The organism is Actinocorallia sp. A-T 12471, assembly GCF_033875155.1.
In the GTDB taxonomy this organism is placed as follows: Bacteria; Actinomycetota; Actinomycetes; order Streptosporangiales; family Streptosporangiaceae; genus Actinocorallia.
The window spans coordinates 114,227-171,278 of sequence record NZ_JAWZTE010000010.1 but is presented as its reverse complement, the minus strand read 5'-3'; the positions used below and the strand labels follow the sequence as shown (position 1 = coordinate 171,278).

53 protein-coding genes, 1 pseudogene and 1 riboswitch (2 of these 55 cut by a window edge) are annotated in these 57,052 nt (G+C 72.2%); of the genes and pseudogenes, 43 read left to right on the top strand and 11 right to left on the bottom strand.

Annotated elements, in window-relative coordinates:
- The 7 genes from gmk to R9X44_RS25370 all read left to right on the top strand — a co-directional run.
- Positions 1–328, top strand: the 3' portion of a protein-coding gene (gene gmk / locus R9X44_RS25400; RefSeq protein ID WP_319816783.1) for a guanylate kinase. 260 nt of this gene lie to the left of the window's left edge; only the last 328 of its 588 coding nucleotides appear in the window; its start codon lies beyond the left edge, outside the window; its stop codon occupies positions 326–328.
- Between the two features lie 20 nt (positions 329–348).
- The gene (gene rpoZ, locus R9X44_RS25395) at positions 349–603 is read left to right on the top strand and encodes a DNA-directed RNA polymerase subunit omega (protein ID WP_230616361.1); all 255 of its coding nucleotides are present in this window, start codon (positions 349–351) and stop codon (positions 601–603) included.
- Complete coding sequence (gene coaBC / locus R9X44_RS25390) at positions 600–1,793, top strand: bifunctional phosphopantothenoylcysteine decarboxylase/phosphopantothenate--cysteine ligase CoaBC (protein ID WP_319816782.1); 1,194 nt, start codon at positions 600–602, stop codon at positions 1,791–1,793. The genes rpoZ and coaBC overlap by 4 nt, the downstream gene beginning before the upstream one ends.
- A 151-nt stretch (positions 1,794–1,944) precedes the next feature.
- A complete protein-coding gene (metK, locus tag R9X44_RS25385) occupies positions 1,945–3,138 on the top strand; it encodes a methionine adenosyltransferase (protein WP_319816781.1) in 1,194 nt (397 codons plus the stop codon).
- 123 nt (positions 3,139–3,261) lie between these two features.
- Positions 3,262–3,774, top strand: a complete 513-nt coding sequence (locus R9X44_RS25380) for a nuclear transport factor 2 family protein (RefSeq protein WP_319816780.1) — start codon at positions 3,262–3,264, stop codon at positions 3,772–3,774.
- Positions 3,775–3,826: 52 nt separating this feature from the next.
- Positions 3,827–4,465 carry a TetR/AcrR family transcriptional regulator gene (locus R9X44_RS25375; protein ID WP_319816779.1) on the top strand — a complete coding sequence of 213 codons (639 nt, stop codon included), beginning with the start codon at positions 3,827–3,829 and terminating at the stop codon, positions 4,463–4,465.
- A gap of 317 nt (positions 4,466–4,782) precedes the next feature.
- Positions 4,783–4,998: a hypothetical protein gene (locus R9X44_RS25370; protein ID WP_319816778.1), complete on the top strand. Its 216-nt coding sequence runs from the start codon at positions 4,783–4,785 to the stop codon at positions 4,996–4,998.
- 112 nt (positions 4,999–5,110) lie between these two features.
- Here the strand turns inward: R9X44_RS25370 and R9X44_RS25365 are convergent, their stop codons facing one another.
- The 4 genes from R9X44_RS25365 to R9X44_RS25350 are packed head-to-tail and all read right to left on the bottom strand — an operon-like array spanning position 5,111 to position 10,091.
- Positions 5,111–6,709, bottom strand: coding sequence for an ABC transporter ATP-binding protein (locus R9X44_RS25365; RefSeq protein WP_319816777.1), 1,599 nt, complete (start codon positions 6,707–6,709; stop codon positions 5,111–5,113).
- Entirely contained in the window at positions 6,706–7,518 is an 813-nt protein-coding gene (locus R9X44_RS25360) for an ABC transporter permease (protein ID WP_319816776.1), read from the bottom strand. Before R9X44_RS25360 ends, R9X44_RS25365 begins: the two co-directional genes overlap by 4 nt.
- Positions 7,515–8,459: an ABC transporter permease gene (locus tag R9X44_RS25355; RefSeq protein ID WP_319816775.1), complete on the bottom strand. Its 945-nt coding sequence runs from the start codon at positions 8,457–8,459 to the stop codon at positions 7,515–7,517. Before R9X44_RS25355 ends, R9X44_RS25360 begins: the two co-directional genes overlap by 4 nt.
- Positions 8,460–10,091: an ABC transporter substrate-binding protein gene (locus R9X44_RS25350; RefSeq protein WP_319816774.1), complete on the bottom strand. Its 1,632-nt coding sequence runs from the start codon at positions 10,089–10,091 to the stop codon at positions 8,460–8,462.
- A gap of 192 nt (positions 10,092–10,283) precedes the next feature.
- Here R9X44_RS25350 and R9X44_RS25345 point away from each other — a divergent pair, with 192 nt between their 5' ends.
- The 13 genes from R9X44_RS25345 (at position 10,284) to R9X44_RS25285 (ending at position 26,917) form a co-directional block, all read left to right on the top strand.
- The gene (locus tag R9X44_RS25345) at positions 10,284–13,172 is read left to right on the top strand and encodes a primosomal protein N' (RefSeq protein ID WP_319816773.1); all 2,889 of its coding nucleotides are present in this window, start codon (positions 10,284–10,286) and stop codon (positions 13,170–13,172) included.
- Between the two features lie 583 nt (positions 13,173–13,755).
- Positions 13,756–15,504 (top strand): hypothetical protein, encoded by a 1,749-nt coding sequence (locus tag R9X44_RS25340; RefSeq protein WP_319816772.1) that lies wholly within the window; start codon positions 13,756–13,758, stop codon positions 15,502–15,504.
- Between the two features lie 472 nt (positions 15,505–15,976).
- The gene (def, locus tag R9X44_RS25335; protein ID WP_319816771.1) at positions 15,977–16,522 is read left to right on the top strand and encodes a peptide deformylase; all 546 of its coding nucleotides are present in this window, start codon (positions 15,977–15,979) and stop codon (positions 16,520–16,522) included.
- A gap of 1 nt (position 16,523) precedes the next feature.
- Positions 16,524–17,450: a methionyl-tRNA formyltransferase gene (gene fmt / locus R9X44_RS25330; RefSeq protein WP_319816770.1), complete on the top strand. Its 927-nt coding sequence runs from the start codon at positions 16,524–16,526 to the stop codon at positions 17,448–17,450.
- Positions 17,451–17,519: 69 nt separating this feature from the next.
- The gene (locus R9X44_RS25325) at positions 17,520–18,935 is read left to right on the top strand and encodes an RsmB/NOP family class I SAM-dependent RNA methyltransferase (protein WP_319816769.1); all 1,416 of its coding nucleotides are present in this window, start codon (positions 17,520–17,522) and stop codon (positions 18,933–18,935) included.
- Between the two features lie 688 nt (positions 18,936–19,623).
- Positions 19,624–20,319 carry a ribulose-phosphate 3-epimerase gene (gene rpe, locus R9X44_RS25320; protein ID WP_319816768.1) on the top strand — a complete coding sequence of 232 codons (696 nt, stop codon included), beginning with the start codon at positions 19,624–19,626 and terminating at the stop codon, positions 20,317–20,319.
- A gap of 373 nt (positions 20,320–20,692) precedes the next feature.
- Positions 20,693–20,822: riboswitch (FMN riboswitch) on the top strand.
- 82 nt (positions 20,823–20,904) lie between these two features.
- Entirely contained in the window at positions 20,905–21,513 is a 609-nt protein-coding gene (locus tag R9X44_RS25315) for a riboflavin synthase (RefSeq protein ID WP_319816767.1), read from the top strand.
- A complete protein-coding gene (locus R9X44_RS25310) occupies positions 21,510–22,718 on the top strand; it encodes a bifunctional 3,4-dihydroxy-2-butanone-4-phosphate synthase/GTP cyclohydrolase II (RefSeq protein ID WP_319816766.1) in 1,209 nt (402 codons plus the stop codon). Before R9X44_RS25315 ends, R9X44_RS25310 begins: the two co-directional genes overlap by 4 nt.
- Positions 22,718–23,203, top strand: coding sequence for a 6,7-dimethyl-8-ribityllumazine synthase (ribH, locus tag R9X44_RS25305; RefSeq protein ID WP_319816765.1), 486 nt, complete (start codon positions 22,718–22,720; stop codon positions 23,201–23,203). The genes R9X44_RS25310 and ribH overlap by 1 nt, the downstream gene beginning before the upstream one ends.
- 253 nt (positions 23,204–23,456) lie before the next feature.
- A complete protein-coding gene (hisG, locus tag R9X44_RS25300; protein ID WP_319816764.1) occupies positions 23,457–24,332 on the top strand; it encodes an ATP phosphoribosyltransferase in 876 nt (291 codons plus the stop codon).
- Positions 24,333–24,336: 4 nt separating this feature from the next.
- On the top strand, positions 24,337–24,768 hold the full coding sequence (locus tag R9X44_RS25295) for a PH domain-containing protein (protein WP_319816763.1): 432 nt from the start codon (positions 24,337–24,339) through the stop codon (positions 24,766–24,768).
- Between the two features lie 92 nt (positions 24,769–24,860).
- Entirely contained in the window at positions 24,861–26,573 is a 1,713-nt protein-coding gene (locus R9X44_RS25290; RefSeq protein ID WP_319816762.1) for a sodium:solute symporter family protein, read from the top strand.
- A gap of 8 nt (positions 26,574–26,581) precedes the next feature.
- A complete protein-coding gene (locus R9X44_RS25285) occupies positions 26,582–26,917 on the top strand; it encodes a hypothetical protein (protein WP_319816761.1) in 336 nt (111 codons plus the stop codon).
- Positions 26,918–26,921: 4 nt separating this feature from the next.
- On the opposite strand, the gene R9X44_RS25280 is transcribed toward R9X44_RS25285, so the two are convergent.
- Positions 26,922–27,980 (bottom strand): sulfite oxidase, encoded by a 1,059-nt coding sequence (locus R9X44_RS25280; protein WP_319816760.1) that lies wholly within the window; start codon positions 27,978–27,980, stop codon positions 26,922–26,924.
- 251 nt (positions 27,981–28,231) lie between these two features.
- Between R9X44_RS25280 and R9X44_RS25275 the strand changes: the two genes are divergently transcribed.
- Positions 28,232–29,059 carry a polysaccharide deacetylase family protein gene (locus tag R9X44_RS25275; protein ID WP_319816759.1) on the top strand — a complete coding sequence of 276 codons (828 nt, stop codon included), beginning with the start codon at positions 28,232–28,234 and terminating at the stop codon, positions 29,057–29,059.
- Here R9X44_RS25275 and R9X44_RS25270 read toward each other — a convergent pair.
- Positions 29,056–30,720, bottom strand: coding sequence for a PucR family transcriptional regulator (locus R9X44_RS25270; protein ID WP_319816758.1), 1,665 nt, complete (start codon positions 30,718–30,720; stop codon positions 29,056–29,058). The genes R9X44_RS25275 and R9X44_RS25270 overlap by 4 nt on opposite strands.
- 126 nt (positions 30,721–30,846) lie before the next feature.
- Between R9X44_RS25270 and R9X44_RS25265 the strand changes: the two genes are divergently transcribed.
- From R9X44_RS25265 to R9X44_RS25250, 4 genes are all read left to right on the top strand, one after another.
- Positions 30,847–31,869: a DUF2877 domain-containing protein gene (locus R9X44_RS25265; RefSeq protein ID WP_319816757.1), complete on the top strand. Its 1,023-nt coding sequence runs from the start codon at positions 30,847–30,849 to the stop codon at positions 31,867–31,869.
- On the top strand, positions 31,866–32,372 hold the full coding sequence (locus tag R9X44_RS25260; protein WP_319816756.1) for a hypothetical protein: 507 nt from the start codon (positions 31,866–31,868) through the stop codon (positions 32,370–32,372). The genes R9X44_RS25265 and R9X44_RS25260 overlap by 4 nt, the downstream gene beginning before the upstream one ends.
- 80 nt (positions 32,373–32,452) lie before the next feature.
- The gene (locus R9X44_RS25255; RefSeq protein ID WP_319816755.1) at positions 32,453–33,352 is read left to right on the top strand and encodes an aldose 1-epimerase family protein; all 900 of its coding nucleotides are present in this window, start codon (positions 32,453–32,455) and stop codon (positions 33,350–33,352) included.
- A complete protein-coding gene (locus R9X44_RS25250) occupies positions 33,349–34,512 on the top strand; it encodes a DUF6986 family protein (protein WP_319816754.1) in 1,164 nt (387 codons plus the stop codon). Before R9X44_RS25255 ends, R9X44_RS25250 begins: the two co-directional genes overlap by 4 nt.
- Before the next feature lie 330 nt (positions 34,513–34,842).
- Here R9X44_RS25250 and R9X44_RS25245 read toward each other — a convergent pair whose 3' ends face one another.
- Positions 34,843–35,217: an FKBP-type peptidyl-prolyl cis-trans isomerase gene (locus R9X44_RS25245; protein WP_319816753.1), complete on the bottom strand. Its 375-nt coding sequence runs from the start codon at positions 35,215–35,217 to the stop codon at positions 34,843–34,845.
- Positions 35,218–35,325: 108 nt separating this feature from the next.
- Between R9X44_RS25245 and R9X44_RS25240 the strand changes: the two genes are divergently transcribed.
- Genes R9X44_RS25240 through R9X44_RS25230 form a run of 3 tightly spaced genes read left to right on the top strand, consistent with a single transcriptional unit; the run spans position 35,326 to position 38,873 of the window.
- Positions 35,326–35,955 carry a DsbA family oxidoreductase gene (locus R9X44_RS25240; protein ID WP_319816752.1) on the top strand — a complete coding sequence of 210 codons (630 nt, stop codon included), beginning with the start codon at positions 35,326–35,328 and terminating at the stop codon, positions 35,953–35,955.
- Between the two features lie 47 nt (positions 35,956–36,002).
- Positions 36,003–37,370, top strand: coding sequence for an acyl-CoA synthetase (locus tag R9X44_RS25235; RefSeq protein ID WP_319816751.1), 1,368 nt, complete (start codon positions 36,003–36,005; stop codon positions 37,368–37,370).
- A gap of 33 nt (positions 37,371–37,403) precedes the next feature.
- A complete protein-coding gene (locus R9X44_RS25230) occupies positions 37,404–38,873 on the top strand; it encodes a carboxyl transferase domain-containing protein (RefSeq protein ID WP_319816750.1) in 1,470 nt (489 codons plus the stop codon).
- Between the two features lie 6 nt (positions 38,874–38,879).
- On the opposite strand, the gene R9X44_RS25225 is transcribed toward R9X44_RS25230, so the two are convergent.
- A complete protein-coding gene (locus R9X44_RS25225; protein WP_319816749.1) occupies positions 38,880–39,662 on the bottom strand; it encodes a carbon-nitrogen hydrolase family protein in 783 nt (260 codons plus the stop codon).
- A 47-nt stretch (positions 39,663–39,709) separates the two neighbouring features.
- Between R9X44_RS25225 and R9X44_RS25220 the strand changes: the two genes are divergently transcribed.
- The 7 genes and pseudogenes from R9X44_RS25220 (at position 39,710) to aroQ (ending at position 45,606) form a co-directional block, all read left to right on the top strand.
- Positions 39,710–40,855 carry a pyridoxal phosphate-dependent aminotransferase gene (locus R9X44_RS25220; RefSeq protein WP_413774988.1) on the top strand — a complete coding sequence of 382 codons (1,146 nt, stop codon included), beginning with the start codon at positions 39,710–39,712 and terminating at the stop codon, positions 40,853–40,855.
- Between the two features lie 66 nt (positions 40,856–40,921).
- Entirely contained in the window at positions 40,922–41,611 is a 690-nt protein-coding gene (locus R9X44_RS25215; protein ID WP_319816747.1) for an SseB family protein, read from the top strand.
- 133 nt (positions 41,612–41,744) lie between these two features.
- A pseudogene (locus R9X44_RS25210) lies at positions 41,745–42,191 on the top strand (prepilin peptidase); the annotation flags it as partial.
- Between the two features lie 223 nt (positions 42,192–42,414).
- Positions 42,415–43,596, top strand: coding sequence for a chorismate synthase (gene aroC / locus R9X44_RS25205; RefSeq protein WP_319816746.1), 1,182 nt, complete (start codon positions 42,415–42,417; stop codon positions 43,594–43,596).
- Complete coding sequence (locus tag R9X44_RS25200; protein WP_319816745.1) at positions 43,593–44,102, top strand: shikimate kinase; 510 nt, start codon at positions 43,593–43,595, stop codon at positions 44,100–44,102. Before aroC ends, R9X44_RS25200 begins: the two co-directional genes overlap by 4 nt.
- Positions 44,099–45,178: a 3-dehydroquinate synthase gene (gene aroB, locus R9X44_RS25195; protein WP_319816744.1), complete on the top strand. Its 1,080-nt coding sequence runs from the start codon at positions 44,099–44,101 to the stop codon at positions 45,176–45,178. The genes R9X44_RS25200 and aroB overlap by 4 nt, the downstream gene beginning before the upstream one ends.
- Entirely contained in the window at positions 45,175–45,606 is a 432-nt protein-coding gene (aroQ, locus tag R9X44_RS25190) for a type II 3-dehydroquinate dehydratase (RefSeq protein WP_319816743.1), read from the top strand. The genes aroB and aroQ overlap by 4 nt, the downstream gene beginning before the upstream one ends.
- A gap of 556 nt (positions 45,607–46,162) precedes the next feature.
- On the opposite strand, the gene R9X44_RS25185 is transcribed toward aroQ, so the two are convergent.
- Positions 46,163–46,765, bottom strand: a complete 603-nt coding sequence (locus tag R9X44_RS25185; protein WP_319816742.1) for a TetR/AcrR family transcriptional regulator — start codon at positions 46,763–46,765, stop codon at positions 46,163–46,165.
- Between the two features lie 68 nt (positions 46,766–46,833).
- On the opposite strand from R9X44_RS25185, the gene R9X44_RS25180 reads away from it, so the two are divergent.
- A complete protein-coding gene (locus R9X44_RS25180; protein WP_319816741.1) occupies positions 46,834–47,505 on the top strand; it encodes an enoyl-CoA hydratase/isomerase family protein in 672 nt (223 codons plus the stop codon).
- A 74-nt stretch (positions 47,506–47,579) separates the two neighbouring features.
- Complete coding sequence (locus tag R9X44_RS25175; protein ID WP_319816740.1) at positions 47,580–48,629, top strand: LLM class F420-dependent oxidoreductase; 1,050 nt, start codon at positions 47,580–47,582, stop codon at positions 48,627–48,629.
- A 189-nt stretch (positions 48,630–48,818) separates the two neighbouring features.
- On the opposite strand, the gene R9X44_RS25170 is transcribed toward R9X44_RS25175, so the two are convergent.
- Entirely contained in the window at positions 48,819–50,303 is a 1,485-nt protein-coding gene (locus R9X44_RS25170; protein ID WP_319816739.1) for a flavin monoamine oxidase family protein, read from the bottom strand.
- A gap of 150 nt (positions 50,304–50,453) precedes the next feature.
- Between R9X44_RS25170 and R9X44_RS25165 the strand changes: the two genes are divergently transcribed.
- The 6 genes from R9X44_RS25165 to R9X44_RS25140 all read left to right on the top strand — a co-directional run bounded on the left by R9X44_RS25165 (position 50,454) and on the right by R9X44_RS25140 (position 55,306).
- Positions 50,454–51,503: a Xaa-Pro peptidase family protein gene (locus R9X44_RS25165; RefSeq protein ID WP_319816738.1), complete on the top strand. Its 1,050-nt coding sequence runs from the start codon at positions 50,454–50,456 to the stop codon at positions 51,501–51,503.
- Between the two features lie 37 nt (positions 51,504–51,540).
- The gene (gene efp / locus R9X44_RS25160; protein ID WP_319816737.1) at positions 51,541–52,101 is read left to right on the top strand and encodes an elongation factor P; all 561 of its coding nucleotides are present in this window, start codon (positions 51,541–51,543) and stop codon (positions 52,099–52,101) included.
- Entirely contained in the window at positions 52,101–52,517 is a 417-nt protein-coding gene (gene nusB / locus R9X44_RS25155; protein ID WP_319816736.1) for a transcription antitermination factor NusB, read from the top strand. The genes efp and nusB overlap by 1 nt, the downstream gene beginning before the upstream one ends.
- A 134-nt stretch (positions 52,518–52,651) precedes the next feature.
- Positions 52,652–53,473, top strand: coding sequence for a class I SAM-dependent methyltransferase (locus R9X44_RS25150; protein WP_319816735.1), 822 nt, complete (start codon positions 52,652–52,654; stop codon positions 53,471–53,473).
- A complete protein-coding gene (locus R9X44_RS25145) occupies positions 53,463–54,758 on the top strand; it encodes a DNA polymerase IV (protein WP_319816734.1) in 1,296 nt (431 codons plus the stop codon). The genes R9X44_RS25150 and R9X44_RS25145 overlap by 11 nt, the downstream gene beginning before the upstream one ends.
- Before the next feature lie 137 nt (positions 54,759–54,895).
- Positions 54,896–55,306, top strand: a complete 411-nt coding sequence (locus tag R9X44_RS25140) for a DUF3040 domain-containing protein (protein WP_319816733.1) — start codon at positions 54,896–54,898, stop codon at positions 55,304–55,306.
- A 169-nt stretch (positions 55,307–55,475) separates the two neighbouring features.
- Here the strand turns inward: R9X44_RS25140 and R9X44_RS25135 are convergent, their stop codons facing one another.
- On the bottom strand, positions 55,476–57,052 hold the 3' portion of the coding sequence (locus R9X44_RS25135; RefSeq protein WP_319816732.1) for a transglutaminaseTgpA domain-containing protein. 730 nt of this gene lie beyond the right edge of the window; the window shows 1,577 of its 2,307 coding nt (coding positions 731–2,307); the start codon falls outside the window, past its right edge; its stop codon occupies positions 55,476–55,478.

The following is a 57,052-nucleotide window of genomic DNA, read 5'->3' as shown; positions in this document are numbered from 1 at the left end:
GGGCAACCGCTACGGCACCCCCCGCGCCCCCGTCGAGGACAGGCTCGCCGCAGGGGTCCCCACCCTGCTGGAGATCGACCTCCAGGGCGCGCGCCAGGTGCGCGAGACCATGCCGGACGCACGGCTCGTCTTCCTCGCCCCGCCCAGCTGGGAGGAGCTGGTCCGCCGCCTGGTCGGGCGCGGCACCGAGTCCGACGAGGTGATCGAGCGGCGTCTCGCCGCCGCCCGCGTCGAGCTCGCCGCCGAGAAGGAGTTCGACACCACGCTGGTCAACCACTCGGTGCCTGGCGTCATCGAGGAACTGCTAGCCTTGATGGCTGACCACTGATCACTATTGAGGGGCGCATTGTGGCTGCCAACAGCGAGGGCATCACCAACCCGTCGATCGACGAGCTGCTCGAGGTCGTCGACACCAAGTACGGCCTGGTGTCCATCGCGGCCAAGCGGGCCCGGCAGATCAACGCCTACTACGCGCAGCTCGGCGAGGGCCTGCTGGAGTACGTGGGGCCGCTGGTCGAGACCCAGGTCCAGGAGAAGCCGCTGTCCATCGCCCTGCGCGAGGTGCGTGAGGGCCTGCTGCACACCGAGCCGATCGAGGCTTGAGCCGGCCGAGGGTCGTTCTCGGCGTCGGCGCCGGGATCGCCGCGTACAAGGTGTGCGAGCTGCTGCGGCGGCTCACCGAGTCGGGCCATGAGGTCAAGGTCGTGCCGACCGCCGACGCGCTGCGGTTCGTCGGCGAGCCCACCTGGGCCGCGCTGTCCGGCCAGCCCGTCCAGACCGGCGTGTGGGACGGCGTCGCCGAGGTCCCGCACGTGCGGATCGGGCAGGGCGCCGATCTCGTGTTCGTCGCGCCCGCCACGGCCAACCTGCTCGCCAAGGCCGCGCACGGCATCGCCGACGACCTCCTCACCAACACGCTGCTCACCGCACGGTGTCCCGTGGTGTTCGCGCCCGCGATGCACACCGAGATGTGGGAGCACCCCGCGACCCAGGCGAACGTGGCGCTGCTGCGCGAGCGCGGCGACGTCGTCGTGGAACCCGCCTCGGGGCGGCTGACGGGCAAGGACACCGGCCCCGGGCGGCTGCCCGACCCGGCCGAGCTGTTCGAGGTGGCGCGGCGGGTGCTCGCGGGCGATCCGCGCGACCTCGTCGGAAGGCATGTGGTGGTCTCGGCGGGCGGCACCCGCGAGCCGATCGACCCCGTCCGCTTCATCGGCAACCGCTCCTCGGGCTTGCAGGGCTACGCCCTCGCCCGGGTCGCCGCCGCGCGCGGCGCGAAGGTCACCCTGGTCGCCGCCAACACCGCCCTGGCCGACCCCGCAGGGGTTTCGGTCGTGCGCGTCGGGTCGGCGCTCGAGCTGCGTGAGGCGATGCGGGACGTCGCCGCCTCCGCCGACGCCGTGGTGATGGCGGCGGCCGTCGCCGACTTCCGTCCGTCGGTCTTCCAGGGCTCCAAAATCAAGAAGACCGACAAGTTGGAGACTTTGCCTATCGAATTGGTGAAGAATCCGGATATCCTGGCCGAGCTCGTCACGCGGCGCGCCCCCGGGCAGGTCATCGTCGGCTTCGCGGCAGAGACCGACGACGTCCTGGCCAACGGACGGGCCAAGCTCGCCCGCAAGGGCTGCGACCTGCTCGTGGTCAACCAGGTGGGCGAGAACCTGACGTTCGGCGCTCCCGACAACGCCGGGGTGATCCTCGCGGCGACCGGGACCGAACGGGAGATCCCGCGCGGCAGCAAGGACCAGCTCGCCTCCGCGGTCTGGGACGAGGTCGCCGCCCTGCTCGGCTGACGCCCGCGCCGCCCAAGCGCCGCGACGGCCGGTAAGGCTAGACTTCGTTCGCCTGATCCACGAATCTGAACCGCGGGCCGGACCGCACCCGGCTCGACCCCGTCAACCTGCTACTGGTTCAAGTCAGCAGCCGCTGCAAGGAGTTCACGTAGTGTCCCGTCGCCTCTTCACCTCTGAATCGGTCACCGAGGGCCACCCGGACAAGATCGCCGACCAGATCAGTGACGCGATCCTCGATTCCATGCTCAAGGACGACCCGAAGAGCCGGGTCGCCGTCGAGACGATGATCACCACAGGCCAGGTGCACGTGGCCGGCGAGGTCACCACCGAGACCTACGTGGACATCCCCGGCGTCATCCGGGAGAAGATCCTGGAGATCGGCTACGACTCCTCGGCCAAGGGCTTCGACGGGCACTCCTGTGGCGTGTCGGTCTCCATCGGCGCGCAGTCCCCGGACATCGCCCAGGGCGTCGACGACGCCTACGAGAACCGCGAGGGCCAGGCGGGCGACGACCTCGACCGGCAGGGCGCGGGCGACCAGGGCCTCATGTTCGGCTACGCCACCAACGAGACCTCCACCCTGATGCCGCTGCCGATCACCATCGCGCACCGGCTCGCGCAGCGGCTGTCGGAGGTCCGCAAGAACGGCGACGTCGCCTACCTGCGCCCCGACGGCAAGACCCAGGTCACCATCGAGTACGACGGCGCGAAGGCGGTCCGCCTCGACACCGTCGTCGTCTCCTCCCAGCACGCCCCTGACATCTCGCTCAAGGAGCTGCTGACCCCGGACATCAAGGACCTCGTCGTTGACCCGGTCCTCGCGGAGTTCGAGATCGACACCGACGGCTACCGGCTGCTGGTGAACCCGACCGGCCGCTTTGAGATCGGCGGCCCGATGGGCGACGCGGGTCTGACCGGCCGCAAGATCATCGTGGACACCTACGGCGGCTACGCCAGGCACGGCGGCGGCGCGTTCTCCGGCAAGGACCCGTCCAAGGTCGACCGCTCGGCCGCGTACGCGATGCGCTGGGTCGCCAAGAACATCGTCGCCGCGGGCCTGGCCGACCGGGCCGAGGTCCAGGTCGCTTACGCGATCGGCAAGGCCCAGCCCGTCGGCGTGTTCGTCGAGGGCTTCGGCACCGAGAAGGTGGACATCACCAAGCTGCAGGCCGCGGTCCTCGAGGTGTTCGACCTGCGCCCGGCCGCGATCGTCCGCGACCTCGACCTGCTGCGTCCGATCTACTCCCAGACCGCCGCCTACGGCCACTTCGGCCGTGAGCTGCCGGACTTCTCCTGGGAGCGCACCGACCGCGCCGAGGCGCTGCGTTCGGCGGTCGGCCTGTAGTCAGGCTTCGTCAAGGCCCGTGTCCCCGCTGTGGGGCACGGGCCTTGTTTTGTTTGTGCGGGTTTCCCTTACTTGGACGCACGAGTCCACTATTCTGGACTTGTCGATCTAAGTTTGGAGGGCATGATGGGTTCGCTCAGCACGCTGGAGATCCTCGAGGCCGAGCGGGAGATCCGGCAGACCTACTTCCGGTTCTTCCAGCTCGCCGACCGGGGCGACTACGCGCGGCTCGGCGTCGAGTGCTTCGCCGCCGACGCCGACATCGAGTACACGATCATGCCGGGGCCGCCGCAGCGGTTCGCCGGGCGCGACGCCTTCACGTCGTTCATGCTCGCGGGCACCGGTCCCGCCGTCGAGGGGGGACCCGCGGTCGCGCACGTCGCGGGGATGAGCTCGATCAGCTGGGACGGGGAGCTGCCGCATCTGTCCGGTTATGCCACGGTGTGGCACTGGGCGGCGACCCGCACGCCCGGCGGATTCCATCGTCCGGCCGACTGGACCACGATCGGCCGGGTCGAGGACGACTACGCGCTGATCGACGGCCGATGGCTGATCACCCGTCGGCGGGTCTCGCCGGCGGCCGGGCTCGTCGCGACGGGGACCGCGCCCGGGTTCGGCCGTCCGACGCCGTCGTAGTGCTCAGGTCTTCGGGCATCCGGGTCGTTCCGGGCTGGGTAGGGTGGGCGATGTGGCGGGGGCAGGGCGCGGGCGCGTCGACAAGAGGCGGGCGATAGTCGAGGCGGCGTTCGAGGTGTTCGCGCGGCGCGGGTACGAGCTGGCGAGCATGCAGGACGTCGCGGAGCAGGCGGGGGTCTCCAAGCAGACCGTGTACAACCACTTCCAGGACAAGCCGGAAGTCTTCGCCGAGGCGATGGCCGTCACCGCCGACGCCGTACTGGCCGCCAACCTTGAGGCCGTCGAACTGCTGCGCAACCCGGGCGCTGATCTGCGCGCAGCCCTCAACGAGGCGGCTTTCGCGATGCTACGGATCTGCTGTGACCCGCGCTCTACGGCGCTGCGCTCCCTCACCTACGCCCAGCGCGCGCGCTTTCCCGAGCTCGTGGACGTCATCCAGAACCGGCTCGCCGGACGGCTCGGCCCCGCCGTCGCCGACCGGCTCGCCCGCCTCGCCCTGTCAGGCGACCTGCGCCCGTGCGACCCAGAACAGGCCGCCGAACAACTACTCGCCCTCCTCACCGCCCCCGTCGAGGCCCGCTCCCGCATGGGCACCCGCCCCGTCCCAGACCCCGACATCAAGTCCATCGCCGAAGCCGCCACCGACACCTTCCTCCGCGCCTACGCCCCATCGGCTCCCGCATCGGTCTAACGCGCTGATGCCGTGCGGCTTCGGCCGAGAATCGCGCCGAGCAGCGCGCGGGTGGCGGCTCCCGCATTGGTCTAGCGCGCTGGGCGGTGCGGCTTTGGCCGGGAATCGCGGCGAGGAACGCGCGGGTGCGGAGGTCGCCCGCCGACACCTTCCTGCGCGCTTACGCGACGGCGGCTGCCGCGTTGGTTTAGCGGGCTGGGGTGTGTGCGGCTTCGGCCGGGGGCCGCGTCGAGGAGCGCGCGGGTGGCGGTTCCCACGTCGGTTTAGCGCGCTGGGCGGTGCGGCTTTGGCCGGGAATCGCGGCGAGGAACGCGCGGGTGCGGAGGTCGCCCGCCGACACCTTCCTGCGCGCCTACGCGACGGCGGCTCCCGCGTCGGTCTGGCGCGCTGGCGCGTGTGCGGCTTCGGCCGGGGGCCGCGTCGAGGAGCGCGCGGGCGGCGGCCCCGCGTCGGTTGAGCGCGGCCGGGGCGGCGCGACCCTGGCCGGAATCGCGGCGAGGAGGGCGCAGGTGGCGGTTTCCGCGTCGGTTTAGCGCGCTGGAATCGTGCGGCTTCGGCCGGGGGTGCGGTGAGGAGGGCGCGGGGGTGGAGGTGGTCGTCGGTACCTTCCCTGTGTGCTTAGGCGATGGTGGCTTCCGCGTTGGTTTAGTGGGCTGGGGTGGTGTGGCTTTGGCCGGGGAGGGCGGTGAGGAGGGCTTGGGTGTGGGGGTGGGTGGGGGTGGTGAGGAGGGTGGGGGTCGGGGCGGTTTCGATTATTTGGCCGGTGTGCATGACGGCGACGCGGTGGGCGATGCGGCGGACGGCGGCCAGGTCGTGGGTGATGAAGAGGTAGGAGATGCCGGTTTGGTCTTGGAGGGCGGCTAGTAGGTCGAGGATGTGGGCGCGGATCGAGACGTCGAGGGCGGAGACGGGCTCGTCGCACACGATCAGCACGGGTGACAGGGCCAGTGCGCGGGCGATCGCGACGCGTTGGGCCTGGCCGCCGGACAGTTCGGCGGGGCGTCTGTGCAGCGCGGATGGGGGTAGGGCGACCTGCTCGATCAGCGCGCTTGCGCGTTCCGTCCTTTCCGCCCGGGTTCCGATGCCGAAGGCGCGTAGCGGCTCGGCGACGACGTCGCGGACCGATAGGCGCGGGTCGAAGGAGGACGCGGGGTTCTGGTGGATCAGCTGGATGCGGCGGCGCAGCTGCCTCAGCGGCTCGCCCCGGTGCCGGGTGACGTCCTCGCCGTCGAGCATGATCCGGCCGGAGGCGGGGTCGGTGAGGCGCAGGACGAGCCGGGCCGTCGTCGTCTTGCCGGAGCCCGACTCGCCGACCAGGGCTAGCGTCTCGCCGCGGCCGAGCGTGAAGCTGACGCCGTCGACCGCCCGGAATGTGCCTTTTCCGAGGGGAAAGTCCTTGACAAGGGCGTCGACCGCGAGCAGGGGAGGGCCGGGCGGCGGGGCTGCGGGGCCGTCACGGTCGCCTGAGGCGGATATGAGGGCGCGGGTCACCGAGGCGCGGGGGCGGGTGAGGAGACGGGCTGTCGGGCCCGTCTCGGCGATCTGGCCCGCCGCCATGACCGCGGTGCGCGCGGCGCGGTCGGCGGCGACGCCCAGGTCATGGGTGATGAGCAGGACGGCGGTGCCCGTCTCGGAGGCGAGCGCGGTGAACTCGTCAAGGACAAGGCGTTGAACCGTCGGGTCGAGCGCGCTGGTGGGCTCGTCGGCGACGATCAGTTCCGGCCGCGCGGCGATCGCCATCGCGATGAGCACCCTTTGCCGCATGCCTCCGGACAGCTCGTGCGGGTACTGCCGCGCGCGCACGGCGGCGTCGGGAAGGCCGGCGCGCCCAAGCAGGGCGACGGCCTCGGCCCGCGCGCTACGGCGTCCGGCGAGCCCATGGACGACGAGCGCCTCGGCGACCTGTACGCCGACCCGTTGGACGGGGTTCAACGCGACGCCCGGGTCCTGCGGGACGAACCCGATACGGGAGCCGCGTACGGCCCGGAAGGCACGTTCGGGAAGGCGGGCGAGGTCAAGTCCGGCGAAGGTGATGCTTCCGCCGTCGATCCGCGCGCCCTCGGGAAGCAGCCCGGTGACGGCGTGCGCGATCGTGCTCTTACCGGAGCCGGACTCGCCGACAAGGGCGACGATCTCTCCGGGACGTATATCGAGGTCGGCGGAGCGGACCGTAGGAACGCGTCCCGCAGGCCCCCGGTAGGAGACCGACAGACCGCGCACCGAAAGCAGGGGAGCGTCCTTCACCGGGGAACCCTTTCGCCGTCGAGCGCGCGCGCTATCCGGTTCAGTGAGAGCACTGTCACCACCACCACAAGGCCGGGCAGGGTCGAGAGCCACCACGCGTTCGCGAGGTAGTCGCGTCCGCCCGAGATGAGGGTCCCCCACTCGGGCGCGGGAGGCGGCGCGCCGTAACCGAGGAACCCCAGCGACGCGACAGCCAGCACCGCCGTCCCGAGGTCGACCGTCGCGAGCGCGATCACCGGCCCCCGCGCGTTCGGCAGGACGTGCCGGAACAGGACGCCGCTCCAGCGCACGCCGCACACCCGCGCGGCGTCCACATACGCGGCCTGTCTGACCCGCAGCACCTCGGCCCGCATCACCCGCGAGAACGCCGCGACGCTCGCGGCCCCGACCGCCACCGCCACGTTCAAAGTCCCGCGTCCGAGCGCGGTGACCAGCGCGAGCGACAGGAACAGCGCGGGGATGGACAGCAGCACGTCGACGCCGCGCATGAGCACGCCGTCGAGCCGCCCGCCCGCGAAGCCCGCGACCGAGCCGATCGCGCCGCCCGCCGCGAACGCGACGGCCACCGCGACGAGCGTCGCCTTGAGCGAGAGGGCTGCGCCGTGGACCACACGGGCGTACAGGTCGCGGCCGAGCTCGTCGGTGCCGAACCAGTGCCGCGCGCTGGGCGGCTGGAACCGCTGGGCGGGCACGCCGCGCAGCGGGTCGGCGGGGGCGAGGACGTCGGGGAGGCATGCGGCGAGGACGACGGAGGCCACCACGAGGACCGAGAGGGCGAGGCCGGGACGTCGGAGGAGGGAGGAGATCATCGGGGGCCTCCCAGGGCGATCCTGGGGTCGAGCAGCGGGGACAGCAGGTCGACCAGCAGGTTCACCGCGACGAACACCGCGGCGCTGAGCACGACGACGCCCTGAACGACCGGAATGTCCTGGGTGGTGACCGCCGAGACGACGACCCTGCCCAGGCCGTTGCGCGAGAAGACCGTCTCGACAAGCACGGAGTTGGCGAGCAGTCCGCCGACCAGGAGGCCCGCGACGGTAAGAGCGGGCAGTGACGCGTTGCGCAGCGCGTGCCGTACGTGGACGCGTACGGGACCCGCGCCCTTCGCGCGTGCTGTGCGCACGTACGGCTCGGCCAACGCGGTCATAAGACTCCTCGCGAGTACCTGGGCGATGATCGCCGCCGTAGGCACCGCGAGGGTGAGGGCCGGTAGGACGAGGCCGCGTACGCCGTCGTCTCCGAAGGCCGGGAAGAGGCGGAAGCGGAACGACAGAAGCTGGATCAGCATGAGCCCCACCCAGAAGGCGGGCACAGACGCGACCAAAGGAGGCAGCGACAGAAGCAGCTGCCGTAGCCAGGGCCGTGATCCGTAGGTCGCCGCGAGGGCGATACCAGCGCCTAGGACAAGTGCGAGGGTGAGCGCGCTGAGGGTGAGCGTAAGGGTCGGCGGCAGCGCCTCGGCGAGCAGCGCCGTCACCGGGCGTCCCGTGGCGAACGACGCGCCGAGGTCGCCGGTGACGGCGTCGCCGAGCTGCGCCGCGTACTGGACGAGCGGGGGCTCGTCCACGCCGTACTCGCGGCGCAGCTCGGCGAGGCGCTCCGGGCTCACCGAGGAGGCGGCCCCCGCGGCCCCGGTGAGCGCGGCGACGGCGTCGCCGGGCAGGAGGACGAGGACCAGGAACGAGACGGTGTACGCGGCCCACAGGACCACGGCGGCCTGGCCCAGCCTCAGCAGGACGTACCGGGGCATTCAGCTCTTCCAGGTGTCGTGCAGGTGGACGTCGCCGGAGCCCGCGAAAGCCAGGTCGTGCACCTTGGCCGAGACGCCGAGCACGGTCCGCTGGTCCACGACGGGGACGACGTAGGCGTTCTCCACGATCAGCCGCTGCGCCTCGGCGACGAGGTCGGCGCGGCGGGCCGGGTCGGCTTCGGCGGCCTGGCGGTCGAGGAGCGCGTCGAGGCCGGTCGCGGGGATGCGGTAGGCGTTGTTGAGCCGTGTCGAGTACAGGGTGCGCAGGGCGTCGGGGTCGGCGCGGTTGTAGTTGCCGCCCCAGAAAGCATCGAAATCGCCGGATTTGAGCAGCGCGGGGAACTGGGAGACCTGGAGCTCAGTCAGCGCGAGGTCGACGCCGACGTCCTTGAGCTGCTGCTGGAGGAGTTCAAGCGCGGGCTTGAAGACAGCGACGTTGTTGAACCAGACGGTCTTGAGGGTCAGCTTCTCGCCGTCCTTGACGCGGATGCCGTCCGGGCCAGGGGTCCAACCTGCGGCGTCCAGAAGGGATTTCGCGCGGGCGGGGTCGTAGGAGAGGTCCGCGCTCAGGTCCGTGTAGCCGGGGGTGTTCTCGGCGAGGACGCTCGTCGCGGGCTTCGTGCCGCTGGAGAACACAGTCTCCACGATCTGCTGGCGGTGCACAGCTGACCGGATGGCTTGGCGGACCCGTACGTCGCGCAGAGCCGGCTTGTCGCTGTTGAGGCCAAGGTTGTAGCCGACTCCGGGGATCGTGTGGCCGACCAGCCCCGCGCCCGCGCCCTTGATGGCGGCTTCCTCGGCTTGGGCGACCCTGCCTATCGCGTCTACCTGGCCGGAGGTAAGGCCGCCCGTCCGTACGCCGGACTCAGGGACGACGGTGAAGACGAGCTTGTCGAGGTAGGCCGCGCCCTTCTTCTTCCACAGGGACGAGCCCCAGGCGTAGTCGTCACGTCGGGTGAGGGTCGCCGACTGGTTGGGGGCGTACTCGGCGAGGACGAACGGGCCGGTGCCTACGACGCCGTCGGTGCAGCGTTCCTGTGGGGACTTGTCTGCGCTCTTGGGGGAGACGACCGACAACACGGGTGTGGTCGTCGCCTGGAGGAACTGGGCGTTCGGGCGCTCGAAGGAGACTTCTGCGGTGCGGTCGTCGACGACCTTGGTGCCGGTGTAGCCGTCGAGGTAGGCGGTGGCCTGGACGGCGAGTGCGCCGAGCTTCGGGATCGCGTCGAAGCTCGCCTTGACGGCCGCGGCGTCGAGGGGGGTGCCGTCGCTGAAGGTGACGCCGGGGCGGAGCACGAAGGTGAAGGTCTTCGCGTCGGCGCTGATCCGCCAGCTCTCGGCGAGCCACGGGACGATCTCGCCGGTCGCCGGGTCCTGGTCGGTGAGCGAGTCGACGGTCTGGCGGAGCGAGTACAGGGTGTCGCTGCTGCCGACCTGGTGCGGGTCGGCGCAGCCCGCGTCGGACGCCACGGCGAACGTCAGGGTGCCGCCGGGGCGCGCGGTGCCGTCGCCGTCGTCGGCGGGCTCTCCGGCGGCGCAGGAGGCGAGGGGCGGCAGCGCGACGAGGGCGACCGACAGTGCCGCGATCCGCCGTCCGCGACGAGCGGTACGGCGCACAGGGGTGCGTCTCACGGGGGATTCCTGTCCATGGGGCTGAATGAACTTTTCAGACCGAATAAGTCGACTTATCGGTCCTGGCTGAACGTAGCCCTAATTGGACTCATGCGTCAAGATTAATGGACTTTGCTGTTCCGCGAGGTCGGCGGGCGGGGTTGTCCACAGGCGGGAAATGCGCGGGTGCGGCGGGGGTGATAGGTGTGGGGGGTGGGTGAGGACGGGCTGATTCCGGGGACGGAGGGGCTGGCGGCGGAGGCCGAGCAGACGCGTAACAAGGCTGGCAAAACGGGCAATGGGGGTGGTGCAGGCAAGGCGGGCGGTAAGCAGCAGGCGGGCGTGCCCGAGCGGGCGGCGGAGCTCCCGGTGGCGCGGGTCGCGGTGGACGTGCCGCTCCCGCACCTCGACCGGGTGTTCGACTATCTCGTGCCCGCGCGGCTCGCCGAGCGTGCCGTGCCGGGCTGCCGCGTGCGCGTCAGGTTCCACGGCAAGCTGATGGACGGGTTCCTGCTGGAGCGGGTCGCGAGCAGCGACCATGAGGGCAGACTCGTGTTCCTGGAGCGCGTCGTGTCCGAGGAGCCCGTGCTCACGCCCGAGATCGCGGCGCTGGCCCGCGAGGTCGCCGACCGCTACGCGGGGACCTTCGCCGACGTCGTCCGCCTCGCCGTGCCCCCCAGGCACGCCCGCGCGGAGAAGCGCGCGCCTTCCGCGCCCGCCCCCCTCCCGCCGCCGCCCGACGACCCCGGCCCCTGGGCGTCCTACCCGGCGGGCCCGTCCTACCTCGCCGCGCTCGCCGACGGCCGCTCCCCCCGCGCCGTCTGGACCGCCCTGCCCGGCCCCGACTGGCCCGCCGCCGTTGCCCGCGCCGCCCGCGCCACCGCCTCCACCGGCCGAGGCGTCCTCATCGTCCTCCCCGACGGCCGCCAAGCCCTCCGCCTGGCCAAGGCCCTCACCACCGAACTCACCACCCCCTCACCCCACCCCGACGCCCCCCCAGCCACCACCCCCGCCGCCCCCGCCTCCGAAGTGCGCACGGAAGCCGCGCCCACCGCCCTTACCGCGCCCCCCACCACCCCCGCCGCCTCACCCGACGCTCCCACCGCGCCCGCGCCCGCGCCCGCGCCCGAAGTCCGCAGGGAAGCGCCGCCCAACGCCCCCACCGCGCCCGCGCCCGAAGGCCGCACGGAAGCCCCGCCCAGCGCCCCCACCGAGCCCACGCCCGAAATGCGCACGGAGGCTCCGCCCGGCACCCCCACCGCGCCCGCCCCCGAAATGCGCGCGGAAGCTTCGCCCAGCGCTCCCACCGCGCTCGGGCGCCGTACGAGAGGCCGCGCTGACATCGCCGTCGCGGCCCCGGCTGACCGTGCGGCGGGTTCCGGAGCACGTGCGGAGGCTTGGGACGTCGCCGCCGTCGTGGCCCAGGCCGAAGGGTCTGGCGGGAGCGGAGGGAGCGCCCCGGCCGACGCGGCCGACGCGGGGGCGGCTGAAGGAGGGGCCGCGTGCGGGGAGCGTGCGGGGTCGTCGTCCGACGCCGCGCCCGGGCAGCGTGCCGGGTCGTCGGCTGACGCGGTCGCGGCCGAAGGGCCCGACGCGCCCGAAGGACCCGTGGAAGGTTCTGCGGACGTTGTCGCGGGTTCGGCCGGGGGAGCCGTCGCGGCTGGAGGGGGCACGGGAGGTTCAGCGGTCGGTGTCGGCGTGGGTTCTGTCGCGTCTGGAGGGGCTGGGGACGCTGTCGTCGTGGTTTCGGGCAAGGGGGTTGGCGGGCCGGAAGGTGGGGTGGGGGTTGTGGTTCTGCGGGCTGAGGATGGGCCGGAGCGGAGGTATCGGGAGTGGCTGCGGGTGCTGCGGGGGGAGGCGCGGATCGTGGTGGGGACGCGGGCCGCGATGTTCGCGCCGGTACGTGACCTGGGGCTCGTGGTGCTGTGGGACGACGGGGACGACGTGCACGCTGAGCCGCACGCGCCCTATCCGCACGCCCGTGAAGTGCTTGTGCTGCGGGCGCATCGGGCGGGCGCGGCGGCGCTGTTCGGGGGGGTGACCAGGACCGCCGACGCGACGCGGCTCGTGGAGACGGGGTGGGCGCGTCCGGTGGTGGCGGCGCGCGAGACCGTCCGGGCGGTGATGCCGCGGGTCAGGCCGGCGGGGGAGGACGCGGAGCTGGCCAGGGACGAGGCGGCCCGCGTCGCGCGGCTGACGGCGCTGGCGTTCCGGACGGCGCGGGCCGCGCTCGCCGACGGGCCAGTGCTCGTCCAGGTCCCGAGAAGGGGATACCTCCCCGCCCTGGCGTGCGCGCAGTGCCGTGAGCCCGCGCGCTGTCCGGCGTGCGCGGGGCCGCTCGCGCTCGGCTCGGCGGGCGGCGCGCCCGCGTGCCGGTGGTGCGGCGCGATCGCGGGCGCGTGGCGCTGCCCGGAGTGCGGCGGGACCCGGGTGCGCGCGGTCGTCGTGGGGGCCGGGCGCACCGCAGAGGAGCTGGGCCGTGCCTTCCCGGGCGTGACGGTCCGCACGTCGGGCCGTGACGGGGTGCTCGCCGAGGTGTCCGGACGGCCTGAGCTCGTCGTGTCGACGCCGGGGGCCGAACCCGTCGCGGAGGGAGGGTACGCGGCCGCGCTCCTGCTCGACGGGTGGGCCATGCTCGGCCGCCCCGACCTGCGCGTCAACGAGGAGGCGCTGCGCCGCTGGCTGAACGCCGCCGCGCTGGTCAGGCCGCAGGGCGCGGTCGTGCTCGCGGCCGACGGCGCGCTGCCGGTCGTGCAGGCCGTCGTCCGCTGGGACCCGGTGACGTTCGCCGAACGCGAGCTCGCCGAACGCCGCGAGCTGCGGTTCCCGCCCGCCGCCCGGATGGCGTCGCTCACCGGCCCGCCCGCCGCGATCCGCGACCTCCTCGACCACGCCCGCCTCCCCGACGACGCCGAACTCCTCGGCCCAGTCCCGCACGGCGACCCGACCGCCGACGACCCGCGCGAACGCGCCCTCCTGCGCGTTCCCCGCACCGCCTCCCCGGCCCTCGCCCGCGCCCTCAAGGAGGCCCAGTCCATCCGCAGCGCCCGCCGCCCCCCCGACCCCGTCCGCATCCAACTAGACCCCCTAGAACTCCTCTAACCCCCCGAAACCCCCTCCCGCAGTCCCTTCGGGACTGCGGGAAAGAAGCGACGCCCCGCCTGCGCGTCTCTGTGTTCCCGCAGCCCCTTCGGGGGCGCGAATGCCCCGCCCCCGCGTGCCTGTGTCCCGAAGTCCTTTCGGGGCCGTGAATGCCCCGCCCCCGCGTGCCTGTGTCCCGAAGTCCCTTTGGGGCCGCGAACGCCCCGCCCCCGCGTGCCTGTGTCCCGAAGTCCTTTCGGGGCCGTGAATGCCCCGCCCCCGCGTGCCTGTGTCCCGAAGTCCCTTTGGGGCCGCGAACGCCCCGCCCCCGCGTGTCTGAGTTCCGCAGTCCTTTCGGGGTGTGAACGCCTTGTCCGCGCGTGTCTGTGTTTCCGCGGTGAGCGCCTCGTCTGCGCGTGTCTGGGCCTTCTGCGGTTCCTTCGGGGCTGTGGGGAGGAAGCGACGGCCGGGCCTTGGCAGGTGTGGGCTTCGCCTTTTGGGAGGGGCTTTGGGGGTGGGGTTTGTTGGGCTTTGCGGGGTTGGGGTTCGGGGGCTCGAAGGGGCTTTGGGAGCGGGCGGGCGGGTTCTCCTTTAGGGTTGACGGGTGGCTGAGAAGTGGGTGGACAAGACCGTCGCCGGGTTCGACAAGTGGGCGGGGGACCGGGGCGGGGCGGACGTGCACGGCGCGCGGATCATCGTGTCGCTGCTCGATCTGAACGACACTGCGGAGCTGACCGCCGAACTGCTGGAAGAGACGCTGCTCGAGGACTTCCCCGAGAACGTCGTCGCCGGGCCTGAGGACGCGCCCGCGGTGGTCGGCGCGGCCCGCGCGCTCGTGGAGTACCTGGCGCGCGGCGGCGAGCTCGCCGAGTCCGTCGCGGCCGAGTGCCGGACGCTGCTCGACGGCGTCGAGCCCCGCGTCGCCGAGGCGCTGGCCGACTCCGGCGGTGGCGAGGACGACGGCGAGGCGATGGAGTTCCTCGGCAGGATGATGGCCGCCGAGGGCGTCGACCTCGAGGACGAGGACGCCGTCGAGGCGTGGATCGCCGCGTTCGAGGCGCTCCCCGAAGAAGAGCGGATGCAGCGCACGATGCGCCAGTTCGCCGCCGAGAACGTCGTGCCGCCGGTGCGCCTGGCCCCCGTGGCCGAGCTCGCCGCGACCGCGCGCGACTCCGGCCTGCTGCGCGAGGCCCTCGGCCTCGCCGACTGGATCGGCGAGCGCCCCGCCGAGCGCGGCCGCCTGTCCGCCGCCGACGCCGAGTCCGCGGCCAACGCGCTCGGCCTGCCCGTCCCGCGCGCGGGCGGCGGCGCGTTCCCCGAGGTCGAGCGCATGTACGACGCGCTCACCGAGATCGGCCTCGTCGAGACCGACGGGACCGCGATCACCCAGGGCGGCCGCCCCGACCTGTCCTCCGACGAGGAGGTGCTCGGCGTCTGGATCGCCCTCCTGGACGGCCTCGTCGGCCAGGAGTACGCCGAGGGATCGTCGCTCAGCCCCGTCGAGGTCGTGTGGAGCGAGCTGCCGGGCGTGCTGCTGCGGCTGTACGAGAACGGCGAGCCCGTCGCGATCGGCCAGCTCGTCGTTGACCTCCTGGAGCACATCCAGGCCGGATACGACGTCGCCGACGGCGAGGTCTTCGCCGAGGGCGTCCCGCAGGCGCTGCGCCTCGACCTCGAGGACTTCGCGCGCTGGGGCGCGGTGGAGTTCGCGACCGCCGACGAGGCCGTGCTCACCCCGCTCGGCGTGTTCGCCGTCCGGGAACTGCTGCTCGCCGAGGGCTACACCGCGCCGCTCATCGGCGACCTCGCCGAGTCCACGGCCGAGGACCTGATCAAGGGGCTCGGCTTCCACCGCGAGGACACCGCCGAGGAGGAGATCGCGCTCTGGCTGTCGCAGCGCTCCGCCGAGGAGGCCGCGCAGGGCCTGCTGAACCTCATGCGCCAGGGCCGTCCCGCGCAGCGCAACATCGCCGCGGTCGTGCTCGGCCAGGTCGACCGGCCCGCCGAACAGCTGATCCGGGGGGCGCTCGAGTTCCCCGAGACCCGCCCGTACGCGCTGATGTGGCTGAACGGCCACGGCGACGAGTCCGCGATGCCGTCCGACGCCGACATGCAGTGGATGTTCGTCGACACCGTCGCCGGGATGACCGAGGCGCTCGGCCCGCACGACGCCGTCCACCTCGCCCTGTCCGACACCCCGGAGGAAGCCGACCTCACCGGCCTCATCTCCGACATCTGGCGCATCCCGCACCCCGACGTCGCCGACGTCCTCGAAGCCATCGGCGACCACCACCACGACCGCGACCTGGCGAAGGCCGCCCGCAAGGCAGTCTTCAAGGCGCGGTCTAAATAATGGGCCTCGCTCCGCTCGGCCGGTGATTGGGCTGTGTTTTATTGCCGCGGCTCCGCCGCGGCGGTGATTGGGCGCCGGGAAGTCGCCGTCTTCCCTCCGGACTTGCTCGCCTGGGGGCTCGCAAGTCCTCCGGTCCAGACGGCGACGCGCCCAATCACTCTGGGGTCTTCCACTCAAAGGCCGTGGCCCCGGCTGAGCTGGAACCCTCGCGCAGCGGGAGGTGGTCAGAGGCGTGGCCCCGGCTTAGCTGGAACCCTCGCGCAGCGGGAGGGCCCGAGGCCGTGGCCTCGGGTGGGCTGGGCCCTCGCGAGCGTTGGGTTCTGGGGCCGTGGCCTTGGCCGGGTTGGGGGTTTTGCCCGGGGGTGTGGCCTTGGCGGGGGAGTCGAGGGGGCGGTCGTCGGTCGCCGAGGGGTGGTCGGGGGCGCGCGTAGACTTACTGCGATCCGTAGAACCTTCTGAGCTAGGAGCCGTCTTGTCTGTCAAGCCGATCCGTCTCTTCGGCGATCCGGTGCTGCGCACTCCCGCCGAGCCCGTTGTGGACTTCGACAAGGAGTTGCGGACGCTGGTCAAGGACCTCACCGACACGATGGTGGAGGCGCCGGGGGCGGGGCTCGCCGCGCCGCAGCTGGGGGTGGGGCTGCGGGTGTTCACGTACTACGTGGACGACGTGCTCGGGCATCTGGTGAACCCGTCGCTCGACCTGTCGGAGGAGATCCAGGACGGTGACGAGGGGTGCCTGTCCATGCCGGGTCTGACGTTCCCGACAAAGCGGGCGTACGGCGTCGTCGCCAAGGGCTTCAACATGCACGGCGAGCCGATCACCGTCGAAGGCACCGAGTTGCTAGCGCGCTGTGTGCAGCACGAGACCGACCATCTCGACGGAATCCTCTTCATCGACCGGATGGACCCCGAGCAGCGCAAGCAGGCGATGAAGGCGATCCGCGAGGCCGAGTGGTTCGGCGAGCCCGCGCCGGTGGTCAGGGCGTCGCCGCACAGCACCTTCGGCAGGGCGATCTGAGATGAGACTCGTCTTCGCCGGGACCCCGGAGACCGCGGTACCGCCGCTCAAGGCCCTGCTCGACTCCTCGCACGAGGTCGTCGCGGTCGTCACCAGGCCCGACGCCCCCGCCGGACGCGGCCGCAGGCTCGCCGCGAGCCCCGTCGCGGAGGTCGCCGAGGCCGCCGGGATCGAGGTGCTGAAGCCCGTCAAGGCGAGCGACCCCGAGTTCCTGGCCCGGCTGACGGAGCTCGAGCCGGACTGCTGCCCCGTCGTCGCCTATGGCGCGATCCTGCGCAAGGAGGCGCTGGCGATCCCGCGCCTGGGCTGGGTGAACCTGCACTTCTCGCTGCTGCCGGCCTGGCGCGGCGCGGCCCCGGTGCAGCACGCGATCCTCGCGGGCGACGAGATCACCGGCGCGATGACGTTCCAGATCGAGGAGGGCCTGGACACCGGCCCGGTCTTCGGCCACCTCACCGAGCCGATCCGTCCCGACGACACCACGGGCTCCCTGCTCGAGCGGCTGTCGGTCGCGGGCGCGCGGCTGCTCGCCGACACGATGGACGGGCTGGAGATCGGCGGTCTGCGGGCCGTCCCGCAGTCCGACGAGGGCGTGTCGTACGCGGCGAAGCTGACCCCCGAGGCCGCGCGCGTCGACTGGTCGGCCCCCGCGATGCGGGTCGACAGGCTCTGCCGGGCCTGCACGCCCGCGCCGGGCGCGTGGACGACGTTGCGCGAGGACCGGATCAAGCTCGGCCCGGTCAGGCCCGCGGCGGGCGGCGGCCCGCTGGAGCCCGGGCAGATCAAGGTCAACCGCACCGAGGTCCTGGTCGGCACCGCCACCCATCCGGTGGCGCTGAGCGAGGTCCAGGCCCCCGGCAAGAAGCGGATGCGGGCGGTCGACTGGGCGCGCGGACTGCGCCTGACCGACGCCGACCGTTTCGTCTGATCCGCACCACATTTCGGGGATGTGCCGTGTAAGAGGCACGAGCCGCATGAGACGTCCGGGGGAGAACCCATGCCCGAACCGCGCCGCAGAAGCGCACACCGCGCCCGGCCGCACGACACCCGCAGGCCCGCGCGCCAGGCCAAACGCCGCACGCCCGGCGACGCCGTACGCCGCGCCGCCTATGACGTCCTGCGCGCGGTCGATACCCGCGACGCGTACGCCAACCTGCTCCTGCCGCGCATCCTGCGCGAGCGTGAGCTGTCCGGACGTGACGCGGCCCTCGCGACCGAGCTGACCTACGGGACGCTTCGGGGACGCGGCACCTACGACGCGATCCTCGACCTGTGCAGCGACCGCCCGGTCGCCAAGATCGACCCGCCGCTGCGCGATCTGCTGCGCCTGGGCGTCCACCAGCTGCTGCGCACCCGGATTCCCGCGCACGCTGCGGTGTCCACGACGGTCGACCTCGTCAGGTCGGTGGCGGGACCGGGGCAGGCGAAGTTCGCCAACGCGGTGCTGCGCCGGGTGACGTCGCGCGACCTGCCCGGCTGGCTCGTCGTGATCGCGCCCGAGGACGAGCTCGGCCGCCTCTCGGTCACCTACAGCCATCCGAAATGGGTGGTTTCTGCGCTGAGGGACGCGGTCGGGCCCGCCGAGATCGAGGATCTGCTGGCGGCCGACAACGAGCGTCCCGGCGTGACGTTGGTCGCACGGCCCGGCCGGATCGCGGTCGAGGAGCTGTACGACCTCGGCGCGGGGCCCGCCGCCTACTCGCCTTACGCGGCCTACCTTCCCGAGGGCGACCCGGGTGAGCTCGCCGCCGTCCGGGAGGGACGCGCGGGCGTCCAGGACGAGGGGAGCCAGCTCGTCGCGCTGGCGCTCGCCGCGGCCCCGCTCGACGGGCCCGACGCCGCGTGGCTCGACGTGTGCGCCGGCCCCGGCGGCAAGGCGGCGCTGCTGTCGGCGCTCGGCGCGCAGCGCGGCGCGAAGCTGCTCGCCTGCGACGTGCAGCCGCACCGGGCCGAGCTGATCACCCGCGTCGTCGGCGACAACACGACTGTCCTCGTCGCCGACGGGACCGCGCCCGCGTGGGAGCCCGCGTCGTTCGACCGCGTCCTCGTTGACGTCCCGTGCTCCGGGCTCGGCGCGCTCCGCCGCCGTCCCGAGGCCCGCTGGCGGCGCACCCCGCAGGACGTCGGCGAACTCGGCCCCCTCCAGCGCCGCCTCCTGACGACGGCCCTGGACTCGGTACGCCCGGGCGGCGTCGTGGCCTACGTCACCTGCTCCCCGCACCTGGCGGAGACCCGCGTGGTCGTGGACGACGTCCTGCGCGCCCGCTCGGACATCAAGCGCCTCGACGCCGTCGACGTCCTCACCTCCGTCGCCCCCGGCCTCTCCCACCTCGGCGCGGGCCCCTACGCCCAACTCTGGCCCCACCGCCACGGCACAGACGCCATGTTCCTAGCCCTCCTAACAAAGCTCTAATTCCCTTCCTCGCAGTCCCTTCGGGACTGCGAGGAAGAGCTGGCGCTGCCTCCCATCGAGGGCGGCGGAACAGTTGACCTCCACCTTCCAACTGCGGGGGGAAGGTGCCCGGGCCGCTGGAAACTGGGTCTCCCAAGGCCCGGGGCCTTGGGGGCGACGCGCTGGCCCGTGGCTGAGGTCGGGAATCTTTCAGGTGCGGTAGGGCCGGGGGTCCAGCGGAGCGCCGTCAGGCGCGGCTTGCCGCGTGCTCGGGCGCGCTGAACTCCCCGCGCAGTCCCGAAGGGACTGCGCGGTTAGGGGGTAGGGGGCGCTGTCTGCCGCGCAGTCCCGTGGGGACCGCGCGGGGACGGCGGGGCGCTGTGTTCCGTGTAGTTCGGAAGGGACTGGGCGGGGAGGGGCGCACTGTGTTCTGTGCAGTCTCGCGGGGACTGCGCGGGTAAGGGGGCGCTGTGTTCGTGCGGTCCCGAGGGGACTTCGCGGGTAGGGGCGGGCTGTGTTCCGTGTAGTCCCGAGGGACTGCGCGGGGAGGGGGCTGGGTTTCGTGTGGTCTTGAGGGGACTGCGCGGGGTGGGGGGCTGGGTTTTGTGTAGGTCCGGAGGGATTGTGGGGGTGGGGGTGGGGTCACCTGGGGGGTCACTCGGGTGGGGGAGGGGGTGGGGGGTGGGGGCGCTTAGACTTTGGGGTCATCATGGGTATTCAGATATCTCCCAGCATTCTGTCCGCTGACTTCGCGCGGCTCGCCGAGGAGGTGGCCGTCATCTCGGAGGCCGCCGACTGGGTGCATGTCGACGTGATGGATAACCACTTTGTGCCGAACCTCACGCTCGGGCTGCCGATCGTGGAGGCGCTGCTGAAGCACAGTGCGCTTCCGCTCGACTGCCATCTGATGATCGAGGACCCCGACCGGTGGGCTCCGGCCTATGCGGAGGCGGGGGCCAAGAGCGTCACGATCCATGCGGAGGCCGCCAAGGCGCCGATCCGGACGTTGCGGATGATCCGGGCGGCCGGGGCGCGGGCGTCGCTGGCGCTGAACCCGGCGACGCCGGTCGAGCAGTATGAGGACCTGCTCGGGGAACTCGACATGCTGCTGCTCATGACCGTTGAGCCCGGTTTCGGGGGACAGAAGTTCCTCGACGTGGTCCTGCCGAAGATCCACCGCGCGCGGGAGATGGCCAAGGGGCGCGATCTCGACCTGTGGATTCAGGTCGACGGCGGCGTGTCGGCCGAGACCATCGAGCGCTGCGCCGAGGCCGGAGCCGACGTGTTCGTCGCGGGCAACGCCGTCTACGGCGCGGAAGACCCCGCCGACGCGATCCGCGAACTGCGCGCCCTCGCCGAGGCCAAGACCGCCCACCCCAAGCCCATCGGCTTCGGCAGGGGCTGAGCCCCCACGACCCGCCGCCCCGAGCACATCGGCTCCGGCAAGGGCTGAGCGCATGACCTCCGCGCCCGAGCCCATCGGCTTCGGCAGGGCCTGAGCGCGCACGACCTCCGCGCCCGAGCCGATCGGCTTCGGTGTTCGATCGCGCCGCCTCCGCGGTGGTCGGGCGCGCGAGGTCCCTGAGCGCACCAAGCGAGCGCTTGGTTGGCCCGATGTGGTCAGGGGTGGGGGGTCGGTATGGCGGGTGGAACATCTGTCATGGCAGACTTGTTACCGAGTCATAAGGCTGATGAGGGATAGACCCTCACACGGCCCGCTACTCAGTACGACAGCAGTGCAAAGCAGGACAAGTGAGACGTGGCGCAGCAGCGCCGCGAAGCGTGCTCCGGGGTCGGTGCAATTCCGAACCGGCGGTAAAGTCCGCGACCCGACCGAAGCCATCGGCCGGCTGATCCGGTGAGATTCCGGTACCGACGGTGACAGTCCGGATGGGAGGCAGCGCGCGCGCCGAACCATGCCCTGACCAGGGCTTGTTCGGCTATTCCTACACCCCCGGAGCTCCCCTTCAGCAACAGGGAGGACAGGGGAGTGTTCACCGGAATCGTCGAAGAGCTCGGCGAGATCGTCAGCAAGTCCGACGGCCCAGAGTCGGCCGTCCTGGCCATCAGAGGGCCGATCGTCACCTCCGACGCCGTCCACGGCGCGTCGATCGCGGTCAACGGCGTGTGCCTGACCGTCGTAGACCTCAAGGACGACGTCTTCACCGCCGATGTGATGCACGAGACACTGGCGCGGTCCAGTCTCGGCGCGCTCACGCCCGGATCCCGCGTCAACCTCGAACGGCCGGTCCGCCTGGCGGACCGCCTCGGCGGCCACCTCGTCCAGGGTCATGTGGACGGGGTAGGCACGATCACCGAGCGGACACCCTCTCCAGGAGGCGAAAACGCCAAGTGGGAGATCGTCCGGATCTCCCTGCCGGAGACGCTGTCCCGGTATGTCGTGGAAAAGGGCTCAATCACCGTCGACGGCATCAGCCTCACCGTGGTCGAGGCCGCCGCCGACTCCTTCACCGTCAGCCTCATCCCCACCACGCTTGAGCTGACGACCCTCGGCCGCAAGGCCGTCGGCGACCCCGTCAACCTTGAGGTCGACGTCGTCGCCAAGTACGTCGAGCGCATGATCGGAGACCGGAAGTGACGACGTTCAACACCATCGAGGAGGCCCTGGCCGACATCGCCCTGGGCCGTCCGGTCGTCGTCGTGGACGACGAGGACCGCGAGAACGAGGGCGACCTCATCTTCGCCGCCGAGAAGGCGACGCCCGAGCTGCTCGCCTTCATGATCCGGTACACCTCCGGTTACGTGTGCGTCGCGCTGCCCGAGAGCGACTGCGTCCGGCTCGACCTGCCGCCGATGTACCACTCGAACCAGGACGTGCGCGGCACCGCCTACACCGTCACCGTCGACGCGTCCGAGGGCGTGTCCACCGGCATCTCGGCCGCCGACCGCGCGCGGACCACCCGGCTGCTGGCCGCGGCCGACACCGTCCCGTCGGACCTGCGCAGGCCCGGCCACGTGGTGCCGCTGCGGGCGCGTGAGCACGGTGTGCTCGTGCGGCGCGGCCACACCGAGGCGACCGTCGACCTCGCGCGTCTCGCGGGCCTGCGCCCGGCCGGGGCGCTGTGCGAGATCGTCAACGACGACGGCACCATGGCCAGGCTGCCGCAGCTCGAGGTGTTCGCCAAGGAGCACGACCTCAAGCTGATCTCCATCGAGCAGCTCGTGGAGTACCGCAAGCGCACCGAGAGCCTTGTCGCGCGCGCGGCCGAGACCGTCATCCCGAACCGGTTCGGCGTGTGGCGCGCGGTCGGCTACACCTCGGCGATCGACGGAGGCGAGCACATCGCCCTCGTGCTCGGCGACCTCGGCGACGGCGCCGACGTGCTCACCCGTGTCCACTCCGAGTGCCTCACCGGCGACGTCCTGCACTCCGACCGCTGCGACTGCGGCACCCAGCTCGACGCGGCGATGGACGAGATCGCCAAGGCCGGGCGCGGCGTCGTCGTCTACCTGCGCGGCCAGGAGGGGCGCGGCATCGGCCTCATAGCCAAGCTGCGCGCTTACGCCCTGCAGGACGGCGGCGTGGACACCGTCGACGCCAACCTCGAGCTCGGCCACCCGGTCGACGCCCGCGAGTACACCAACGCCGCGCACATCCTCGCCGACCTCGGCGTGACGTCGGTCAGGCTGCTGACCAACAACCCCGAGAAGATCGCCGCGCTCGGCTCGTTCGGCCTCGAGGTCACCGGCCGCGAGGTCCTTCCGGTGCACGTCACCGAGCACAACCGGCGCTACCTGACGGTCAAGCGCGACCGTCTCGGACACCAGATCGGGGGACTGTGATGAGCGGGGCGGGACGTCCGGAGGACACCACGGTCGAGGCCGCGGGCCTCACCATCGGGATCGTGGCCGCGCGCTGGCACGGCGAGATCACCGACCAGCTGCTGGCCAGGGCCGTCGAGGCGGCCAAGGCGTGCGGCGCGCAGCCCGTCGTGGCCCGCGTCGCCGGGACGCTGGAGCTGCCGGTCATCGCCCAGCAGTTCGCCCGCGACCACGACGCGACGGTCGCGCTCGGCTGCGTCGTGCGAGGTGAGACCGCTCACTTCGACTACGTGTGCGACTCGGTGACGGCCGGGCTGACCAGGATCGCGCTCGACGAGGCCACGCCCGTCGGCAACGGCGTCCTCACCTGCGAGAACCTCGACCAGGCGCGCGCCCGCGCGGGCCTGCCGGGCAGCACCGAGGACAAGGGCTGGGAGTCGGTCGTGGCGGCGCTCGACGCCGCGCTGACCCTGCGCGACCTGCGGGCCGGGGCGGGCGAGGGCTGAACACTGCGGTAAAGTTCACGTGCCCGCAACACGCGGGCACGTGACCCGCTCTCGGGTTCCGATCCCGGCTCGCCGGGGGGAGAGATCCGAGGTTTCCGGTGGAGGAGGCGAAGTGACCGCGCTCGGCATGGCATTCGACCTGCGAGGCACGCGGCACGGTGGGCACGCCGGGCATTCCGGGGAGCATCGCAGCTCCTGACCTTGCCCCGGACGTCTCACACTCTTCGTGCTCCGCCAACCGAAAGGCTTCACCGTGCTCTCCCTCGTTCTGCCCAAGGGCTCCCTGGAGAAGGCGACCTTCGAGCTGTTCGCCGCCGCCGACCTGTCCGTCAGGCGCGCCAGCGACCGCGACTACCGCGCCTCGATCGACGACCCGCGTATCGACAAGGTGCGCGTGCTGCGCCCCCAGGAGATCCCGACCTACCTGGAGCAGGGCCTGTTCGACCTCGGCATCACCGGCCGCGACTGGATCACCGAGACCGACGCCGACGTGGTGTCGCTCGGCGAGCTGAAGTACTCCAAGGTCACCTCGAACCCGGTCAAGGTGATCATGGCGGTGCCGCAGGACGCGCCCTGGCAGTCGGTCGCCGATCTGCCCGACGGCGTCCGGATCTCCACCGAGTTCCCCGCCCTGACCGACCGCTTCCTTGAGAAGCACGGCGTCAAGGCCAAGGTCTTCCCGTCCTACGGCGCGACCGAGGCGAAGGTCCCCGACATCGTCGACGTGATCGTCGACCTCACCGAGACCGGCTCGTCGCTGCGCAAGAACGGCCTGCGCATCCTCGACACGCTGCTCACCAGCTACACCGAGCTGGTCGCCAACCGCGAGGCTTATGAGAACCCCGAGAAGCGCGCCGCGATGGAGGACATCGCACTGCTGCTCCAGGGCGTCATCCGGGCGCGCGGTCAGGTGCTGATCAAGCTGAACGTGCCCGCCGCCCAGCTGCAGGACGTGCTGAACGTCGTGCCGGCGATGGCGTCGCCGACCGTCACGCCGCTGGCCGGCGGCGAGATGTACGCGGTCGAGAGCGTGGTCGCCAAGGCCGGGATCAACGAGCTGATCCCGAACGTCAAGGCCGCGGGCGGCCGCGACATCCTCGAGATCCCGATCTCGAAGATCGTTGACTAAGACCGTGCGGAGCACGACCTGGCGGCCGCGCAAGACGCGGATCACCGCCTACGCGTTGGCGGGCCTGATCATGGCGACCATGATCTGGCTCGCCGTCGTCATCTCCGACACCTTCCAGCTGGCGGACCGGATCGGCATCGTGCTGTTCGGGGTCTTCGTGGCGGTGCTGCTCGCGCTGCTGGCCAGGGTGAAGGTCGTCGCCGACGGCACCGGCCTCACCGTGGTCAACCCGCTGCGCACGCACAGGTACGCCTGGGCGGAGATCGTCGGGGTCGGCCTCGGCGAGGGCGCGCCCTGGCCGTACCTCGACCTCGCCGACGGCACCACCAAGGGCCTCGTCGGCATCCAGGGCTCGGAGGGCGCGTCGGCGCGGGTCGCCGTCGCTGAGCTGCGGGCGCTGATCGCCGAGCGCGGCGAGACCCCCGACCCGTCCTGACGGCCCGGTGACGGCCCGGCGACGGCGTCGGCCGCGTCGGCAGTGTCGGCCAAGATCGCGCTGACGCCGGGTCAAGATCGCGCCAACGCCCGGTGTGCCGCGCGCCGGACGGGAACACCCGCGAGGTGATCTTCCTCGCCCAGCCTCACGACGACCTCCGGTTGGACGTCAACGGCATCGACTGGCTGATGCTCGCGATCTACTTCGCGACGGTCCTCGGCATCGGCTTCGCGGCCAGGCTCACGGTCCGCTCCAGCGTCGACTTCTTCCTGTCGGGCAGGTCGATGCCCGCGTGGATCACCGGCCTGGCGTTCCTGTCGGCGAACCTCGGCGCGACCGAGATCCTCGGCATGGCCGCCAACGGCGCGCAGTACGGGTTGATGACCACGCACTACTACTGGATCGGCGCGGTCCCGGCGATGGTCTTCCTCGGCATCGTGATGATGCCGTTCTACTACAAGTCGGGCGTGCACAGCGTGCCGGACTTCCTGCGCCGCCGCTTCAACCCCGCGACCCAGCTGCTCAACGCCGTGTCCTTCGCGATCGCGCAGGTGCTCATCGCGGGCATCAACCTGTACGCGCTCGCGCTCGTGATGCGGGCGCTCGTCGGCTGGCCGCTGCCCGTCTCGGTGGTGGTCGCCGCCGTGTTCGTCCTGATCTACATCACGCTGGGCGGTCTGTCGTCGGCGATCTACAACGAGGTGCTGCAGTTCTTCGTGATCGTCGCGGGGCTGATCCCCGTCGTCTACCTTGGGCTGCGCAAGGTCGGCGGGATCTCCGGGCTGAAGGAGAAGATCGACGCGAGCCCGCTCGGCAACCCCGGCCTGCACACCTGGCGGGACACCGGGTTCGGCGACACCAACCCGATGAACGCGAGCTGGCTCGGCATCGTCCTCGGCCTTGGCTTTGTGTTGTCGTTCGGTTACTGGACGACGAATTTCGCCGAGGTCCAGCGCGGTCTCTCCGCCAAGAACAACACGGCGGCGAGGCTGACGCCGATCGTCGCGGCGTTCCCGAAGATCTTCATCCCGATCCTCACCGTCGTGCCCGGCATGATCGCGCTCGTGGTGTTCCCGCAGCTCAGCCAGCCCGGCGCGGACTACAACAACTCGATCCCGCTGCTCATGGGCGACGTGCTGCCGAACGGCGTCCTCGGCGTCGCGCTGACCGGTCTGCTCGCCTCGTTCATGGCCGGCATGGCGGCGAACGTCTCGGGCTTCAACACGGTCTTCACCTACGACATCTGGCGGCCGTACCTGGTGAAGGGGAGGTCCGACCACTACTACCTGAACACCGGCCGCTGGATCACCGTGATCGGCGTGGTCTGCGGCATCTTCACCGCGTTCATCGCCTCGCTCTACAGCAACATCATGGCGTACATGCAGCAGCTGTTCTCGTTCTTCAACGCGCCGCTGTTCGCCACCTTCATCGTCGGCCTCCTGTGGCGGAAGATGACGCCCTGGGCCGGTTTCTGGGGACTGCTGCTCGGCACGCTCAGCGCGCTCACGTCCTACCTGCTGTATGAGGTCGGCGTACTGCGCGACTTCTACGGCACCGACCTGAACGCCAGTTTCTACGGCGCGGGCATCGGCTTCGTGGTCGACGTCATCGTGTCGATCGTCGTCAGCAAGATGACGGCGTCGACGGCCAAGGGCACCGAGGAGCTGCGCGGACTCGTCAGGGGCATCCCGTCGAACCGCGCCGACGACTTCCACACCGGCGACGACAGGTGGTACCGGTCGCCGGTCAAGCTCGGGCTCGGCGCGCTCGTGCTGTCCCTCGCCTGCTACATCCCCTTCTGGTAGGAGCCCACGTGCGCAATCCGCTCGCCGTCCTTCTCGACATCAGGACAGTCATCGGCGGCATCTTCACCATCTACGGGATCATCCTGACGATCCTCGGCATCATCGACGACGCGGCGGCCAAGGCCAAGGCCCAGGGCGTCGACATCAACCTGTGGGTGGGCCTGGCGATGCTGGTGTTCGGCCTGTGCTTCCTCGGCTGGACGATCTACCGGCCGCGGCAGGGCCCGTCGGAGAAGCACGGGCCCGACCCGCTCGACGAGCCGGGCGGTCCGGGCCTGCCGGGCGGGCTCACCAGGGACCCGCGGGAGCTTCCGGGCGAGTCGGGCAGCACCGCGCACGAGTGAGGGTTCAGACCACGCAGACGTTGTGCCTGACGACGCCGGACCACAGGTAGCCCTTGTTGTTGTAGGGCGAGCCGAGCGCCTCGGTGACGCCGAGCTCGTCGGTCGCGCGGGCCATCAGGACGGCCTGGCCGCGCCGCGCCGGACACCACGGCAGCTCCCACTGGGCCCAGGTGTGCCGCTCGCGCGGGCCGACCATACGGGCCGGGGTCCAGCTCGCGCCGCCGTCGGTGCTGACCTCCACCGAGCGGATCGCGCCGTTGCCCGACCACGACCTGCCCGTCAGCAGGAAATCCTCGCCGCGCGGCAGCTTCGCGCCGGGCGCGAGCTCGAACGCGCTCTTGACCGGCATCGAGGTGAGCGGGGCGCTGCCTTCTGAGGGGTAGCCGAGGCCGAACAGCCGGTAGAAGTCGGTGTTCCACGGCGACTGCAACGGTGAGGTGGACACCTCGATGTCGCCGAGCCACTTGATCGAGGCGACGCCGACCCAGTCGGGCACGATCAGCCGGATCGGGAAGCCGTGCTCGCGGGTGAGCGGCGCGCCGTTCATGTCCCAGACGACGAGGACGTCCTTCATCGCCTTGGAGACCGGCAGCGGACGGCGGAAACGGCCGTAGTCGACGCCGTCCTCCACATAGGAAGGGTCGAGGCCGCGCGGCATGAGGTCGACGGCGTCGTCGCTGATCCCGGCGTGCTCCAGGACGTGTCTGAGGGGGACGCCCGTCCACTCCGCGACGCCGATCGCGCCGAGCCCCCAGGGCGTGCCGGAGACCCGCTGGTTCTGCTGCGAGGTGTAGAAGGTGCGGCCGTTGCCCGCGCACTCAAGGAAGGCGTTCATCGTCACCGACGGCATCGCCTTGAGGTCGTGGTAGTCGAACGTGACGGGGCCGCCGCGCAGGCCGTCGCCGTGCAGGGTGAGGGTCCAGGTCGAGACCTCGATGGCGGGCGCTTCGGTGTGGTAATGGACGAAGAACCGGTCGGTGGGCGTCTGGTGCCCGGCTCCCCGCATCTCCTCCCAGTTCATCTCCCGGTCGCCGTCGCCCTTGCGAAGTTCTTCCCGCAGCATCGTCTCAGCATGACCCCTCAATCCCTACCAAGTCAATCGACATTTAGGAAATTTGCCGGAACTCCCGTCGTCCGACCGTTGAACCCGGCCCCGATCAGGGCCGCGCGACCGGCGATTTCCCGCATGGAGCGAACATAGCGGCGCTTTCCGGCGTCAGGGTCAGGGGTGGGGAGGAGACGCCCCAGCCGCGGAACCCCTGACCCGGCGGAATGATTCGCCAGTGATCGCGGAGGTGTGCAAGATTGGTCGCCATGCGCGGCGGATTCCCCCTGTTGTCCAGTGCTGTCGCGGTGGCCCTCGCGGTCGCCGCCGGAGCGTGGCCCTCGATCCGGACGGTGGCCTACGGCGGCCCGGACGCCGCCGAGGTGACCGCCGCGGCGAAGATCCCCGACCAGGTGTGGGCGACCCCCGCCAAGGGCTCCTACACGCCTCCCGCGGGCTCCACCGACGGGCTCCCGCCGGTCGTCACCAAGATCGAGACGCAGGAGAAGGTGGTCTTCCTGACGATCGACGACGGTTATGAATACGACGAGGAGTTCGTCAGGATCGTCCGCGAACAGAAGGTGCCGATCCTTACCTTTCTGACGAGTTCCTACATCGCGGGACACGGACCCTACTTCTGGGCGTTGAAGAACGCCGGATCGCAGATGGAGAACCATTCGGTCAGCCACGCCAACCTTCCCGCGCTCGGCCCAGAAGGCCAGAAGAAGGAGGTCTGCGGCGCGTCCGACGCGATCGAGCAGCAGTACGGCCGCCGCCCGACCATCTTCCGCCCGCCGTTCGGCGCCTACAACGACATCACCAAGCAGGTCGTCAAGGACTGCGGCATGAAGTCGATCATCCTGTGGTCGGCCGAGTACTACAACGGCACGACCTCCCCCCAGGGCGTCCGCGACGCCTTCGTCCGCGGCGACGGCGGCACTGGCTTCAAACCCGGCGACATCGTCCTCATGCACTACCGCAAGGGCCTCGCCCAGCAGATGACCACGATCCTCGGCTGGATCAACGAACAGGGCTACAAACCCGCCGCCCTGGAGAACTACCTCCCCGAATCCCTCGGCGGCAACGCCCCGGGCTAGATGCCGCGCATGCGGAGGACGCGGAGGGCCAGGTTGACGTTGAGTTGGAGGTGGGGGTCTTCGGTGAAGGGGCCGAGCATGCGTTCGAGTTTGCCTATGCGATAGCGCAGGGTGTTGTAGTGGAAGTGGAGGCGGCGGGCGGTCTCGGCGACGTTGAGGTTGGTCTCCAGGAGGACCTGGAGGGTGCGGCGCAGGTCGGCGGCCTCGGGGTCGGCGTCGCCGGCGAGGTCGCCGAGGGTCTCGGCGACGAAGGCGTGCAGCTCGGCGGTGTCGTCGACCAGGCTGAGCAGGCGGTAGACGCCGAGCGCGTCGAAGTGCGCGGTCTCGCCGGGGCCGTGCAGCTGCCTGCCGACCCGCACGGCCTTGACGGCCTGGTCGTACGCCTCGGGTAGGAGGGCGGGGTCGGGCGCGGGACGGCTCACGCCGGTGGTGAACACCACGCCCTCGACCGTCGAGATCTCCCTGACCAGCCCCGCGACGAGATCGGCGAGCGACCCCTCGTCGGGCAGCCCGACCACGGCGACGACCTCGTGCGCGAACGCGGCGACGGCGGCGTCGCGGTCGCGGCGGCGGACGGCGGCGGCCCAGGCGGCGGCGAGCCGTTCCTGGGCGTGTTTGGCGCTGTCGGACGGCCTGCCGCCCTCGGCGTCGAGGTCGAGCGCGGCGACGAGGACCGCGACGGGCCGCGCGAGGTCCCAGCCGAACCCGGCGCAGTGCGCGACGACGCGTTCGGCGTCACCGGCCCGGCCGGCGAGCACGTCGCGCAGGAAGTCGGCCCGGTACTTGCTCTCGACCGCCGCGACGGCCTGTTGTTTGGTGATGACGAGGGCGGCGACGGTGGCGGCCCGTTCAAGGATGCCGACCTCGGTGTCGCTCAGCTCGCGGCCGGGGAAGTAGGCGGCGATCAGCCCGTGGTCGAGCCCGCCCGCCGCGACCGGCACCACGACGCGGTCGCCGTGCAGGCCGAGCCCGTGGTGGCGGTCGAGCCAGGTCTCCAGGGTCTTCAGGTCGTCCGGGGCGCCCGCGCCCGCCAGGACGCGCTCGTCGCCGTCCATGGCGAGGACCGCGCCGTCGAGGAGTTCGGCGAGCTCCGCCGTCACCTCGGGCAGCCCGCCGCCGCACAGGACGATCTGGACGAGCGCGCGGTGCACCTCCTCGGTGCGGGCGAGGATCGCGGCCTGCCGGTTGAGGATGTCGGTGAGGACCTGGTTGAGGATGTCGTCGAAGCCGACGTGCTCGGGCAGCTGGATCAGCGGGAAGCCGAGCCTGTCGGCCCGTGCCAGCATCTCCTTGGGCAGTTCGTCAAGGTATGCCCCGGGTTTGACGGCAAGGGCCGCGACGCCGCGCTCGTTCAGTCCCGTCACCAGGTGGCCGAGTGCCTCGGGCCGGTTGCGCAGCGGGTAGCCGGTGGTGAGCAGCAGCTCGTTCGGCTTCACCCAGGCCAGGACGTCGGGGACCTCCATGACGTTGAGCCGCTGCACGATCCGGTCGAGCCCGGCCGCGCCCGCGACGAGTTCGGCGTCGGCGAGCGTGGACACGCCGAGGACCTCACGGACGGGCAGCCCGTACTTGAGCGTGCCCGTGCTGGCGAGGCGCAGCCTGGGCGGGACGGTGTGCGTCTCGCCGGTTCTGCGGGTCCAGAGGTCGGTGCGCGTTTCCATAGGTGCGGTAACCATCACAAGAAAGACGAAGGATGACAAGTATCCTTGGCAACTTTCTCCATACGGCGATCCAGTGAACGAGCGTTAACGTCCGATGAACGCCGCCCCCTCCGGAGGAAGACACTCGTGACGGACCGCCCGGCCCCCCGGCTGCTCGTGACCGAACCGGCCGCCCGCACCGGCCAGGCCCCCGTCCCGGGGGCGCTCCCGACGAAGTCGGGGTCGCCCAAAGCGCCCCCGGGACGAATCGAGCAGGTCCCGGGGGCGCTCCCGAGACGGGCCGAGCAGGTTCCAGGAGCCGCGAGCCTCGCGCTGCGCGAGGTGCTTGAGCGGCCGCGCACCCCGGCGAGGGTCGTCGCGGTGTTCCCGTCGACGGTGTACCTGCTGCTGAAGTCCGACGGCGACCCGCGCGTCATCGTCCTCACCGGCTCGGACGAGGCGCGCCCTGCCAACTCGGTGATCGTGCCGTCGGTCTCGCGCAGCCAGCCCTTCACCGGCGTCCGGGAGGGCGACGAGGCATGGGCGGGGGACGGGCTGATCGAAGCCGGGGACTTCGCTGTGCGGGTCAAACGGTGGTGGGACCCCAGGCCCGTACTCGGGCCGCTGTCTTCGGCGCGGCTGCGGCACTCGGTCATGGCGCTGGAGAACGCACTCGACCCCTCCGCCTGCGGCCTTGCCGGGCATCCGGGGCCGGCGGCGCTCGCGGAGTACTGCGCGGCGGGGGATCTCGCGCGCGCCGTCCCGGCCGCCGAGCGGATCGTCGGGCTCGGGCCCGGCCTCACGCCCTCCGGCGACGACGTGCTCGCCGGGCTGATCCTGTCGCTGCGGCTGCTCGGCTCGGTCCTCGACGGGGGCGGCAGGGCGGTCTGGCTCTCGGGGTGGCTCGCCGCCGCCGTCACCGCCGACGCCGAGACCCGCACGACCCCGATGGGCGCGGCAGTGCTGCACTGCGCCGCCGCAGGACGGCCCGCCGCCGAGGCCGCCGCGTTGCTGCGGGGCCTCGCCGGACGCGAACAGCTGCTGCCCGCCGTGCGGCGGCTCGCCAAACCCGGCCGCGCCGGGGGCCGTGACCTCGCCTGGGGACTGCTCGCGGGGGCGCGGGCCACCCTGGCGCTGCGCGGTGAGACCGCGCGCCGGGCGACCGCGTGACCCCACCCCTGACGGTCGGGGGACCGGACGCCTACCGCACGGCGTTGGACGCGCTCCACGGGGGACATGACGTGCTGCTGCCCGGCGAGGAACTCTCGGTCGCGCAGGAGATCGCGCTCAAGGACGAGGCGGCCGTGCTCGGAAGGCTCGTCCTCGGTCCCTGTGCCTGCCAGGTGGCCATAGCGCCCGGACCGTACGGGGTCGTCGCGGTGTCCGCGGAGGCGACCGCCGAAGTCGTCGGGGTACTGGCCGATAGAGGCGGGCGCGTACTGCCCGTCGGAGCACGCGACCTGTCTTCGGCCGTGTGCGGACGGGCCACCCTTCAGGCGTTGGCTGCGTTCGACGCCGATCCCGTCATCGAAGCCGTCGTCTTGGCGGCTGAGCGGCCTGCCGGAGCCGTCGCGGTGCTTCTGCGGGAGGCCGCACGGCGGATAGGCAAGCCGGTGGTCTCCGCCGCGCCCGGCGACGCCAGAGCCGTCCTGTCCCGGCTCGACGCCTTCTAGGGCCCTCCCTCGCCTCCGGGTCAGGGAAATGTGGCAGCCGGAGGGATCTTGCATCCGCCGCGTTCCGCGAGAATGCAGGCATGACTCTTTCGGGGAACCAGTACGAGATCACCGCGGGCGGATACCGGGCGGTGATCACCGAACAGGGCGCGAGCCTGCGCGAGCTGACGCACGAGGGCGCGCCCCTCGTCCTCGACTTCCCCCCCGACGAGGTCGCCTCCGGCGCGGCGGGCCAGATCCTCGCGCCGTGGCCCAACCGCATCGCGCACGGCACCTATGTGTTCGAGGGCGTCGAGCAGCGCACCCCCATCACCGAGCCGGAACGCGACTGCGCGATCCACGGGCTCGTCAGGTGGCAGCCTTGGACGGCCTCCGAGCACGAGTCCTCCAGTGTCACCCTTACGCACCGGCTGCTCGGCCGTCCCGGGTATCCGTACCGGCTCGACCTGTCCGTCACGTACGCGCTGGACGCCAGGACCGGCCTTACCGTCCGGTTGGGCGCGGCCAATACCGGCTCGCGTAACGCGCCGTACGGGCAGAGCGCCCACCCGTACCTCACCGTCGGGCTGCCCCTTGACGAGTGCACCGTGACGTTCGGGGCGACGCACTACCAGCCCGTCAACGAGCGGCTTATCCCGTCGGGCGCTCCGGTGCCCGTCACGGGGACCCAGTACGACCTCAGCTCCGGCGGCGTCTTCGGCGCGCGCCGCATCGACACCGCCTACACCGGCCTCGAGTTCGCCGACGGACGCGCCTGGGTCGGCCTGTCCGGGGGCGGCCGCACCGTCGGGCTGTGGGCCGACGACGCCCACCCGTGGCTCCAGCTGTACACGGCCGACCACATGGGCGAACGCGCCCGCGGCGGCCTCGCCGCCGAGCCCATGACCTGCCCGCCGAACGCCTTCAACACCGGAGTCGACCTCATCACCCTCAAACCCGGTGACGCGTTCGCCAGTTCTTGGGGGATCATCTCCTTGTGAACCTGAGCGTCTCCAAGACCGACGATCTCGCCGAGCGGGCACGCGCGCTCGCCGCCGCAGGCCGTCCCGGTCCCGCCGAGGGCCGCCAACCCGTCCACACGGTCTTCGTCCCCGCCGACCGCTTCTCGCGCACCACCACGGCAGACTGGGGCGCGCAGGCGCTGCGGCTGCTGAACAAGCACACGCCGGGCGACGGCTCGTTCGGCGCGTCGTTCATGCTGGACCCGTCGCTGGCCGGGCAGATCCGCGCGCGCGTCGCCGCCAAGCTCGCCCGCGAGCCGATCGAGGACCTGCGCATCGACTTCGCGTCCTCCTACGGCGAGCGGACCGACGAGGAGGAGGACGGGCACGTCGAGCAGGTCGTCGAAGCCGTCGCGACGTCCTACAACGCGCAGCAGCTCCCGCACTTCTGGGGCGTGCGCGTCAAGTCGTTCTCCGGCGGAGGGCACGCGCGCGCGATGCGCACCCTCGACGGCTTCCTCACCTCCCTGCGCGACCGCCTCGGAAGGCTCCCGGGCGGCTTCACGATCACCCTGCCGGGGGTGACCGCGCCCGAGCAGGTCGCCGTCTTCACCGACTTCCTCGACCGCCTTGAGGCGGCCCTGGGGCTGCCCAACGCGACACTGCGCTTCGAGGTGCAGATCGACGCGCCCGAGGGGATCGCCGACCAGCGCGGCGGCCTCGGCGTCCGGCGCGTCCTTGTGTCGGGGCAGGGGCGGATCCAGACCGTCCACTTCGGCGGGCTCGACTACGCGGCGGCGCTCGGGCTGCCGGAGGAACAGATCCGGCTCGACCACCCCGTCTGCGACTTCGCCCGGCACGTCCTCCAGACGACGACGGCGGGCTGGGGCGTCCGGCTGTCGGACGGGCCGCCGCACCTCACGCCGCGCGACGACTCGGCCGACGAGGTCGTCGGGGCCTGGCAGGCGCACGCGACCGAGGTCAGGCACTCCCTCGCGCACGGCTTCTACCAGGGCTGGGACACCGACCCCGCGCACCTGCCCGCCCGCTACGCCGCCCTGTTCGACTTCCACCTGAGCGGCGTGGAGGCCGCGATCGGCAGGCTCAAGGCGGCCCCCGAACGCTCCCCGGCCCTCCTTGACCGCCTCCAACGCGGCGTAGCCTGCGGCGCCCTGGAAGCCGACGTCCTCCAGAGCTGACCCCGCGCCCCTACGCGGCGCTCGACGCGGGCCGCGTCCGAGGCCGTCGGGCGTGCGAAGGGGGAAGCGCGTTCGGGCCGCGTGCTCTGACGCCGGGCCGTGCGCGCGCGTCCGAGGTGGTCGGGTGCGTGAAGGGGGACGCGTGTACGGGCCGCGTGCTCTGACGCCGCGCCTTGCGCGCGCGTCCGAGGTCGTCCGGCGTGCGAAGAGGGACGCGCGTTCGGGTGGCGTGCTCTACGCCGGGCCGTGCGCGCGCGGTCGCGGTCGTCGGGTGTGCGTAAGGGGACCCGCGGTGGGCGGGTCCCCTTACGTGTTGCCGTACGGCTCCGGTCAGCTCACGCCGAGGAGGTCGACGACGAAGATCAGGGTCTCGTTCGGGCCGATCGCGCCGCCCGCGCCGCGCGCGCCGTAGCCGAGGTGCGGCGGGATGACGAGCCTGCGGCGGCCGCCGACCTTCATCCCGGCGACGCCCATGTCCCAGCCCTTGATGACGCGGCCCGCGCCGAGCGGGAACACGAACTCGTCGCCCCGGTTCCAGGACGCGTCGAACTCTTCGCCGGTGGAGAACGCCACGCCGACGTAGTGGACGTGGACCTGGTGGCCGCGCTTGGCCTCCTCGCCGTCGCCGACCGTGATGTCGGTGATCTCCAGGTTGGCGGGCGGAGCGCCCTCGGGGAAGTCGATCTCGGGCTTGGTCAGCGCCATCGCTGTGCTCCCTGCGGGTCGGTGGGGGGTCTGGATGAATCTTGGACCGAACGAGGCTACCGGTCATGGCGCGGGAATGTTCGCGGTGGGCGCGGTGTTGGCGTCGGGGTGAAAATCGAGATCTATTCCGACGTGGTGTGCCCCTGGTGCTATCTCGGACAGGCCCGCTTCCGCAAGGCCGTCGAGGAGTTCCCCGGTGAGGTGGAGGTCGTGTGGCGGCCGTTCCAGCTCGACCCCTCCGCGCCCGAGGACAAGGGCGCGGGACTGGCCGACGAGGTGCTCGCGCACAAGTTCGGCGGAGCCGACAAGGTCAAGGCCGCGCACTCGAGGCTGCGCGCCCTCACCGCCGAAGAGGGCCTGCCGTACGAGCCGGAGAAGTCCCACCACATCAACAGCCGTGCCGCCCACCGCGTCATCTGGCTCGCGGGTGAGCTCGGCGTGCAGGACGCCGTCGTCGCGCGGCTGTTCCGCGCCCACCACGCCGAGGGCCGCGACCTGAACGACCCCGAGACGCTCGCCGAACTCGCCGCCGAGTCGGGCGTGCCCGCCGAACGCACCCTCGCCCTGCTCGCCTCCGACGAGGGCGTCGCCGAAGTCGACGCGCAGATAGACGGGGCACGTGAACTCGGCGTCAGCGGAGTGCCGTTCTTCCTCTTCGAAGGCAAGTGGGCGGTCTCCGGCGGCCAGCCCACCGAGGTCTTCACCAAGGCCCTCCAGGAGGTCGCAAGCCGCCTGTAACCGGGGCGCGTATCGCCCGGGGAAGCCGACGCGCGAGGATGTGCGGCATGGGACTGCTGGGGCGGGAACGTGACGGGGTGCTGCGCGTCGGCGCGGCGGAGGTGACGCGCGAGGAGCTGGCCGGGCGGGCCGGGGCCGTCGCGGGGCGGATCGCCGGGGCGCGGGCCGTCGCGGTGAACGCGACGCCGACGGTGGAGACCGTCGCCGCCGTCGTCGGCGGGCTCGTCGCGGGGGTGCCGGTCGTGCCGGTACCGCCCGACTCCGGGCCCGCCGAGCGCGGCCACATCCTCGCCGACTCCGGCGCGGAACTCCTCGTCGGCGACCCCGCCGACGGGGAGGTCTTCGGCCTCCCGACGGTGCCTTCGACGGGCACTGCGGCCGGCTCCTTCCCCGAGCCGTCAGACGACGAGACGGGCCTGATCCTCTACACCTCGGGCACGACCGGCGCGCCGAAGGGCGTCATGGTCTCCCGTGGCGCGATCGCCGCCGACCTCGACGCCCTCGCCGAGGCGTGGGCCTGGACCCCTGAAGACGTCCTCGTCCATGGGCTTCCGCTGTTCCACGTGCACGGGCTCGTCCTGGGCGTCCTCGGGGCGCTGCGCGTCGGGTCGGGGCTCGTCCACACCGGACGCCCTACGCCCGAGGCATACGCGGCGGCCGGGGGGAGCCTGTACTTCGGGGTGCCCACGGTGTGGTCGCGGGTCGTGGAGTCCGGCGCGGCCGAGGCGCTGCGCGGCGCGCGGCTGCTGGTGTCGGGCAGCGCGGCGCTTCCCGCGCCGGTCTTCGACGCGCTCGCCGCGCGCAGCGGGCACCGGGCCGTCGAGCGGTACGGCATGACCGAGACGCTGATCACCGTCAGCGCCCGGCACGACGGCGAACGGCGTCCCGGACAAGTCGGACTGCCCCTGCGCGGCGTCCAGACCCGCCTGGTGGGCGAGCACGGCGAGGCCGTGCCCCATGACGGCGCGACGCCCGGCGAGCTCCTCGTCCGCACGCCCACGGTCTTCCAGGGGTATCTCAACCGGCCGGAGGCGACCGCCGAGGCACTTTCCGACGGCTGGTTCCGCACCGGCGACATCGCGGCGATCGGGCCCGACGGATGGCACAGGATCGTCGGGCGGGCGTCCACCGACCTCATCAAGAGCGGCGGCTACCGGATCGGCGCGGGCGAGATCGAGGCGGCGCTGCTTGCCCACCCGGCCGTGCGGGAGGCCGCCGTCGTCGGGACGCCCCACCCCGACCTGGGCGAGCAGGTCACCGCGTACGTGATCGCCGACGGCGTCACCGGGCCCGCGCTCATCGACTTCGTCGCCGGGCACCTTTCCGCGCACAAACGCCCCAGAACCGTCCACTTCGTCGACTCGCTGCCGCGCAACGCGCTGGGCAAGGTCCAGAAGAAGCTCCTCACCGCCTGAGGCGGCGGGGCGGAAGTTTGGTGTAATCGGGGCGTGGCTGACCATCGGAGAACGGCCCGGGAACTCATCGGGCTCACGCTCGACGCGGGCACCTGGACGCCGTGGGACCCCCCGCGCGTCCCGGACCGCACGCCCGCCCCCGCCGGATACGCGGCGGAGCTCGCGGCGGCCCGCGCGCGGTCGGGCGGCGACGAGGCGGTCGTCACCGGAGAGGGCAGCGTCTCCGGACACCGTGTCGCGCTGATCGTCAGCGAGTTCGCGTTCCTCGCCGGGTCGATCGGCGTCGCCACCGCCGACCGGATCGTCGCCGCAGTAGAACGCGCCACCCGCGAGGGCCTGCCTCTGCTCGCCGCACCCGCCTCCGGCGGCACCCGTATGCAGGAGGGCACCTACGCGTTCGTGCAGATGGCCCGCATTACGGCCGCCGTCATGGCGCACAAGGCGGCCCACCTGCCCTACTTCGTCTACCTCCGCCACCCCACGACGGGCGGCGTCCTGGCGTCCTGGGGCTCCCTCGGGCACGTCACCGCAGCCGAACCCGGGGCCTTGATCGGCTTCCTCGGCCCCCGCGTATACGAGGCCCTGCACGGCGCGCCCTTCCCCCCGGACGTCCAGACCGCCGAGAACCTGGCGTCCCGTGGCCTGATCGACGCGGTGATCCCCGCCAAGGGCCTGCGGCCGACCCTCAGCCGCATCCTCAGGACCCTGACCCCCGCCGACCCCTCCCGGGCGGCCCCGGACCTCCTCGGCGTCGGCTCGGGGGCCCCTGAGCCGGGGGAGCGGCGGGCCTGGGACGCGGTGCTCGCGACGCGGGAGCCGGACCGGCCGGGCGTGCGCGACCTGCTGTGGGAGGCGTCCGACGTGACGCCGCTGTCGGGGACGAGCGCGGGCGAGAACGATCCGGGCCTGCGCCTTGCCCTCGCCAGGTTCGGCGGCGTCGGCTGCGTGGTCGTCGGCCAGGACAGGCTGAGCCAGCGGACCGGCCACCCGCTCGGCCCGGCCGGGCTGCGGGTCGCGCGGCGCGGCATGCGCCTCGCCGCAGAACTCCGCCTCCCGCTGCTGACCGTGGTCGACACCCCCGGCGCGGTGCTCTCGGCCGACGCGGAGAACGGCGGCCTCGCCGGGGAGATAGCGCGCTGTCTGGCCGACCTGATCACCCTCGACGCCCCGACCGTCTGCCTTCTGCTCGGTGAGGGGACCGGAGGCGCGGCGCTCGCCCTGCTGCCCGCCGACCGCGTCCTCGTCGCCGAGAACGCCTGGCTGAGCCCGCTTCCGCCCGAGGGCGCGTCGGTGATCGTGCACCGCACGCCCGACCGTGCCCCCGAGCTCGCCCAGTCCCAGCGCATCACCGCGCCCGACCTGCTGGCCCAGGGGATCGCCGACGCGATCGTGCCCGAGACGCCCGCGACGCTGGTCCCGCTCGTCGCCCAGGCCCTGCGCGCCGCCTCGGCCCTTGCGCCTTCGGTCCGGATCAGCGGCCGCAGCGGCCGCTTCACCCCCTAGCGCGCGTCACAGGCGGCGGTGGGTGAGGGAAGGGAGGACCGAGCGGACCCGCGCGGTCAGGGAGAGGTCCACGGGGACCGTGCGTACTGCGGGGAAAGGCCCGAGGTCGGCTGTGATGGTGCCCATCGGGTCGACCGCGAGGGAGCGGCCCACGCCGGTGCGCGCGCCGCGCGGCGGGTCGGTGAGGTCGGGGGCGCGGTCGACGGCGAGGGTCCACAGCGTGTTCTCGATCGCGCGGGCGCGGACCAGGGTCGTCCAGTGCTCCTCCTTGAAGGGGCCCTGCGCCCAGGCGGCGGTCACCACGAGCAGCTCGGCTCCCCGGTCGACAAGCGCGCGCGCTAGTTCGGGGAAGCGGATGTCGTAACAGGTGATCAGCCCTATGCGCGCTCCGGCGAGCTCCACCACGACGGGTTCGTCTCCGGCCGCCACCGTGGCGGACTCCTTGTAGGCGAAGGCGTCGAAGAGGTGGATCTTGCGGTACGTCCCGGCGATGGCGCCCGCGGCGTCGATCGCTACGACGGTGTTGTGGACGCGTCCGTCGTCCGACGGCTCGAAGGTGCCCGCGATCACCGCGACGCCACGGGCGGCCGCCTCGGCGCGCAGCGCGGTGACGAAGGGCCCGTCGAGGGGCTCGGCGAAAGGCTTCAGGCTGTTGCCGAACCGGATGAGGGTCGCCTCGGGGAAGATCGCGAGGTCGGCCCCGGCTGCCTCGTCCAGGGCGGTGCGGACGGCCGCCAGGTTGGCGGCCGGGTCGTCGGTCACGTCGATCTGGCAGAGTGCGGCGCGCATGGGCGCCAGTCTAGGGTGGCGCCGTGAGCGAACCACTGGTCGGGCGGATGCGGGGCTTCGGCACGACGATCTTCGCCGAGATGTCGGCGCTCGCGGCGGCCACCGGCGCGATCAACCTCGGCCAGGGCTTCCCGGACGAGGACGGCCCCCGAGGCGTGCTGCGCAAGGCCGTCGAGGCGATCGAGGGCGGCCGCAACCAGTACCCGCCGGGCCCCGGCCTGCCCGTGCTGCGCGAGGCCGTCGCGGCGCAGCGGCTGGCCCGCTACGGGCAGTCCTACGACCCCGAGACCGAGATCCTGGTGACGGTCGGGGCCACCGAGGCCATAGCGGCGGCCGTACTCGCGCTCGCGGGCCCCGGCGACGAGGTGATCGCCTTCGAGCCCTTCTATGACTCCTACGCCGCTTCCGTGGCGTTGTCGGGGGCGGCCTTGCGCCCGGTCACCCTCCGTCCCGAGGGCGGCCGCTTCACCTTCGACCCCGACGAGCTGCGCAAGGCCGTCACCCCGCGCACCCGCGCCGTCCTGGTCAATTCGCCGCACAACCCTTGCGGCACCGTCTTCACCAGGGAAGAGCTGTCCGCGATAGCCGACCTCTGCGTGGAGCACGACCTTCTGGCGATCACCGACGAGGTGTACGAGTACCTGGTCTTCGACGACGCACGGCACCTGCCCCTCGCGTCGTTCCCCGGCATGCGGGAGCGGACCGTCACGATCTCCTCGGCCGGCAAGACGTTCTCGGTCACCGGCTGGAAGACCGGCTGGGTGTGCGCGCCCGCGCCGCTGGTCGCGGCGGTCCGCACCGTCAAGCAGTTCCTCACCTACGTGGGCGCGGGACCGTGGCAGGAGGCCGTCGCCTACGGCCTCGCCCACGAGACGGCTTGGGTCGAGGAGCTGCGCCTCGCCCTCCAGGCCAAGCGCGACAGGCTCATGGAAGGGCTGGAATCCGCCGGCTTTCAGGTCTTCCGTCCCGAAGGCACGTATTTCGTGCAGGCGGATCTGCGTCCCCTCGGCCACGAGGACGGGCTCGCGTTCGCCCGCGCGCTGCCCGAGCGCACAGGGGTCGTCTGCGTCCCCACCCAGGTCTTCTACGCCGACCCCGCCCGGGGCAGGCACTACGTGCGGTTCGCCTTCTGCAAGCGGGCCGAGGTGATCGACGCGGCAGTAGCGCGGCTGAAGGGCGGCGGGCCCGTCTGAGCGCGGAGCCTTCGAGTGACGGAAACGGCACCCTGGGTGAGCGTCGATGGCTATACCCTTCCACGCGTGTCCGGACCGAATCTCATCAAGCCGCAGTTCCCCGACGACGACGGGAGCGCCGACCCCCGCCTCCAGGCCGCGCTGACGGCCTACGCGGGCGGACGCGCCGCGGAGTACACCGTGCTCGAGGCGCTCGCCGCCTCCCGGCTGCTCATCCCGATCGTCGCGCTTGCCACGTCCGAGGAGGAGGTGGACGGCCTGCGCAGGGAGAAGGAGAGCGAGATCGCCCTGCCGATGCTCACCGGCCAGGACGGCAGACGCGGCGTGCTCGGGTTCACCTCGCTGAAGACGCTCCAGCTGTGGCGCGCCGACGCCCGTCCGGTGCCCGCGCACGCGCGCGACGCCTGCCGCACCGCCCTCGACGAGGGGGCCGACGCGCTCGTCGTGGACGTCGCGGGGCCCGTCCCGTTCGCGGTCGACGGCGTCCGGCTGCACCTGCTCGCCGAGGGCGCGCCGGTCCCGCCCCCGCACCGCGACCCCGACGTGCTCGCCGCGATCGAGGCGGCGTTCCGTCCCGAGACCGGCGTCACCGGGGTCAGGGTCGGCCCGGGCAACGACACCGAGCTGTCGGTGCGCTTCCACGTCGACCCCGGCGTCGACGAGGAGGCCGCGGTCCGCCGCGTCGGCGACCGCCTCGCCGACGTGCTGCGCGGCAGGATCGTCGGCGGCGTCGAACTGGGCGTCGCCCGCCGCTGACGCCCCGCCGACCCGCCGATTCCGGGCGTTCTGTAGACGTCTGTGGCGGTCTGTACCCGCGGGAAAGTCGCGGAAAAAAGTTATCCACAACCGGCTCGGCGCGGTGTCGGCGGTTCGGGTTAGTGTGCGGCGCATGAGCGAGACGGTGTCGTGGAGCGAGCCCGTCCGCGCCCGCCCTGCGGCGGTCGCGGCGGTGGCCGCGTGCGTGCTCGCGCTGCTGGTCTGGCGGATCGGGGCGCGGCCGGAACTCGCCGCGTTCGCGCTGCTCGGCGTGGTCGGCACGGTCCTTGCCTTCGTGGACGCGGCCACCAAGACGCTGCCCGAGCCGCTGACGCTGCCGCTGCCCGTCGCGCTCGCGGCACTGCTGTGGATCGCCTCCCCGCAGGAGGGGCGGAGCCTCACCGGGGCGCTGCTCGGCGCGGTCGGCCTGTTCGCCTTCTACGGCCTGCTGTGGTGGTTCTCGCCCGATCGCGGCATCGGTTTCGGCGACGTCGTCCTGTCGGTCTCCCTCGGCCTCGTGCTCGGCTGGCTCGGCGTCTCCGCGCTCGTCACCGGGGTTCTGGCGATCCATCTGTCGGGGGCGGTCTGGGCGCTCGGGCTGCTCGCGCTCCGCCGCGCCACGCGCGGGTCCGAGCTGCCTTACGGGCCGTTCCTGCTGGCCGGGACCCTCGCCGCGGTGCTGCTGCACGCCTTACCCCGGGCGTCGCAGGCCGGTTGTCGGGGGCGGGGCGTGCCGGACCCGTCGCATCTCAGCAGGTGGACGGCGGTCGGGCCGGTCGCCGGAAGGTGGAAGAATTACCGTCATGTTGCGCTGGTTGACCGCTGGGGAGTCCCACGGGCCCGCTCTCGTCGCGATAGTCGAGGGAATGCCCGCCGGAGTGCGGGTGACGTCCGCGGACGTCGCCGAGGGCCTGCGCCGCCGCAGGCTCGGACACGGCCGGGGCGCCCGGATGAAGTTCGAGCAGGACAAGGTGACGATCGTCGGCGGCGTCCGCCACGGGTCGACGCTCGGCGGGCCGATCGCGATCGAGGTCGGCAACACCGAGTGGCCCAAGTGGGAGACCGTCATGGCGGCCGACCCGGTGGACCCCGACGTGCTCGCCGCCCAGGCGCGCAACGCCCCGCTGTCGCGGCCACGGCCGGGCCACGCGGATCTTTCCGGCATCCAGAAGTACGCCTTCGATGACGCCAGGCCCGTCCTGGAGCGCGCCAGCGCCCGGGAGACCGCCGCGCGCGTCGCGCTCGGCGAGGTCGCCCGCGCGTTCCTGCGCCAGACGCTCGGCGTCGAGGTGCTGAGCCATGTGGTCGCGCTCGGCGAGATCGCGGTCCCGGCCGACGCGCCGCTGCCGACCCCGCAGGACCTCGAGGCCATCGACGCCACCCCCGCGCGCTGCTTCCACGCCGAGACCGACGCGGCGATGGTCGCGCACGTGGACGAGCTGAAGAAGGCCGGCGACACCGTCGGCGGCGTCGTTGAGGTGCTCGCCTACAACCTGCCGCCGGGCCTGGGCAGCTACGTGCACTGGGACCGCCGCCTCGACGCGCGCCTCGCCGGAATCCTCATGGGCATCCAGGCGATCAAGGGCGTCGAGGTCGGCGACGGCTTCGAGACCGCGCGCCGCCCCGGCACCCGCGCCCACGACGAGATCGAGAACACCCCCGAGGGGGTGCGCCGCCGCACCAACCGGGCGGGCGGCATCGAGGGCGGCATGACCAACGGCGAGGTGCTGCGCGTGCGCGCCGCGATGAAGCCGATCTCGACGGTCCCGCGCCAGCTCGACACCGTCGACGTCCTCACCGGCGAGCCCGCCAAGGCCATCAACCAGCGCAGCGACGTCACCGCGGTGCCCGCCGCGGGCGTCGTCGCCGAGGCGATGGTCGCGCTGTGCCTGGCGGACGCGGTGCTGGAGAAGTTCGGCGGCGACCACGTCGAGGAGACCGCGCGCAACGCCCGCGCCTACCTCCAGTCGCTGGTGGTCAAATGAGCCCCCGCGCGGTCCTCATCGGCCCGCCAGGGAGCGGTAAGACCACGGTCGGCGTGGCGCTCGCCGCGGCGCTCGGCGTGGACTTCCGCGACACCGACGCCGACATCGTGCTGCTGGCGGGCAAGCCCGTCAGCGACATCTTCGTGGACGACGGCGAGGCGCGCTTCCGCGAGCTCGAGCGCGAGGCGGTGCGCACCGCGCTCGCCGAGCACGAGGGGGTCCTGGCGCTCGGCGGCGGCGCGATCCTCGCGCCGGAGACCCAGGAGCTGCTCGCCGGGCACCGGGTGGTCTACCTCGAGGTCTCCCTTGAGGAGGCCGTCAAGCGCGTCGGGCTCACCGCCGCGCGGCCGCTGCTGGTGTTCAACCCGCGCTCGCAGCTGCGCAAGCTCATGTCGGAACGGCTGCCGATCTACCAGCGGCTCGCCGAGATCACCGCGGTCACCACCGGCCGCGCCGAGGACGAGGTCGTCGCGGAGCTCGCGGCGGCACTGGAGACCGCGCGATGAGCGACGCGAGCAGGATCACGGTCGGCGGCGAGCAGCCCTATGAGGTCGTGATCGGCACCGGGGTGCTTGACGAGCTGCCCGCGCTGGTCGGCGAGAAGGCGAGGACCGTCGCGGTCCTGCACTCCGCGGACCTGCCCGAGCTGGCACGTCCCGTCGTGGAGGCGCTGCGCGGCGCGGGGTACGCGGTGCACGCGCTGCCGGTGCCCGACGGAGAGGCGGCCAAGAACGTCGAGGTGCTCGCCGGGCTGTGGTCGGAGTTCGCGCGGATCGGCGTCACCCGCTCCGACGCCGTCGTGGGCGTCGGCGGCGGCGCGGCCACCGACCTCGCGGGGTTCGCCGCGGCGTCCTGGCTGCGCGGGGTGCGCTGCGTGCTGGTGCCGACGACCCTGCTCGCGATGGTCGACGCCGCAGTCGGCGGCAAGACCGGCATCAACATCGCCGAGGGCAAGAACCTCGTCGGCGCGTTCGCGCCGCCCGCCGGGGTGCTGTGCGAACTCGGCACGCTGGCCACCGTGCCGCACGAGGACTACATCTCCGGCCTCGCCGAGACCATCAAGGCGGGGTTCATCCGCGACCCGCGCATCCTCGAGCTGATCGAGGAGGATCCGGCAGGGGCCGCGTCCCCGGCCGGGCCGCACACCCTCGAACTCGTCGAGCGGGCGGTGCAGGTGAAGGCCGACGTCGTCGGGGCCGACCTCAAGGAATCGGGCCTGCGGGAGATCCTGAACTACGGCCACACGCTCGCGCACGCGATCGAGAAGGTCGAGCACTACGCCTTCCGGCACGGCCATGCCGTCGCGATCGGCTGCGTGTACGCCGCCGAGCTGGGGCGGCTCGCCGGACGGATCGACGGCGACCTCGTCGCCAGGCACCGCGAGGTGTTCTCCTCGGTCGGCCTGCCGACGACCTACCGGGCCGACGCCTGGCCCGCGCTGCGCGAGGTGATGAACGTGGACAAGAAGACGAGGGGCGCGACGCTGCGCTTCGTCGTCCTCGACTCCCTCGGCGAGTGCGGCCGCCTGGTCGGCCCGTCGGAGGAGCTGCTGCAGGCCGCCTACCTGGAGGTGGCGCGATGACCGAGGTCCTCGTCCTGAACGGCCCGAACCTGCGGCGGCTGGGCACTCGCGAGCCGGAGATCTACGGCGCGGACACCTTCGACGACCTCGTCGACCTGTGCCGCCGCACCGGCGCGGAGCTCGGCCTGAAGGTCGAGGTGCGGCAGACCGACGACGAGGCCGAGCTGGTCGGCTGGGTCCACGACGCCGCCGACTCCCGCACCCCGATCGTCCTCAACCCGGCGGCCTTCACCCACTACTCCTACGCGCTGCACGACGCCCTCGCCCAGCGCACGGCCCCGCTCATCGAGGTCCACATCTCCAACCCGCACACCCGCGAGGAGTTCCGTCACACCTCGGTCGTCTCCTCCGTCGCCAACGGCGTCATCGCCGGCTTCGGCCTCACCTCCTACACCCTCGCCCTCCAAGCCCTAAAAACCCTCCTCTAACCCAGCAGCCTCCACGGCCAAGACGAGACCCACCAAGACAACGGCACCAACCGCCCCGACGGCCGAACCCCCCGCCCCCGAGGCAGCCCCGGCGGCCCGACGGCCCCCGCCGAGACCGCCTCGCGGCCGGACGCCCCCTGTCCCGTGAGCACACCTCCGGGCACGCGCCCTCGCCCTTCCCACCGAACATCGGCTCGCGAACACGCAGCCCCGCCAGACGCCGCCGTCGCGCGTCCGCGTGCGGCCGGGCCGCGTCGGCGCTCCGGCTGAGGGGCGTCGGCGGGCGCGTGACGCCGTGACGCGTCGTGTACTCGGCCTGGCACGGGTCAGCGGGACGCGTCGTCGCTCCGCGTCGCTCCGGCTGAGGGGCGTCGGCGGGCACGTGAGCTGTGACGCCGTGACGTGTGCTCGGTCTGGCACGGGTCGGCGGTCCGCGTCGCTCTGCCTGAGGGGCGTCGGCGGGTGCGTGACGCGGGGGCGCGTCGTGTGCTCGGTCTGGTGCGGGTCAGTGGGGCGCGTCGGGCGGTCCGGCTGAGGGTGTTTGGGTGGGGTGGGGTTAGGTTTCGGCGGCTTCGGTGGGGGGTGGGGGGGTTGTGGCGTTGTCGAGGGCGGTGCGGACTAGGGCTTCGAGTTCGGTGGCTACGTCGTCGAGGGCGTCGGTGGTTTTGGCGGCGCGGCAGAGGATGGTGGCGCCCTCGACGGCGGAGACGATGAGGGTGGCGAGGGTGGCGGCGCGGGCGGGCGGGCAGCCGCCGGAGACGAGGCCCGTCGCGAGGGTCTCGCGCCAGCGGCGGAAGGCCGCGGCGGCCGCCTCAGCGAGCTGCGGGGCCTCCTCGTGCGACTCGATCGTGACCGCGGTGATCGGGCAGCCCGCCTGGAAGCCGCTGCGCAGCAGCACCTGACGCCACCACCCGATGAACGCGCGCATCGCGGCGCGCGGATCCTCGCTGATCGCCGACTCGGTGCCCGCGGCGATGAAGTCGCCCGCGTAGCGCATCGCCTCGACGGCGAGTTCCACCTTCCCGCCGGGGAAGTGGTGGTAGATCGAACCTCGCGGCGCGCCGCTGTGCGCGATCACGTCACGGAAACCGGTCCCGCTGTAGCCGCGTTCCCGGAACAGGTACGCGGCACTGCGGACCATGCGCTGCTTGGCACTCATTGTCGCATTATGTCAGTATCCCTATGACAGTCATCATAATCCGCGAGAGCAGTCCTTCCGGAGGACACATGATCAAGATCGAGGACGCCGGGTCCGGGGTCAGCGTTCTGCGCATGACCCAGGGGGAGAACCGGTTCAGCCCGGACTTCCTGGACGCCTTCGCCGCGGCGATCGACGAGGTCGAGGGCACCGCCCGCGCCGTCGTGACCACGGGCGAGGGCAAGTTCTACTCCAACGGCCTCGACCTGGACTGGCTGTCGGGCAACGGAGAGAAGTTCGACTGGTACCTCGGCCGCGTCCACGCCCTGTACGGGCGGCTGCTCGGCCTGAACCTGCCGACGGTCGCCGCGGTCAACGGGCACGCGTTCGCGGGCGGCGGGATGCTCGCGCTCGCGCACGACTTCAGCGTCATGCGCGCCGACCGGGGCTGGTTCTGCCTGCCGGAGATCGACCTGGAGATCCCGTTCTCGCCGGCGATGGTGGCGCTGATCCAGGCCAAGCTGCCCAAGGAGACGGTGCACGAGGCCGCGCTGACCGGCCGCCGCTACACCGGCCCTGAGTCGGTGGAGGCGGGGATCGCCCACCACGCCGTCGCCGAGGACGAGGTGCTCGGCAAGGCCGTCGAGATCGCGACGGGGCTCGCCGGCAAGAGCGGCAAGACCTTCGGCGCGATCCGCCGCACGATCTACCGGCCCGCGCTGACCGCCCTGACGGGCGCGGCCGAGTCGGCCGGGGCCTGACCCACCACCGACTATGACAACTGGCATACTGAACCCTGTTCGGTAAGCCGGTACTTTCTTCGAGGAGACAGCAAATGCGCATCGGCATGCCCCTGGGCTACGCGGGCGGCTTCAAGGAAGCCGTCACGGAACTCATCGACTTCGAGAAGGCCGGACTCGACATCGTCTACGTCCCCGAGGCGTACAGCTTCGACGCCGTCAGCCAGCTCGGCTACATCGCGGCGAAGACCGAGCGGCTCCAGATCGCGTCGGGCATCCTCAACATCTACTCGCGCACGCCCGCCCTGATGGCGATGACGGCGGCGGGCGTCGACTACGTCTCCGACGGCCGCTTCACGCTCGGCCTCGGCGCGTCCGGCCCGCAGGTGATCGAGGGCTTCCACGGCCTGCCCTACCACGCGCCGCTCGGCCGCACCCGCGAGGTCATCGAGATCTGCCGCCAGGTGTGGAAGCGCGAAGCGCCGCTGTCGTACGAGGGCAAGTACTACACGCTGCCGCTGCCCGCCGAGCAGGGCACCGGCCTCGGCAAGGCGCTGAAGATCATCAACCACCCGGTGCGGCCGTCGATCCCGGTCGAGATCGCCGCGATCGGCGAGAAGAACGTGGAGCTCGCCGCCGAGATCGCCGACGGCTGGCAGCCGATCTTCTTCCTGCCGGAGAAGGCGAACGACGTGTGGGGCGACTCCCTGGCCAGGGGCAAGGCCAAGCGCGACGCCTCGCTCGGCGACCTCGGCGTCGCCGTCGCGACGTCCCTGGCGATCGGCGACGACGTCGAGGGCTTCCTCGACTTCGGCCGTCCGATGCTCGCGCTGTACATCGGCGGCATGGGCGCGAAGGGCAAGAACTTCTACAACTCCCTGTGCCGCCGCTACGGCTGGGAGAAGGAGGCCGAGGAGATCCAGGAGCTCTACCTGTCCGGCAAGAAGGCCGAGGCGGCAGAGAAGGTCCCCGCCGAGCTCCTCAAGAACATGTCGCTCATCGGCCCCGAGTCCTGGGTCAAGGAGCGCATCGCCGCCTTCAAGGAGGCGGGCGTCACCACCCTCAACATCACCCCGGTCGCCGCCGACCACAAGGGCAAGCTCGCCCTCATCGAACGCATCAAGACCCTCACCGAAGAGGTCTAAAGCGCTAAGAACAACGGGCCCTCGCCCGGCCACAGCCACGGCCACGGCCTCCGGGCGGAGTTCCCCAGAGTGATCGGGCTCCCCGGTGCTGCCCCGTAGGCCCCCAGGGCCGGAGGGGCAGCGCCGGGCTCGCAAGAGCCCGATCACCGCGGCGACGGAGGAGCCGCAATCGAGCACAGCCCGATCGCGTCAGACCAGGGGGATTACTTCGGTGGCGGCGCGTTCGCCGGAGCGGACGGCGCCGTCCATGTAGCCGGTCCAGTAGTCGGAGGTCTCGGTGCCGGCCCAGTGGACGGGGCCGCAGGGGGTGCGCAGGGCCGCGCCGAACTCGGTGAGGACGCCGGGCGGGGCGATGCCGGTGGGGCCGCCGCCGCTCAGCGGGTCGGCGTCCCACAGGTGGTAGGCGTACTCGATGGGGGAGGCGGCCTGCGCGCCGAACAGCTTGGTGAACGACGCCAGGCAGGCCGCGGCGATCTCCGCGTCGGGCTTGCCGTGTAGTTTGCGCATGTTCGTCTGGTTGACGAAGCCCATGAGCAGCCCGCGCGACCCGTCGGGCGGGCTGTTGTCGAAGGTCGCGTCGATCGCGCCGGAGTCGGCGACGGCCTGGCCGGTGAGCCCCTCGGCCCGCCAGAACGGCGTCGGGTACACCGCGACGAACTTCGCGACCGACCCCATCGGGAACCGCTGGACGAGCTGGGCCCGCGCGGCGGGCAGCCCCGGCCGGAACTCGATCCCCGCGGTCTGCGACGGCGACATCGCCACGATCACCCGCTTGGCGCTGACCTGGTACCCGTCGCTCTCGACGAGCACGCGCGGCCCGTCCACGGTGACGCGCCTGACCCGGGTGTTCAGCCGCACCCGCGCGCCGAGCTGGGTCGCGAGCCGCAGCGGGATCTCCTGCGACCCGCCGACGACCCGGCTCTCCTGCCCGCCGCCCGCGGTGTTGATGAGCCGGTCGACGCTGCCGGGGCTCGTCGCGTTGCCCGCGGAAGCGATGTAGTTGAGCACGTAAAGGAGGGAGACCTCCTTGGAGCGGACCGACAGGGTCGAGGAGACGAACGCGTCGAGCAGGAAGCGCGCGCCCGAGCTGATCGTGTTGGCGCGCGACCAGGTGTGGAAGGTCTGGGAGTCCCACTCCTCGGCGCTCGCGGCCGCCCAAGGCTGCCCCGGGGTGATCTTGGACGCCATGTCGCGCAGCCGGGACAGCGCGATCTCCAGGTCGAGCACGCCCCAGTCGGGCGGGACCGCGCCGAGCAGGCCGTCGGTCGCGTAGGTCGACCGCTTGTTGTTGCGGAAGTAGACGTTCTTGCCCGTGTTGTACGTGGCGAAGGTCGTGACGCCGAGGCTCTGCGCGAGCGCGCTTACGCGGTCCTGGGTGGGGCCGATGAACTCCGCGCCCCCTTCGGTGACGCTGCCGTCCCCGAGCGTCATCCCGTACACGCGGCCGCCCGCGCGATCGCGTCCTTCGAGCACAACGACCGACTTGCCTGCGGCGACGATGTCACGCGCGGCCGTCAGCCCGGAAAGGCCGCCGCCCACAACGCACACATCCACCTCGACGGGTTCGCCGGGGTCCCCCGGCGCGGCGGAGGCCCCGGAAGAGGGCAGCGCGGCGAGGGAGGCCGCGGAGGCGACCGCGCCTCCGAGCATTCTTCTGCGGCTGAGAGACGTCATGGTGTGCTCGTCCTTGGGGGGAGGGGACTGCGGACATGAAGGACACTCGCGTTGAACCGCACAAGCTAGGGGAAGGAACCGCAGTCGATCAAGGCCGCCGCCCGGCGCGCGCGGCGGCGTCCGCGCGTCCCGGCCGCTTAGGGTCGGGGGATGCCGCAGATCCACCAGCAGCGCCGCGCCGCGCTCGCCGCGAGGCTCAAGGTCCCGGCCGCGCTGATCACCCGCCTCGTCAACGTCCGCTACCTCACCGGCCTCGCGTCGTCCAACGCGGCGGTCCTGGTGCGCGCCGACGGAACCGCGATCCTGGCCACAGACGGCCGTTATGCCGGAACCGCCGCCGCCGTCGCACCCGATCTGGAGACCGTCGTCGCCCCGCGCGTCGCCGAGGCGCTGATCGAGCGCGCGGGAGGGGAACTCGCGTTCGAGGCGCACGACATCACCGTCGAGGAGCACGCGCGGCTGTTCGCCGACGTGCGCGCGACGCCGCTCGGCCGCGTCGTGGAGGAGCTGCGGGAGGTCAAGGACGAGGCCGAGATCGAGCTCCTGCGCCGCGCGTGCGCCATCACCGACCGGGCGTTCGCCCTGGTCCTGAACCTGCTGGAGCCAGGCGTGACCGAGCGCCGCGTGGCCGTCGCGCTGGAGCGCCACATGATCGACCTCGGGGCCGACGGGATCGCCTTCCCGTCGATCGTCGCCTCGGGCCCCAACGGCGCGGTGCCCCACCACGTCCCCGGCGACAGGTTCCTCGCCGACGGCGACCTCGTCACGATGGACTTCGGCGCGCAGGTCGGCGGCTACCACGCCGACATGACGCGGACCGTCGCCATCGGGTCAGTCTCGGCGTGGCAGCGCGAGGTGTACGGCCTGGTCGCGGAGGCGCAGCGCGCGGCGGTCGCGGCGGCCGTGCCCGGCGCCGACGTCGCCGAAGTCGACGCCGCCGCCCGCACGGTGATCGCCGCCGGAGGGCACGGCGCGGACTTCAGCCACGGGCTCGGGCACGGGGTCGGCCTGGAGATCCACGAGGCACCGATGCTCGGCCCCTCCAGGACCGGTAAACTGGGGGATCGAGTTCCCGTCACCGCCGAACCGGGCGTCTACCTCGCCGGTCGAGGCGGTGTCCGGATCGAGGACACGCTCGTCGTCCGCTCGGGCGGCCCGGAGCTCCTCACCCAGACCACCAAGGAGCTGCTTGTCCTGTGACGCGCAGGGCGGCGGCCGATACGGAAAGACGATTCGAGTGGCGACGACGAACGACCTCAAGAACGGCCTTGTACTGAAGCTCGAAGGCGGCGAGCTGTGGTCGGTGGTGGAGTTCCAGCACGTCAAGCCGGGCAAGGGGCCCGCCTTCGTCCGCACCAAGATCAAGAACGTCCGCTCGGGCAAGACCGTGGACAAGACCTTCAACGCCGGCCTGAAGATCGAGACCGCCACCGTCGACAAGCGCGACATGCAGTTCTCCTACAAGGACGGCGACGACTACGTCTTCATGGACAACGAGACGTTCGAGATGCTGCACGTCTCGCCCGCCGCCCTCGGTGACGCCGCCAAGTACCTGCTCGACAACGGCCAGGCCATGCTGGCGCTGCACGAGGGCGAGGTGCTGTACGTCGAGCTTCCCGTCACCGTCGAGATCGTCGTCGCGCACACCGACCCGGGCCTGCAGGGCGACCGCTCCACCGGCGGCAACAAGCCAGCCACCCTGGAGACCGGCGCGGAGATCAAGGTCCCGCTGTTCATCACGACCGGCGAGAAGATCAAGGTCGACACCCGGACCGGCGACTACCTCGGCCGCGCCTGATGGCGGCTAGGTCCAAGGCCCGCAGGTACGCCTTCGAGGTGCTCTTCGAGGCGCAGCAGCGGGACATCTCGCCGGGCGAGGTGGCGCTGCGGCGCGACAAGCCCAAGGGCGAGCAGCTCGCCGAGCAGGCGCACGCGGTCCGGATCATCGAGGGGGTGACCCGGCACCGCGAGCGGATCGACGAGCTGTTGGCGACCTACGCGGTCGGCTGGACCCTCGACCGGATGCCCGCCGTGGACCTCACCGTCCTGCGGATCGGCGCTTTCGAGCTGCTGTGGGCCGACGACGTCCCCGACGGCGTCGCGCTGTCCGAGGCGGTGGCGCTGGCGACCGACTTCTCCACCGAGGAGTCGCCGAAGTTCGTCAACGGCCTGCTGTCGCGGCTCCAGGAGCTGAAGCCGAGCCTGGCGCTGTAGTCCGTCCGTCAGGGCCCGGTCTCCGCACGCGCGGGGGCCGGGCCCTGACGGCTTGGGCGGCGCGGATCGATGCCGGGAACCGGCCTTGCCGGGGAATGCCGAGGAATGTCGTACCCCGTGGTTAGGGTGGTGGCATGACCGTCGAGGAAGGGCTGTACCCGTCCCGGCCAGGGGGCGCGGCGAAGGCGCGGGCGGCCGCGGACCCGGTGTCCGCGGTGCGCGAGGCGCTGCGCCCCGTGCTGTCCGGCGGCCCGCTCGACGTCCTCGACGTCGGCGGGGGCACCGGCCACTACGCGGTCCCGCTCGCCGGGCTCGGCCACCGCGTCACCGTCGTGGACCCGAACCCCGACGCGCTGGCGATCCTTGAGCGCCGGGCGGCCGAGGCGGGGGTGGCGGTCCACGGCGTGCAGGGCGACGCCGCCGACGTCGCGGCGCTCGTCGGCCCCGACCGCGCCGATCTTGTGCTGTGCCACAGCGTCCTCGAGTACCTTGACGACGTTCCGGCGGGCGTCGCCGCGCTGGTCGAGGTGACCAGGCCCGGCGGGACCGTCAGCCTGCTCGTGCCGGGCGCGTTGGGCGCGGTCCTGCACCGGGCCGCGGCGGGGCGGTTCGCGGAGGCCAGGAAGGCGCTCACGGCCCCGGACGGCCGCTGGGGCGACCGCGACCCCGTGCCGCGCAGGTTCACGCGTGCGTCGCTGCTCGCGCTCGCGGCGGGCGCGGGCCTTGCTGAGCCGCGTGTCCAGGGCGTCCGGGTCTTCGGTGATCTTGTGCCGGGCGCGGCCGCCGAGGCCGATCCGCGCGCCGCCGAGGCACTCGCGGCGCTCGAGGCCGACGCGAGCACCCATCCCGTCCTGGCCGATCTGGCGGCGAGCCTGCACCTGGCGGCGGTCCGCCCGGCGCGCGACCCCTTGACCGAGCGCGGTGATCCGGAATCCGGCGGTCCCCGTGTCCCGTAAGCAGCAGCTCCACCGGCCGGGTCCGGTGCGCGGCCCCCTCGCCGACGACACCGGCTGTTCGATCCTGCACGTCGACATGGACGCGTTCTTCGTCTCGGTCGAGCTGCTGGAACGCCCGGAGCTGCGCGGCCGTCCCGTGCTCGTCGGCGGGAAGGGGCTGCGGGCGGTGGTGTCGGCGGCGTCGTACGAGGCGCGGCGGTTCGGCGTCCACTCGGCGATGCCGATGACCAGGGCGATGCGGCTGTGCCCGCAGGCCGTCGTGCTGACGCCCAGGCACACCAGATACGGCGAGCTGTCCCGGCGCGTCATGGAGATCCTGCGCTCGCTGACCCCGCTGGTGGAGCCGCTTTCGGTGGACGAGGCGTTCCTCGACGTCTCCGGCGCGGGCAAGCTGTTCGGCAGGCCCGCGGAGATCGCCGCGCTGATCCGCCGCAGGATCGCCGACGAACTCGGCCTCACCTGCTCGGTCGGCGTGGCCCCGACCAAGTTCCTCGCCAAACTCGCCTCCACCCGCTGCAAACCCGACGGCCTGATGGTCGTCCCCGCCGACGGGATTCTGGAGTTCCTGCACCCGCTGCCGATCGCGTCGCTGTGGGGGGTGGGCGAGCGCACCGAGGCCCGGCTGCGCGCGCTGGGGCTGGCCACGGTCGGCCAACTCGCCGCGGTGCCCGTCGCGACCCTGCGGGCCGAGCTCGGCAACGCCCTGGGCGCCCATCTGCACGAGCTGGCGTGGGGCCGTGATCCGCGCGGCGTCACCCCCGAAACCCCTGATCGCAGCGTCGGGGCCGAGGAGACCTACCAGAGCGACGTCGCCGACCCCGCCGAGGTCCGCAGGGAGCTGCTGCGCCTCGCCGAGCGCACCGGGGCGCGGGTCAGGGCGGCCGGCCTGCGCGGCAGGACGGTCAGCCTGAAGCTCCGCGAACCGGACTTCACCACGATCACCAGGTCGCGTACCCTGCCCGAACCCACGGACATGTCTCGTGTGATCTATCTCACAGCGTGCGAGCTGTTCGAGGCATCCGGCCGTGAGCGGGTACCACTCCGATTGATCGGGGTCCGTCTGGAGAATCTGTCGCAGGCGGGCGAGGCACCCCGCCAACTGGCCCTTGACGAGCCGGAGACGGGCTGGCGGGAGGCGGAGCAGGCGATGGACGAGGCCGCGCGCAGGTTCGGCAGCGGCGCGATCAGGCCCGCGGCGCTGCTCCCGCCGACGTCCCGCGGAGCCCGGCGGGACCCCGGTGGCGCACGGGACGCCGGAAACGCAAGGGGAGGCGCCGATGCATAGCTCGCAGCCCGACCGTCGGGGTTTTCTTCACTCAGGTCGTCTGGACTCGTATTCTGGGCATATCACCGTTAGCCAGGTCCCCGTCCGGCCAAGGAGCGCCAGGCACCGGAACCACGGGGCAGTCGTTGGGAGGCACCGTGCCGCTCTCTGAGCACGAGCAACGTCTGCTCGACCAGATCGAGCATGCGCTTTACGAGGAAGACCCGAAGTTCGCGCATGCCGTCCGTACCACCAACCCACAGAGCCACTACAAGCGTCAGATCATCAAAGCGGCGCTGGGCCTGGTGGTGGGCATCACCGTGCTCATGGCCGGCCTTGTCGTCGGGAAGGGCGGCGTCACCGTCGCCATCAGCGTCACCGGTTTCCTCCTCATGCTCGCCAGCGGCGTCTGGGCGCTCTCGAGCTGGAAGCGGATGACCGGAGTGGGCGCGACCGTCGACTTCGAGGCCGACGGCACCGCCGCCCAGCGCGGCGGCGGCCGTCAGTCCTCCGGCGGATTCATGAACAAGCTGGAGGAACGCTGGCGTCGCCGCTCCGAGGAGCAGTAACGCAGCACCACCCGCGTACGCGAGGGCCGCGCCCCCAGGGCGCGGCCCTCTCGCGTCCCCGCCCGGTCCTCGGCTCTGATCACGCCCGACCTACGTCCGGTGGAGCATCTGGCGTCCCCGCCCGGGGCCCGGGGCCTGGGGCCTGGGGCAGGGGGCCCGGGGCAGGGGGTCAGGGGGTGGGGTGGTCGCGGTGGGGGAGTCTGGCGCGCAGGGCCGACCAGGCGCGGCGGACCGCGTCGAGGGAGGAAGCGGGCAGCAGACGGGCGCGCAGCGAGACCGGGCCGGGGACGGCGTCGGACATGGCGGCGCGGACGGCCGCGGCGTCCGCGCGCAGGCCCTGGGTGCCCTGCGGGGGCAGGGCCTCGGGCGGGGCGTAGCGGGCGAGTTCCTGGGCCAGCGCGATCCGCGCGAGCGGCTGGGCGGCGTCCGGGCCGAGACGGGGCCCGAGGCGGCCGACGACGGCGCGCGGCGACTCCGACACCTGCCAGCCCAGGGAGTGGTCGAGGGTGTCGGCGCGCAGCTGCGCCCAGGCCGCGGCGGCCGGGTCGGGGGCGCGCCGCCAGCGCAGCAGCGACACAAGATCACGGACCAGCCGGGGCGCGGCGAGCACGAGCAGCACCGCGAGAATCCCCAAAATCCACAGGATCGGGACGGTGAAGCCGCCCTCGGTCGGCCGGCCGTCCGGGGTGTCGGCCGCCGCCCCGGCCGTCGGGGTGGGCGTGGCCGCGGCGCTCGCCTCAGCCGACGGGGTCGGCTCGGCGGAGTCGGTCTCGGTATCGTCCGTGCCGTTCTGGGCGTCGGGCCTGCGCGGCTCGGTGTACTCCGGCGCGCCCACCGACGTCGGCGCGCCGGTGCCGGGCGGGGTCGGCTCGAACCGCACCCAGCCGGTGCCCTCGAAGTACAGCTCGGGCCAGGCGTGCGCGTCGCGCTGCCGGACCACATAAGTCCCGTCAGACGTCCTGGTGCCGGGCGCGTACCCGACCACGACGCGGGTCGGGATGCCCAGCGACCGCGTCATCAGGGCCATGGTCGCCGCGAACTGCTCGCAGTAGCCGCGCCGGTCGTTCAGGAACGCCAGGAGGTCCGACATCTGGGTGGGCGGGGCGGGGTCGAGCGAGTAGGTGAACTCGCGGTTGAACCAGCGCTGGATCGCCAGCGCCCGGTCGAAGCGCGTCCTGGCGTTCTCGGTGACCTTGCGGACGAGCCGGTGCACCTCCTCGGGCAGCGGCGTGTCGATCCGCGTGTACTTCATCGGCCCGCCGCCCTCGGCCCTGCGCAGCTGCGCCGCGCTGGGGGTCGCGCGGCGGCTGGAGACGGTGTAGGTGAGGCCGTCGGCGTCCGAGGACGGCGAGTAGACCATGAGCGAGTCGCGGTCGGCCCGCCAGTCGTTGCCGTCGATCTCCACGGTGCGCGGCGCGTACGGCATCGCCAGGAACTTCATGTCGCGCACGTCGGGCCCGACGGTGACGACGGTCTTGGTGCTGACGTGCGCGGAGACGCTGAGGCCGGGCACGCGCGGCAGGGTGACGCCGTCGGCGATGCGGGGCGCGGTGCCCGAGCCGAGCGCCGAGTACGTCCAGCGCTCCTCCTCGAACACGTCGAGCGCGTACATCCGCAGGTAGTCGGGGTCGGGGTCGTCGGTGGTGTAGCGCAGGACCTCGGTGTCGCCGAGGTCGGTGAGCTTGCGCTTGAGGTCGACCAGCGGGTCGGCGGTGGTGATCGTCGCCGAGCCGCCCTGGCGGTCGT

Bases quoted from the DNA above. Each gene is read 5' to 3' on its own strand.
- R9X44_RS25380 (WP_319816780.1), top strand. From the start codon at position 3,262: ATGATGGGTTCGCTCAGCACGCTGGAGATCCTCGAGGCCGAGCGGGAG.
- R9X44_RS25360 (WP_319816776.1), bottom strand. From the start codon at position 7,518: ATGATCTCCTCCCTCCTCCGACGTCCCGGCCTCGCCCTCTCGGTCCTC.
- R9X44_RS25355 (WP_319816775.1), bottom strand. From the start codon at position 8,459: ATGCCCCGGTACGTCCTGCTGAGGCTGGGCCAGGCCGCCGTGGTCCTG.
- fmt (WP_319816770.1), top strand. From the start codon at position 16,524: ATGAGACTCGTCTTCGCCGGGACCCCGGAGACCGCGGTACCGCCGCTC.
- R9X44_RS25325 (WP_319816769.1), top strand. From the start codon at position 17,520: ATGCCCGAACCGCGCCGCAGAAGCGCACACCGCGCCCGGCCGCACGAC.
- rpe (WP_319816768.1), top strand. From the start codon at position 19,624: ATGGGTATTCAGATATCTCCCAGCATTCTGTCCGCTGACTTCGCGCGG.
- ribH (WP_319816765.1), top strand. From the start codon at position 22,718: ATGAGCGGGGCGGGACGTCCGGAGGACACCACGGTCGAGGCCGCGGGC.
- R9X44_RS25280 (WP_319816760.1), bottom strand. From the start codon at position 27,980: ATGCTGCGGGAAGAACTTCGCAAGGGCGACGGCGACCGGGAGATGAAC.
- R9X44_RS25275 (WP_319816759.1), top strand. From the start codon at position 28,232: ATGCGCGGCGGATTCCCCCTGTTGTCCAGTGCTGTCGCGGTGGCCCTC.
- R9X44_RS25270 (WP_319816758.1), bottom strand. From the start codon at position 30,720: ATGGAAACGCGCACCGACCTCTGGACCCGCAGAACCGGCGAGACGCAC.
- R9X44_RS25255 (WP_319816755.1), top strand. From the start codon at position 32,453: ATGACTCTTTCGGGGAACCAGTACGAGATCACCGCGGGCGGATACCGG.
- R9X44_RS25245 (WP_319816753.1), bottom strand. From the start codon at position 35,217: ATGGCGCTGACCAAGCCCGAGATCGACTTCCCCGAGGGCGCTCCGCCC.
- R9X44_RS25235 (WP_319816751.1), top strand. From the start codon at position 36,003: ATGGGACTGCTGGGGCGGGAACGTGACGGGGTGCTGCGCGTCGGCGCG.
- R9X44_RS25225 (WP_319816749.1), bottom strand. From the start codon at position 39,662: ATGCGCGCCGCACTCTGCCAGATCGACGTGACCGACGACCCGGCCGCC.
- R9X44_RS25220 (WP_413774988.1), top strand. From the start codon at position 39,710: ATGCGGGGCTTCGGCACGACGATCTTCGCCGAGATGTCGGCGCTCGCG.
- aroC (WP_319816746.1), top strand. From the start codon at position 42,415: ATGTTGCGCTGGTTGACCGCTGGGGAGTCCCACGGGCCCGCTCTCGTC.
- R9X44_RS25200 (WP_319816745.1), top strand. From the start codon at position 43,593: ATGAGCCCCCGCGCGGTCCTCATCGGCCCGCCAGGGAGCGGTAAGACC.
- aroB (WP_319816744.1), top strand. From the start codon at position 44,099: ATGAGCGACGCGAGCAGGATCACGGTCGGCGGCGAGCAGCCCTATGAG.
- aroQ (WP_319816743.1), top strand. From the start codon at position 45,175: ATGACCGAGGTCCTCGTCCTGAACGGCCCGAACCTGCGGCGGCTGGGC.
- R9X44_RS25185 (WP_319816742.1), bottom strand. From the start codon at position 46,765: ATGAGTGCCAAGCAGCGCATGGTCCGCAGTGCCGCGTACCTGTTCCGG.
- R9X44_RS25180 (WP_319816741.1), top strand. From the start codon at position 46,834: ATGATCAAGATCGAGGACGCCGGGTCCGGGGTCAGCGTTCTGCGCATG.
- R9X44_RS25175 (WP_319816740.1), top strand. From the start codon at position 47,580: ATGCGCATCGGCATGCCCCTGGGCTACGCGGGCGGCTTCAAGGAAGCC.
- R9X44_RS25170 (WP_319816739.1), bottom strand. From the start codon at position 50,303: ATGACGTCTCTCAGCCGCAGAAGAATGCTCGGAGGCGCGGTCGCCTCC.
- R9X44_RS25165 (WP_319816738.1), top strand. From the start codon at position 50,454: ATGCCGCAGATCCACCAGCAGCGCCGCGCCGCGCTCGCCGCGAGGCTC.
- nusB (WP_319816736.1), top strand. From the start codon at position 52,101: ATGGCGGCTAGGTCCAAGGCCCGCAGGTACGCCTTCGAGGTGCTCTTC.
- R9X44_RS25150 (WP_319816735.1), top strand. From the start codon at position 52,652: ATGACCGTCGAGGAAGGGCTGTACCCGTCCCGGCCAGGGGGCGCGGCG.